Annotated in this window: 51 protein-coding genes (1 of these 51 cut by a window edge); 18 read left to right on the top strand and 33 right to left on the bottom strand. The window is 71.4% G+C overall.

The features are described 5' to 3' along the window. Positions 1-681, bottom strand: the 5' portion of a protein-coding gene (locus tag EST54_RS15580) for an anti-sigma factor family protein (RefSeq protein WP_129248221.1). The gene continues 264 nt to the left of window position 1, outside the view; the window shows 681 of its 945 coding nt (coding positions 1-681); its start codon is at positions 679-681; its stop codon lies beyond the left edge, outside the window. Continuing rightward, complete coding sequence (gene sigE / locus EST54_RS15575) at positions 678-1,370, bottom strand: RNA polymerase sigma factor SigE (RefSeq protein WP_129248220.1); 693 nt, start codon at positions 1,368-1,370, stop codon at positions 678-680. Before sigE ends, EST54_RS15580 begins: the two co-directional genes overlap by 4 nt. Positions 1,371-1,710: 340 nt before the next feature. Here sigE and EST54_RS15570 point away from each other — a divergent pair, with 340 nt between their 5' ends. Continuing rightward, the gene (locus tag EST54_RS15570) at positions 1,711-2,340 is read left to right on the top strand and encodes an O-methyltransferase (RefSeq protein WP_129248219.1); all 630 of its coding nucleotides are present in this window, start codon (positions 1,711-1,713) and stop codon (positions 2,338-2,340) included. Between the two features lie 135 nt (positions 2,341-2,475). Here EST54_RS15570 and EST54_RS15565 read toward each other — a convergent pair whose 3' ends face one another. Next, positions 2,476-2,643, bottom strand: coding sequence for a DUF3117 domain-containing protein (locus EST54_RS15565; RefSeq protein ID WP_006603288.1), 168 nt, complete (start codon positions 2,641-2,643; stop codon positions 2,476-2,478). A gap of 324 nt (positions 2,644-2,967) precedes the next feature. Between EST54_RS15565 and chcB the strand changes: the two genes are divergently transcribed. Continuing rightward, positions 2,968-3,768 carry a 2-cyclohexenylcarbonyl CoA isomerase gene (gene chcB, locus EST54_RS15560; RefSeq protein ID WP_129248218.1) on the top strand — a complete coding sequence of 267 codons (801 nt, stop codon included), beginning with the start codon at positions 2,968-2,970 and terminating at the stop codon, positions 3,766-3,768. 103 nt (positions 3,769-3,871) lie between these two features. Here chcB and EST54_RS15555 read toward each other — a convergent pair whose 3' ends face one another. Both EST54_RS15555 and EST54_RS15550 read right to left on the bottom strand, forming a co-directional pair. Next, positions 3,872-4,477, bottom strand: coding sequence for a DNA-3-methyladenine glycosylase I (locus EST54_RS15555; RefSeq protein ID WP_129248217.1), 606 nt, complete (start codon positions 4,475-4,477; stop codon positions 3,872-3,874). Further along, positions 4,474-4,914: a DivIVA domain-containing protein gene (locus EST54_RS15550; protein ID WP_129248216.1), complete on the bottom strand. Its 441-nt coding sequence runs from the start codon at positions 4,912-4,914 to the stop codon at positions 4,474-4,476. The genes EST54_RS15555 and EST54_RS15550 overlap by 4 nt, the downstream gene beginning before the upstream one ends. A 92-nt stretch (positions 4,915-5,006) precedes the next feature. Between EST54_RS15550 and folP the strand changes: the two genes are divergently transcribed. After that, entirely contained in the window at positions 5,007-5,867 is an 861-nt protein-coding gene (gene folP / locus EST54_RS15545; RefSeq protein WP_129248215.1) for a dihydropteroate synthase, read from the top strand. Positions 5,868-6,070: 203 nt separating this feature from the next. Here folP and EST54_RS15535 read toward each other — a convergent pair whose 3' ends face one another. Beyond that, entirely contained in the window at positions 6,071-6,856 is a 786-nt protein-coding gene (locus tag EST54_RS15535; protein ID WP_129248213.1) for an LOG family protein, read from the bottom strand. Positions 6,857-6,967: 111 nt separating this feature from the next. Continuing rightward, positions 6,968-8,059, bottom strand: coding sequence for a succinyl-diaminopimelate desuccinylase (gene dapE, locus EST54_RS15530; protein WP_129248212.1), 1,092 nt, complete (start codon positions 8,057-8,059; stop codon positions 6,968-6,970). 40 nt (positions 8,060-8,099) lie between these two features. Between dapE and EST54_RS15525 the strand changes: the two genes are divergently transcribed. Beyond that, positions 8,100-9,017, top strand: a complete 918-nt coding sequence (locus EST54_RS15525; RefSeq protein ID WP_129248211.1) for a heavy metal transporter — start codon at positions 8,100-8,102, stop codon at positions 9,015-9,017. Positions 9,018-9,319: 302 nt separating this feature from the next. Further along, the gene (locus EST54_RS15520) at positions 9,320-9,763 is read left to right on the top strand and encodes an ATP-binding protein (RefSeq protein ID WP_129248210.1); all 444 of its coding nucleotides are present in this window, start codon (positions 9,320-9,322) and stop codon (positions 9,761-9,763) included. 83 nt (positions 9,764-9,846) lie between these two features. Here the strand turns inward: EST54_RS15520 and dapC are convergent, their stop codons facing one another. Together dapC and fdxA are read right to left on the bottom strand one after the other, a co-directional pair. Next, on the bottom strand, positions 9,847-10,980 hold the full coding sequence (gene dapC, locus EST54_RS15515; RefSeq protein WP_129248209.1) for a succinyldiaminopimelate transaminase: 1,134 nt from the start codon (positions 10,978-10,980) through the stop codon (positions 9,847-9,849). A 147-nt stretch (positions 10,981-11,127) separates the two neighbouring features. Then, positions 11,128-11,448 carry a ferredoxin gene (gene fdxA / locus EST54_RS15510; protein ID WP_006603298.1) on the bottom strand — a complete coding sequence of 107 codons (321 nt, stop codon included), beginning with the start codon at positions 11,446-11,448 and terminating at the stop codon, positions 11,128-11,130. Positions 11,449-11,588: 140 nt separating this feature from the next. Between fdxA and EST54_RS15505 the strand changes: the two genes are divergently transcribed. After that, a complete protein-coding gene (locus EST54_RS15505; protein WP_129248208.1) occupies positions 11,589-12,617 on the top strand; it encodes a GNAT family N-acetyltransferase in 1,029 nt (342 codons plus the stop codon). A gap of 13 nt (positions 12,618-12,630) precedes the next feature. Further along, the gene (locus EST54_RS15500; protein WP_129248207.1) at positions 12,631-13,503 is read left to right on the top strand and encodes a transglutaminase-like domain-containing protein; all 873 of its coding nucleotides are present in this window, start codon (positions 12,631-12,633) and stop codon (positions 13,501-13,503) included. On the opposite strand, the gene EST54_RS15495 is transcribed toward EST54_RS15500, so the two are convergent. From EST54_RS15495 to EST54_RS15455, 9 genes are all read right to left on the bottom strand, one after another. Beyond that, complete coding sequence (locus EST54_RS15495; RefSeq protein WP_129248206.1) at positions 13,470-14,597, bottom strand: PP2C family protein-serine/threonine phosphatase; 1,128 nt, start codon at positions 14,595-14,597, stop codon at positions 13,470-13,472. The genes EST54_RS15500 and EST54_RS15495 overlap by 34 nt on opposite strands. Before the next feature lie 86 nt (positions 14,598-14,683). Beyond that, on the bottom strand, positions 14,684-15,289 hold the full coding sequence (locus tag EST54_RS15490; protein WP_161989291.1) for a response regulator transcription factor: 606 nt from the start codon (positions 15,287-15,289) through the stop codon (positions 14,684-14,686). Between the two features lie 10 nt (positions 15,290-15,299). Next, positions 15,300-16,616, bottom strand: a complete 1,317-nt coding sequence (locus EST54_RS15485) for a sensor histidine kinase (RefSeq protein ID WP_239012742.1) — start codon at positions 16,614-16,616, stop codon at positions 15,300-15,302. Between the two features lie 11 nt (positions 16,617-16,627). Continuing rightward, positions 16,628-17,365: an ABC transporter permease gene (locus EST54_RS15480; protein WP_129248205.1), complete on the bottom strand. Its 738-nt coding sequence runs from the start codon at positions 17,363-17,365 to the stop codon at positions 16,628-16,630. Then, the gene (locus tag EST54_RS15475) at positions 17,362-18,333 is read right to left on the bottom strand and encodes an ABC transporter ATP-binding protein (RefSeq protein WP_161989290.1); all 972 of its coding nucleotides are present in this window, start codon (positions 18,331-18,333) and stop codon (positions 17,362-17,364) included. Before EST54_RS15475 ends, EST54_RS15480 begins: the two co-directional genes overlap by 4 nt. Before the next feature lie 161 nt (positions 18,334-18,494). Then, the gene (locus EST54_RS15470; RefSeq protein WP_167511546.1) at positions 18,495-20,612 is read right to left on the bottom strand and encodes a hypothetical protein; all 2,118 of its coding nucleotides are present in this window, start codon (positions 20,610-20,612) and stop codon (positions 18,495-18,497) included. 216 nt (positions 20,613-20,828) lie between these two features. Continuing rightward, positions 20,829-21,383 carry a DUF6113 family protein gene (locus tag EST54_RS15465; RefSeq protein ID WP_129248203.1) on the bottom strand — a complete coding sequence of 185 codons (555 nt, stop codon included), beginning with the start codon at positions 21,381-21,383 and terminating at the stop codon, positions 20,829-20,831. Next, complete coding sequence (mshB, locus tag EST54_RS15460; protein ID WP_129248202.1) at positions 21,380-22,375, bottom strand: N-acetyl-1-D-myo-inositol-2-amino-2-deoxy-alpha-D-glucopyranoside deacetylase; 996 nt, start codon at positions 22,373-22,375, stop codon at positions 21,380-21,382. The genes EST54_RS15465 and mshB overlap by 4 nt, the downstream gene beginning before the upstream one ends. 110 nt (positions 22,376-22,485) lie before the next feature. Continuing rightward, positions 22,486-22,680, bottom strand: a complete 195-nt coding sequence (locus tag EST54_RS15455) for a hypothetical protein (RefSeq protein ID WP_129248201.1) — start codon at positions 22,678-22,680, stop codon at positions 22,486-22,488. A 224-nt stretch (positions 22,681-22,904) separates the two neighbouring features. Here EST54_RS15455 and EST54_RS15450 point away from each other — a divergent pair, with 224 nt between their 5' ends. Continuing rightward, entirely contained in the window at positions 22,905-25,094 is a 2,190-nt protein-coding gene (locus tag EST54_RS15450; protein WP_129248200.1) for a S9 family peptidase, read from the top strand. Between the two features lie 55 nt (positions 25,095-25,149). On the opposite strand, the gene EST54_RS15445 is transcribed toward EST54_RS15450, so the two are convergent. Continuing rightward, on the bottom strand, positions 25,150-26,253 hold the full coding sequence (locus EST54_RS15445) for a hypothetical protein (protein ID WP_244942527.1): 1,104 nt from the start codon (positions 26,251-26,253) through the stop codon (positions 25,150-25,152). Between the two features lie 486 nt (positions 26,254-26,739). Here EST54_RS15445 and EST54_RS15440 point away from each other — a divergent pair, with 486 nt between their 5' ends. The 5 genes from EST54_RS15440 (at position 26,740) to EST54_RS15420 (ending at position 33,006) form a co-directional block, all read left to right on the top strand. Beyond that, a complete protein-coding gene (locus EST54_RS15440) occupies positions 26,740-27,774 on the top strand; it encodes an ABC transporter permease (RefSeq protein WP_129248199.1) in 1,035 nt (344 codons plus the stop codon). A 104-nt stretch (positions 27,775-27,878) separates the two neighbouring features. After that, entirely contained in the window at positions 27,879-29,678 is a 1,800-nt protein-coding gene (locus EST54_RS15435; protein ID WP_129248198.1) for an ABC transporter substrate-binding protein, read from the top strand. A gap of 131 nt (positions 29,679-29,809) precedes the next feature. After that, a complete protein-coding gene (locus tag EST54_RS15430; protein WP_129248197.1) occupies positions 29,810-30,781 on the top strand; it encodes an ABC transporter permease in 972 nt (323 codons plus the stop codon). A gap of 11 nt (positions 30,782-30,792) precedes the next feature. Then, the gene (locus tag EST54_RS15425; protein ID WP_129248196.1) at positions 30,793-31,854 is read left to right on the top strand and encodes an ABC transporter ATP-binding protein; all 1,062 of its coding nucleotides are present in this window, start codon (positions 30,793-30,795) and stop codon (positions 31,852-31,854) included. A 12-nt stretch (positions 31,855-31,866) separates the two neighbouring features. Further along, entirely contained in the window at positions 31,867-33,006 is a 1,140-nt protein-coding gene (locus tag EST54_RS15420) for an ABC transporter ATP-binding protein (protein ID WP_129248195.1), read from the top strand. A 69-nt stretch (positions 33,007-33,075) separates the two neighbouring features. Here the strand turns inward: EST54_RS15420 and EST54_RS15415 are convergent, their stop codons facing one another. Then, positions 33,076-34,155, bottom strand: a complete 1,080-nt coding sequence (locus tag EST54_RS15415; RefSeq protein ID WP_129248194.1) for an ABC transporter ATP-binding protein — start codon at positions 34,153-34,155, stop codon at positions 33,076-33,078. 179 nt (positions 34,156-34,334) lie between these two features. Between EST54_RS15415 and EST54_RS15410 the strand changes: the two genes are divergently transcribed. After that, positions 34,335-35,534: an RNA-guided endonuclease InsQ/TnpB family protein gene (locus EST54_RS15410; RefSeq protein ID WP_129248193.1), complete on the top strand. Its 1,200-nt coding sequence runs from the start codon at positions 34,335-34,337 to the stop codon at positions 35,532-35,534. A 25-nt stretch (positions 35,535-35,559) separates the two neighbouring features. On the opposite strand, the gene EST54_RS15405 is transcribed toward EST54_RS15410, so the two are convergent. The 7 genes from EST54_RS15405 to EST54_RS15375 form a co-directional block, all read right to left on the bottom strand. Further along, positions 35,560-36,606 (bottom strand): ABC transporter ATP-binding protein, encoded by a 1,047-nt coding sequence (locus EST54_RS15405; protein ID WP_239012743.1) that lies wholly within the window; start codon positions 36,604-36,606, stop codon positions 35,560-35,562. Between the two features lie 11 nt (positions 36,607-36,617). Then, on the bottom strand, positions 36,618-37,610 hold the full coding sequence (locus EST54_RS15400) for an ABC transporter permease (RefSeq protein WP_129248192.1): 993 nt from the start codon (positions 37,608-37,610) through the stop codon (positions 36,618-36,620). Next, on the bottom strand, positions 37,603-38,526 hold the full coding sequence (locus EST54_RS15395; protein WP_129248191.1) for an ABC transporter permease: 924 nt from the start codon (positions 38,524-38,526) through the stop codon (positions 37,603-37,605). Before EST54_RS15395 ends, EST54_RS15400 begins: the two co-directional genes overlap by 8 nt. Before the next feature lie 27 nt (positions 38,527-38,553). Continuing rightward, complete coding sequence (locus EST54_RS15390) at positions 38,554-40,170, bottom strand: peptide ABC transporter substrate-binding protein (protein ID WP_129248190.1); 1,617 nt, start codon at positions 40,168-40,170, stop codon at positions 38,554-38,556. A gap of 165 nt (positions 40,171-40,335) precedes the next feature. After that, positions 40,336-40,683 (bottom strand): putative quinol monooxygenase, encoded by a 348-nt coding sequence (locus tag EST54_RS15385; RefSeq protein ID WP_129248189.1) that lies wholly within the window; start codon positions 40,681-40,683, stop codon positions 40,336-40,338. Positions 40,684-40,858: 175 nt separating this feature from the next. After that, positions 40,859-42,763 (bottom strand): translational GTPase TypA, encoded by a 1,905-nt coding sequence (typA, locus tag EST54_RS15380; RefSeq protein WP_129248188.1) that lies wholly within the window; start codon positions 42,761-42,763, stop codon positions 40,859-40,861. A 187-nt stretch (positions 42,764-42,950) separates the two neighbouring features. Then, positions 42,951-45,389, bottom strand: coding sequence for an ABC transporter family substrate-binding protein (locus EST54_RS15375; protein WP_129248187.1), 2,439 nt, complete (start codon positions 45,387-45,389; stop codon positions 42,951-42,953). A 406-nt stretch (positions 45,390-45,795) separates the two neighbouring features. Here EST54_RS15375 and EST54_RS15370 point away from each other — a divergent pair, with 406 nt between their 5' ends. From EST54_RS15370 to EST54_RS15355, 4 genes are all read left to right on the top strand, one after another. Continuing rightward, a complete protein-coding gene (locus EST54_RS15370) occupies positions 45,796-46,095 on the top strand; it encodes a hypothetical protein (protein ID WP_129248186.1) in 300 nt (99 codons plus the stop codon). Between the two features lie 114 nt (positions 46,096-46,209). Further along, on the top strand, positions 46,210-47,037 hold the full coding sequence (locus tag EST54_RS15365; RefSeq protein WP_129248185.1) for a hypothetical protein: 828 nt from the start codon (positions 46,210-46,212) through the stop codon (positions 47,035-47,037). A gap of 74 nt (positions 47,038-47,111) precedes the next feature. Continuing rightward, on the top strand, positions 47,112-49,055 hold the full coding sequence (locus EST54_RS15360) for a fumarate reductase/succinate dehydrogenase flavoprotein subunit (RefSeq protein ID WP_129248184.1): 1,944 nt from the start codon (positions 47,112-47,114) through the stop codon (positions 49,053-49,055). Further along, positions 49,052-49,849, top strand: coding sequence for a succinate dehydrogenase/fumarate reductase iron-sulfur subunit (locus EST54_RS15355; protein WP_129248183.1), 798 nt, complete (start codon positions 49,052-49,054; stop codon positions 49,847-49,849). Before EST54_RS15360 ends, EST54_RS15355 begins: the two co-directional genes overlap by 4 nt. A gap of 48 nt (positions 49,850-49,897) precedes the next feature. On the opposite strand, the gene EST54_RS15350 is transcribed toward EST54_RS15355, so the two are convergent. From EST54_RS15350 to EST54_RS15325, 6 genes are all read right to left on the bottom strand, one after another. Next, positions 49,898-52,462, bottom strand: a complete 2,565-nt coding sequence (locus EST54_RS15350; RefSeq protein ID WP_129248182.1) for a SpoIIE family protein phosphatase — start codon at positions 52,460-52,462, stop codon at positions 49,898-49,900. A 279-nt stretch (positions 52,463-52,741) separates the two neighbouring features. Continuing rightward, positions 52,742-53,203, bottom strand: a complete 462-nt coding sequence (locus EST54_RS15345; protein ID WP_129248181.1) for an ATP-binding protein — start codon at positions 53,201-53,203, stop codon at positions 52,742-52,744. Positions 53,204-53,507: 304 nt separating this feature from the next. Continuing rightward, positions 53,508-53,948 (bottom strand): (deoxy)nucleoside triphosphate pyrophosphohydrolase, encoded by a 441-nt coding sequence (locus EST54_RS15340; RefSeq protein WP_063827986.1) that lies wholly within the window; start codon positions 53,946-53,948, stop codon positions 53,508-53,510. Positions 53,949-53,999: 51 nt separating this feature from the next. Further along, positions 54,000-54,179, bottom strand: coding sequence for an SPOR domain-containing protein (locus EST54_RS15335; protein WP_129248180.1), 180 nt, complete (start codon positions 54,177-54,179; stop codon positions 54,000-54,002). 246 nt (positions 54,180-54,425) lie between these two features. Then, positions 54,426-56,174, bottom strand: coding sequence for an APC family permease (locus EST54_RS15330; protein WP_239012744.1), 1,749 nt, complete (start codon positions 56,172-56,174; stop codon positions 54,426-54,428). 210 nt (positions 56,175-56,384) lie between these two features. Then, positions 56,385-57,137, bottom strand: coding sequence for a GntR family transcriptional regulator (locus tag EST54_RS15325; protein WP_129248179.1), 753 nt, complete (start codon positions 57,135-57,137; stop codon positions 56,385-56,387). Between the last annotated feature and the right edge of the window lie 158 nt (positions 57,138-57,295).

Raw genomic sequence — 57,295 nt, 5'->3', positions numbered from 1 at the left:
GCTGGGGGCCGGGGCGAGGGTCGGACCTCCGGACGGCTGCCGGCCGTCCACCCGGGACGAGCCGGCGGGGAAGGCGTCACCGCGGAAGCGCACCTCGCTGTCGGCCGCGGGGCTGACGCTGAGCGGGGTGACGGTGCTGCCGCTGCCGTCGGCGCGTCCGCCGGGCAGATCGGTGACCGCCTCCAGCGGAAGGGCGCCGCCCAGCGCGATGGCCGCGAGGGAGACCGCACCGGCCGCCGCGAAGGCGAACCGGCGCCGCTGGCCGGGCCGGTCGGCCTCGTGGACGCGGATGCCGCGGGCGCGGGGCTGGGGGGCGATGCCGGCCAGGGCATGGCCGGAGTGGCCCGGAGCGGGCGCATAGGAGAACGCGCCGCTGTCCCGGGCGAAGTCGCCCCGTCCGAAGCTGCCGTTGCCGAGCCTGCTGCCGGGACCGCCCACGTCACCGCCGGGCAGCTGCTGCAGACGCGCCAGCAGGCCCTCCGACGGGCCGGGGGGCGCGGTCTGGGCGAAGACACTCTTCAGCCGACGCTGAGCATCGGCCTCCGCCTTGCACTTGCCGCAGGTCGCAAGATGCGCGAGCACCCGCTCGCGCGCGTCATGCCCCAACTCGCCGTCGACCAGGGCCGCGAGGCGGTCGCCGAGATGCTGCTCGGCAGGGGACGGACCGCCGCTGCCGCTCACGCGATTCCGACCTCCCCCGTGGGCACCACGGCCAGCGACCGCCGCTGCTCGCGCTCTTCGGCACGGGTGGCCGGGGCGCGGTGCTTGAGGGACTTGCGCAGATGCGAGCGGCCACGGTGGATCCGGCTGCGGACCGTGCCGAGCTTGACGTTGAGCGTCGCGGCGATCTCCTCGTACGACAGGCCCTCGATGTCGCACAGCACCACGGCGGCCCGGAACTCGGGCGCGAGGGTGTCCAGCGCGTGCTGCACATCGGCGTCGAAGTGGGTGTCGTTGAAGTGCTGCTGCGGGGAGGGCTCCCGGCTGGGGAGGCGCTCCGCGGCATCGTCACCGAGCGCATCGAAGCGGATACGCTGGCGGCGCCGGACCATGTCCAGGAAGAGGTTGGTCGTGATGCGGTGCAGCCAGCCCTCGAAGGTGCCGGGGGTGTACGTCGACAGCGAGCGGAAGACGCGGACGAACACCTCCTGGGTGAGGTCCTCGGCGTCGTGCTGATTGCCGGTGAGGCGGTAGGCGAGGCGGTAGACCCGTGCGCTGTGGGTGCTGACGATCTCCTCCCAGCTGGGCGGAGTCCACGCCTGCGCGTCCGCGTCTGCGGCGAAGGTCGCGGTCGTTGCGGAATCGGCGGCGGTCCCCCCACTCGAGCGGAGTCGAGAGTGGGGGAGGAAACGGTCAGCGGTGTTGGTCACGGATTTCGGCTCGGCGAACGACCTCTTCAAGCGCCTCAGCACTCGACGGTCACCCGTCGCAGCCGCACCTCCCCTGGTGGCTCTGGTGGTGTCCAGTAGAGCCCCTACCATATCCACCTCGCCCGTTAGCTCCGGATAAGCAGTTTTGACCTGCATTTGGTCCTGCTTCTGGTCTTGCTGCGTGTCTCGCGCGGTCTTCACCGGTGCGTCCCCCCGTCATCCCTCCACCCCTCCTCAACGCCCGGTCCCATCTGCGAGTTCCCGCGTCCAGCGGATACAGTCACGGTTGCGTCAACTACGGGGACAGGAGAGGGCCATTACCGGCAACCGGCAGACGATCTTGGCATTCGCCGAGGCGTACGGCGCCGGGACCATCGACGACAGCGCCGAGGCCGCCCTGAGCTGGTCACGTGACCGTGCGCAGGAGGCCGGCATCCGTACGGTGACCAGCGGCACCGGCGCGGCCCTGCGCCTGCTCGCCGCCGCCGCGGACGCCAAGGCCGTCGCCGAGATCGGCACCGGCACCGGCGTGTCGGGCATCCACCTCCTGCACGGCATGCGCCCCGACGGAGTACTGACCACCGTGGACCTCGAACCCGAGCGGCAGGCCTTCGCCAAGCAGGCGTTCCGCGCCGCGGGCTTCGCCGGCAACCGCGCCCGCTTCATCCCCGGCAGCGCCCTGGACGTCCTGCCCCGCCTCGCGGACGGCGGATACGACCTCGTCTTCTGCGACGGCGACCTGATGGAGTGCTTGGAGTACCTCGCCGAATCGTTGCGTCTGCTGCGCCCCGGCGGCCTGGTCTGCTTCGAGGGCGTCTTCGCGGACGGCCGTACGGTCGACTCGGCGGTGCAGCCCGCGGAGGTGCTGCGGCTGCGGGAGCTGCTGCGGGCCGTACGGGAGAGCACGGCACTGGTACCGGCCCTGCTGCCGGTCGGCGACGGGCTGCTCTGCGCGGTCAAACGCAGCTGACCCGTCCGGCGCCCGGATGCGAAACGGCCCCGGCATGCGGCGCGCACATCTGCGCGCGCCGCATGCCGGGGCCGGGGTAATTCGGCTGGGGATACCGGGGTCAGCCCCGGGAAACCGCCGGTTGCGCCGCCCTTGTCAGACGGTGACCTTGTCCAGGGCCTCACCCAGGGCCTTGGCTTCGTCGGGGGTCAGCTCGACGACGAGCCGCCCGCCGCCTTCGAGCGGAACGCGCATGACGATGCCCCGCCCCTCCTTGGTCACCTCGAGCGGGCCGTCGCCCGTCCGCGGCTTCATGGCCGCCATGCTCGTTCCCCTTCCTGAAACCAGCTCATCTCAGCCGACGGCCCGGATAGGCACGTGTCACCGGCATCGAACACATTGCTTCCAGGCCATTATCCCGCATCGAACGACCCGATGACCAACATCGGGCAGCATCCCTTCGGCAAGGTGCTCCCGCAAACCCCCTCAATTCGGGGAGGGGGCCTGCCGTACTCCGCCAACCGCCGTCCTCCGACGCGCCCGCAATCTTTGACGTACGTCACATGCCGGGGCCCGATGATCTCCGGCATCCTGAGCGCGGACTGCCGCTGCCGAGCAGTCCGAGCCGCGACGGAGGGGACTCCCACTATGGCCGACACCGTGCTCTACGACGTGACCGACGGGCTGGCGACGATCACGCTCAACCGCCCCGACGCGATGAACGCGCTGAACATCGAGGCGAAGGTCCTGCTGCGGGACACCCTGAAGGAGGCCGCGGCCGACCCCGCCGTGCGGGCCGTTCTGCTGACCGCCACCGGGCGCGCCTTCTGCGTCGGGCAGGACCTCAAGGAGCACATCGGCCTGCTGGCCGAGGACCGGGCGACCGGTTCCGGAGCCACCATGAACACCGTGCGTGAGCACTACAACCCGATCGTGACGGCGCTGGCCGGGATGCCCAAGCCCGTGGTCGCCGGCGTGAACGGGGTCGCCGCGGGCGCCGGTGCGGGCTTTGCGATGGCGGCCGACTACCGCGTCGTCGCGGACTCGGCGTCCTTCAACACCTCCTTCGCGGGCGTCGCGCTGACCGCCGACTCCGGGATGTCCTGGACGCTGCCCCGGCTGATCGGCCATGGCCGGGCCGCCGATCTGCTGCTCTTCCCCCGCAACATCAGCGCCCAGGAGGCGTACGACCTGGGCATCGCCAACAAGGTGGTCCCGGCCGCGGAGCTGGCCGACCAGGCCGCGGCGATCGCCCGCCGGCTGGCCCAGGGCCCGACCGCCGCCTACGCGGCGATCAAGGAATCGCTGGCCTACGGGGCGGGGCACTCGCTCACCGAGACGCTCGGCAAGGAGGACGAGTTGCAGGGCCGCGCCGGGGCGTCGGAGGACCACCGGATCGCGGTCGAGGCCTTCGTGAAGAAGGAGAAGCCGGTCTTCCTGGGGCGCTGACCCCGGCCCCGCCGGCCGGCCCCGGGCCGCCGGGTGACCGGCCACCGCCGGCGGGCGGCCGCCGGCTCCCGCTGCCCGGCCGCTGCCGCCGGCCCGGCCCGGGTCAGCGGGCCGCCGCGTCCACGGCCCGGCGGACATGGCAGTCCGCCAGATGGTCGTTGACCAGGCCGCACGCCTGCATCATCGCGTACGCGGTGGTCGGGCCGACGAAGCGGAAGCCGCGCTTCTTGAGGTCCTTGGCGAGCGCCGTCGACTCCGGGGTCACCGGCAGCACCTCGTCGACGGTGCGCGGCACCGGCCGGCCGGTCCGGTCGGGGGCGTAGGACCAGATCAGGTCGTCGAGTTCACCGGGGGCCAGCCCGGCGGCGACCTTGGCGTTGCCGATCGTCGCGGCGATCTTGGCGCGATTGCGGATGATGCCGGGGTCGGCGAGCAGCCGCTCGGCGTCCGCGTCCGTGAACCGCGCGACCTTCGCGATGCGGAATCCGGCGAACGCGGCGCGGAAGCCGGGGCGGCGCCGCAGGATCGTGATCCACGAGAGCCCGGACTGGAACGCCTCCAGGCTCATCCGCTCGAAGAGGGCGTCGTCACCATGGACCGGCAGGCCCCATTCGGTGTCGTGATACGCGCGGTAATCGGCCATCTGCGGCGACTCCATGCCCCACGGGCAGCGCGGGATGCCGTCCGGTTCGCGCACCACCCCGCTCATGCCCGGTCCTCGCCTTCCGGGGACGCGGGGGCCTCGGGCCCGTCCGCGGACGTCCGGTCGCCGGAGCTCTCCCCCGGCTCCGGCACCGGCCCCAGCACGGGCGGGCCGTCCTGTATCAGCCCCGGGCCGCCCATCGCGGAGGCGTGCGCTCCGGCGAGCGCCGCCTCCAGCTCGGCGATCCGGGCGTCGCGCGCGGCGAGCTCGGCGCCCAGACGGTCCAGGACGTCGTCGACGTCGTTCATGCGGTAACCACGGACGGTCACCGGAAGCCGGACGGCCTCCACGTCGGCGCGGCCCAGCGGGCGCTCGTCCGGCAGCGGATCGTGCAGCCGGTCCGGCTCGGAATCCCGCAGCCCGCCGCCGTCACCACCGCCGACGACCACGAGCGTGACCGCGGCCACCACCACGACCATCGCGATCAGCAAGAACCAGAACACGACCAACTCCCCGGACTATGTGCCTGCACTGATCGTGCCATGCGGGTGTGACAGTTAGGGTCGCTCCCGGACCACGGAGAGGGAGTCAGGGAATGCTGCGGCTGGGGAATCGCGAGTTCGGGGCGCACGAGCCGGTGATCATGGCCATCGTCAACAGGACGCCGGACTCCTTCTACGACCAGGGCGCCACGTTCCGTGACGAGCCCGCGCTGGCCCGCGTGGAGCGCGCCGTGGCCGACGGCGCCGCGATCATCGACATCGGCGGCGTCAAGGCCGGTCCCGGCGAGGAGGTCACCGCCGAGGAGGAGGCCCGCCGCACGGTCGGATTCGTCGCCGAGGTCCGCAAGCGCTTCCCCGATGTGGTGATCAGCGTCGACACCTGGCGGCACGAGGTCGGCGAGGCGGTCTGCGAGGCCGGCGCGGATCTGCTCAACGATGCCTGGGGCGGTGTCGATCCGCGGCTCGCCGAGGTCGCGGCCCGCTATGACGTCGGTCTGGTGTGCACCCACGCGGGCGGCGCCGAGCCGCGTACCCGCCCGCACCGGGTGACGTACGACGACGTGATGGCCGACATCCTGCGGGTGACGCTCGGACTGGCCGAGCGGGCCGTGGAGTTGGGGGTCCGGCGCGACGCGATCCTGATCGATCCCGGGCACGACTTCGGCAAGAACACCCGGCACAGCCTGGAGGCAACCCGGCGGCTGGGCGAGATGACCGCGACCTGCTGGCCGGTGCTGGTGTCGCTGTCCAACAAGGACTTCGTCGGCGAGACGCTCGACCGGCCGGTCAAGGAGCGGGTGCTCGGCACCCTGGCGACCACCGCCGTCTCCGCCTGGCTGGGCGCTCAGGTCTACCGCGTCCACGAGGTCGCCGAGACCCGCCAGGTGCTGGACATGGTGGCCTCGATCGCCGGCCACCGGCCCCCGGCGGTCGCCCGCCGGGGCCTGGCCTGAGGAAGACGCCCCTCAGGGGCTGTCCTGGGGGTCAGGGTGGGACAGAACCCTGGGGCTCGTGCGAACAGATGCCGTAGGGGGTGTCTGGGCCCCCTGCGGGGACATAACGAGGTGGGGGGCGGCGGCATTCCCGGGCGTCGCCAGTGGCGGCGGTATTCCAGGCACCGTCAGCGGGCGGCGGCCTTCCCCTGCGGCCCCCGTTCCTAGGGCCTTTCCGAGCCTGCCCCCTCGGACAGGCCCTGGATGCCGACCTCCTTGGTCACCAGCGCGACCGCCTCGTCCACGTCGTCGCTGAGGTGGAAGAGCTCCAGGTCGTGCATCGACGCCTTGCCCTCGGCGATGAGGGTGTCGCGCAGCCAGTCGACCAGTCCGCTCCAGTAGGCCGTGCCGAACAGCACGATCGGGAAGCGGGTGACCTTACGGGTCTGGACGAGGGTGAGCGCCTCGAAGAGCTCGTCGAGGGTGCCGAGCCCTCCGGGGAGCACCACGAACCCGCGGGCGTACTTCACAAAACACGTTTTGCGCACGAAGAAGTACCGGAAGTCGACGCCGAGGTTCACGTATGCGTTCATGCCCTGCTCGAAGGGCAGCTCGATGCCCAGCCCGACGGAGGTGCCGCCGGCCTCGTTGGCGCCCTTGTTGGCGGCCTCCATGGCGCCGGGGCCGCCCCCGGTGATCACCGCGAACCCGGCCTCCACCAGGGCGCGCCCCAGCCGTACCCCGGCGTCGTACTCCTTGGCGTCCCGCGGGGTGCGGGCGGAGCCGAAGACGCTGACGGCCGGGCCCAGCTCGGCCAGCGCGCCGAAGCCCTCGACGAACTCCGACTGGATGCGCATCACGCGCCAGGGGTCGGTGTGCACCCATTCGGAAGGGCCTTCGGAGTCCAGCAGCCGCTGGTCGGTGGTGCCGGCCTGCACCTGCTCCTGGCGGCGCAGTACGGGGCCCAGCCGCTGCTCCTCGGGGACCGGTGCTCCCTCGGGACTGGCCATGTCGTGCTCCCTCCGCTGGCAGTACGTGTGCCGTTTCAGCCTAGATCCGCCGACGTGAAGAGCAGGGGAATTCGGTGCGGAGGGCAGCGGTCGGCGGCCGGACCGGCGAGGTCAGGCGGTCAGCCAGGCGCGCAGCCGCTCCTCGCAGTGCAGGATGCGCTCGACGGCGACCCGCTCGTCCCTCTTGTGCGCGAGCAGCGGATTGCCGGGGCCGTAGTTCACGGCGGGGACGCCCAGCGCGCTGAAACGGGAGACGTCGGTCCAGCCGAACTTGGGCCGCGCACTGCCGCCCACTGCCTCCATGAACGCCTTGGCCGCCGGGTGGGACAGCCCGGGCAGCGCGCCCGGGGAGTGGTCGTCGATGACGAACTCGTCCACCGGGCAGTCCGCGAAGACCTCCCGCACATGGGCCACCGCCTCGTCGGGGGTGCGGTCCGGGGCGTAGCGGAAGTTGACGGTGACCGTGCAGGCGTCCGGGATGACGTTGTTGGCGACCCCGCCCTCGACGCGGACGGCGTTGAGGCCCTCGCGGTATTCGAGGCCGTCGATGACCGGGCGGCGCGGCTCGTACGCGGCGAGCTTCGCCAGGATCGGGGCGGCGGCGTGAATCGCGTTGGCGCCCATCCAGCCGCGGGCGGAGTGGGCCCGCTCACCGGTGGTGCGCAGCAGGACCCGCAGGGTGCCCTGGCAGCCGCCCTCCACCTCGCCGTCGGAGGACTCCAGGAGGACGGCGAAGTCACCGGCGAGCCAGTCGGGGTGGGCGTCGGCGACATGGCCGAGGCCGTTGAGGTGCGCGGCGACCTCTTCGTTGTCGTAGAAGACGAAGGTCAGGTCGCGGTTGGGCGCGGGGACCGTGGCGGCGGTCCGCAGCTGGACGGCGACGCCGGACTTCATGTCGCTGGTGCCGCAGCCCCACAGGAAGCCGTCCTCGTCGAGCCGGGAGGGGACGTTGTCGGCGATCGGCACGGTGTCGAGGTGTCCGGCGAGCACCACCCGCTCGTCGCGGCCGAGGTGGGTACGGGCGACGATGTTGTTGCCGTAGCGGTCGACGGTCAGGTGCGGCAGCGCGCGCAGGGCGTGCTCGACGGCGTCGGCCAGGTCCTTCTCGTTTCCGCTCTCGGAGGGGAAGTCCACCAGCTGCGCGGTGAGCGCGGCGGCGTCGAGCGACAGGTCGAGGGCGGGGTGGTGTCCGGAGTGCTCCATGGATCCGACCCTATCCGGAGCACTCCAGTACGGTGGGGCGGTGTCCGCCCAGCCCTCATCCTCTGTCTCCCGTGCCCGCCTGTGGCGTACCGCCGCGGCCGTGGCCGTACTCCTCGGACTGGCCGGCTATCTCGTCGTGCAGTACGTCACCGGTGGCCCGGGGGCGCCGCACTGCACGGTGCGCGCCGAGGGCGGCTCCGAGGAGTACGAGCTGTCCCCGGAGCAGGCCGCGAACGCCGCGACGATCTCGGCCGTGGCGTCCTCGCGCGGGCTGCCGGAGCGGGCGGTGACCATCGCGCTGGCGACCGCGATGCAGGAGTCGGGGCTGCGCAACATCGAATTCGGTGACCGGGATTCGGTCGGACTCTTCCAGCAACGGCCCTCGCAGGACTGGGGCACCGTGCAGCAGATCATGGATCCCGTCTATTCGGCCGGGGAGTTCTACCGGCATCTGGCGAAGGTGCCCGGGTACTCCCGGCTGCCGCTGACCGTCGCCGCCCAGAAGGTGCAGCGCAGCGGCTTTCCACAGGCGTACGCCAAGCACGAGGCGAATGCCGCGCGGCTGACCGGGGCCCTCTCGGGCCGCTATCAGGACGCGATGACCTGCACCGAGAGCGGGCCGGTGAACGCGCAGGCGGGCGGCGCCGCACAGGTGCGGGAGAAGCTGGTGCGGGAGTTCGGCCCGCAGGTGCTCCCGGGGGCGGCCGGCCACGCGGCCGGCGGGGGGCGCGGGGTGACGATACCGGTGCGGCAGTCCGGTCCGGCGGCGGGCGAGGCCCCGCGGCGCGGCTGGCAGCTGGCGACGTGGGCCGTGGCGCACTCCGCCGAGCTGCGCATCGAACAGATCTCTTACGCCGGCCGGACGTGGCGCGCGGCCGATTCCGGGAAGGGGTGGCAGCCGAAGCAGGCCGCTTCCCCGGCGGCCGCACACGACGTTCGTATCATCACCGCGCAATAGTTTGCCGGGTCCCCCGTAAGGGGCACCCGCAGCAATTCCCTTTTACGCGGCGTCAGTTGAGGACGCGACTTTCCCGGGTTTCCTCAATTGCCTTGTGCGTAAAGGGCCGTGACGTTTCCGCGGCACCTGCGGCTGTGCGCATATTGCCCGTCTTCAGCAAGGGCCGATTATCTGACGCGTTACCAACTCTTTACCTTAGTTCACCGCAACCTTCGGGGTTCTGAAGCGGTAGTCAGTGCGTCCGCCCGGCGGACATGGCACATCTGTCAGAAGTCCGAGTCCTTCTCCGTAAAAGGAGCACCATGTCCCTCCCCGTTACGCGTCGGATCGCCCGAGCCGCCCTGCTCGTTGCAGCGGGTGCCGCTCCCGTGGTCGCTGCGGCCGGTTCCGCGAGCGCCGTGGAACTGCCCGCCAAGACACCCGACCTGGGCGGACTGACGGCGCCCCTGGACTCCAAGAACACCAGCGCCACCCTCGACCGCACCGCGCACCACGGCGTCGGCCTGGTCAACGAGGCCGGCAGCAAAGCGGCGACGAAGCTCGCCCCGGCGCTCGTCGAGACCGCCGGTCCGGCCGTGAAGAAGGCCATGCCGCTCACCCAGGGCGCCGCGGACAAGGCCGAGTCCCTGGTCCGCCCGATCGCCAAGCACGGCATCTCCACCAACTCGCTGCCGGGCGACGCGGCCAAGGCTCTGCTCGGTTCCGCCCAGAGCCTGCTCGGCGGGCTGCCGCTCGGCGGCCGCTGACCGGCCGCCCGCCCGCAAACGCGCAGGGGCCCGGGGAGTGGACGCTCCCCGGGCCCCTGCGCGTGGTCATGCGCGGCGGCGGCTCACTTCGACAGGCGGCGCACCGCGGCGTCCACCCGCTCGTCGGTCGCGGTGAAGGCGATCCGTACGAAGCGCTCCCCCGCGGAGCCGTAGAACTCGCCGGGGGCGACGAGGATGCCGCGTTCGGCGAGCGCGGCGACGGTGTCCCAGCAGGGCTCGTCGCGGGTCGCCCAGAGGTAGAGCGCGGCCTCGCTGTGCTCGATGCGGAAGCCCGCGGCCTCGAAGGCCCCGCGCAGCGCGGCCCGGCGGCGGGCGTAGCGCTCGCGCTGCTCGGCGACATGGGCGGTGTCGCCCAGCGCGGCGACGGTGGCGGCCTGGACCGGGGCCGCGATCATCATGCCGCCGTGCTTGCGGATCTGGAGCAGGTCGCCGAGGACCGCGGGGTCGCCGACGAGGAAGGCGGAGCGGTAGCCGGCGAGGTTGGAGCGCTTGGACAGCGAGTGCACGGCGACCAGGCCGTCGGTCGAGCCGCCGCAGATGTCCGGGTGCAGCACGGAGACCGGGTCGGCCTCCCAGCCCAGTTCGAGGTAGCACTCGTCGCTGAAGACCAGCACGCCGTGCTCGCGCGCCCAGGCGACGGTGCGGCGCAGCTCGTCGGCGCCGAGCACCCGGCCGGTGGGGTTGGACGGCGAGTTCAGCCAGAGCAGCTTGAGGCCGCTGGGGTCCAGCTCGGTGGGGTCGTCGTAGACGACCGGCTCGGCGCCGGCCAGGCGGGCGCCGACCTCGTACGTCGGGTAGGCCAGGCGCGGGTAGCCGACCTTGTCGCCGGGGCCCAGGCCCAGCTGGGTCGGCAGCCAGGCCACCAGCTCCTTGGAGCCGACGACCGGCAGCACATGGGTGTGGTCCAGGTTCCGGGCGCCGAGGCGGTCGGCGGCCCAGCCGGTGAGGGCGTCCCGCAGCGCGGCCGTGCCCCACACCGTCGGATAGCCCGGGCTGTCGGCCGCCGCGGTCAGCGCCTGCTGCACCACCGCGGGGACCGGGTCGACCGGGGTGCCGACGGACAGGTCGACGATGCCGTCGGCGTGCGCGGCAGCGGTGGCCTTGTACGGCTCCAGCCGGTCCCAGGGGAAGACGGGCAGGCGGTCGCGGAGCGACGCGCGGGGGGAGACGGGCTGGGAAGAGGAGGCTGCGCCCACGGTGCTCTCTTTCTCGGTGGTGCCAGGACCGCGGCACACATGCGTCGGTCCCGTACGGAACGGGCCGTACGGGACCGGGCGGCGCCGTGCGACCGCGAGACCCGGGAAGCAAGAGGGAGCGGCGGCTCCCCCTTGACCCTGGGGGTCTTACTGGTTCTGCGGCGGCAGCGCCGCGATGAAGGAGTGGTCACGCTCGATCAGGCCGAGCTTGCTGGCGCCACCGGGCGAGCCGAGCTCGTCGAAGAACTCCACATTCGCCTTGTAGTAGTCCTTCCACTCCTCGGGAGTGTCGTCCTCGTAGAAGATCGCCTCGACCGGGCAGACCGGCTCACAGGCGCCACAGTCGACGCATTCGTCCGGGTGGATGTACAAGGACCGCTGGCCCTCGTAGATGCAGTCGACCGGGCACTCCTCGATGCACGCCTTGTCCTTGACGTCGACACAAGGCTGCGCGATGACGTAGGTCACGCTGTCGTTCCTCCTCGGTAGGGCCGGCGGACCGATTGGCAGTACCGCCGCTGGGCGCGCGGGAGCGCGGCGTCGTCGATGCCCGCCATCTAGTATCTCCGTTCCCGGGCGCGAGACGAACAAGAGGGGCGGTTTGAGCGATGGAATTCCTGGCCGGTGGCCGCGGGGAGGTTCGCATCACCCGCGCTGACGTGGGCAAAAGGGTATCCGTCCGGCGCCTGACCGGGGGCGGGGAGGGGTCGGAGGCGTTCACGGACGCGGTCGGCGTTCTCACATCCTGGGACGAAGGTGTGCTGAGCATCACACGGCGTACCGGCGAGTGTGTCCGGGTCGACGAGTCCTCGCTGGTGGCGGCCAAGGTGGTGCCTGCCGCCCCGGCCCGCCGGAAGGTCCCGGCGGCCACCGCCCGGGAGCTCCAGGAGGTCGCGGCCCGCGGCTGGCCCGCCGTCGAGACGGAGCGTCTCGGTGAGTGGACGCTGCGTGCCTCCGGGGGCTTCACCCGCCGCGCCAATTCCGTACTGCCCCTCGGCGACCCCGGCCTCCCGCTTGAGGCGGCGCTGGAGCACGTCGGCCGGTGGTACGGCGCCCGCGGGCTGCCGCCGGTGATCGCGGTCGCCACCGGGCGGGCGGAGACCGACGCGCAGCTGACCGCCCGGCTGGCGGAGCGCGGCTGGGCCGACGAGGCGCACACCCGGGTCCGGATCGCGGCGCTGGCGCCGCTCGCCGACACCGGGGCGGACACCACCCGGGTCGCCCTGTCCCGGGAGCCGGACGCGGACTGGCTGGCCCTGTACAACCGGACCGGCGAGGGCGGCCCGGGCCAGGAGGTCACCGAGGACGCCCTGAAGGTGCTGACCGGCGGGCCCTCGGTGTGGTGCGCGACGGTGCGCGGCGCGGACGGCCGGACCGCGGCGATCGGGCGGCTGGTGGTCGACGGGCGCTGGGCGGGGTTCGCGGCGGTCGAGGTGGCCCCGGACGCGCGGCGGCAGGGGCTGGCCACCCTGGTGATGGCGGCGCTCGCCGAACGGGCCCTCGCGGAGGGCGCCTCGGCGGCGTATCTCCAGGTCGAGGCGGACAACACCGACGCCCTCGGGTTCTACGACCGGCTCGGCTTCACCGACCACCACGGCTATCACTACCGGCGGCCCCGGCCGGACGCCCGGCGCTGAAGGGTGTGCCCCCATGCCTCAGGAACCCGGGCAGGAACCCGGGCACGAAGCGGACGGCGCCCGCGCGGCGCGACGGCAGCAGTTCGCCGAGGCCGCGCGCGCCGAGCGGCCCGATCTGGCGCTGCTGTGCCTGCTGATCTGCGCCGAGGCCGATCCCGCGCTCGATGAGGCGGGCCTGGACGCGGCGCAGATCGAACTGGACCGGCTGGCCGGGCTGCTCCCTTATTCCCCCGCGGGCGGCCCCGGCGCCTGGGCCCGCAACGTCGCCGAACTGCTCGGCACCCGGTACGGCTTCGGCGGCTCGCCCGCCGACTACCGGCGGCTGGAGTCCTCGCTGCTGCACGAGGTGCTGCGGCGGCGCCGCGGCCTGCCGATCCTGCTGTCGGTGGTGTGGATGGAGGTCGCCCGGCGGGCCGGCGCCCCCGTGTACGGGGTGGCGCTGCCCGGCCATTTCGTCGTCGGCTTCGGCGACCCCCTGGGCGCGCATGTGCTGGCCGATCCGTTCGGGGGCGGCCGGCTGCTGACCGAGGAGGACACCGAGCTGCTGGTCGCGGGCGCGACCGGCGAGCGGCTGAGCCGGCGGATGACGGCGCCCGCCGACCCTCTGGAGATCGTGCTGCGGGTGCTCAACAACATCCGGGCCTGGGCACGGGCGCGGCCCGAGCACGGCGCGGTGCAGCTGTGGGCGCTGGAGCTGTCGCTGCTGCTGCCGAGCCATCCGGCGCGGCTGCGCCTGGAGCGGGCCCAACTGCTCGTCGAGCGCGGCGAGTTCCTCGCGGGCGCGGCCGAGCTGGAGGAGTACGCGCGGGTGGTGGAGCCGGTCGAGCCCGCCGGGGCGAAGGCGATCCGGCGTCAGGCCGCGGCGGCGCGCGCCATGCTCAACTGAGCGGCGTCGGGGCTGCGGCGGACGACCAGCACCGTCGCATCGTCCTTGAGGTCGCCTTCGGTGAAGGATTCCAGGTCGGCGCGGAGCGCACGGGTCAGTTCGGCCGGCTCCAGGTGCGTCCATCCGGCCAGCCGCTCGGCCAGCGGGTAGAACTCACCGTCCTTGCCGCGCGCCTCGGTCACCCCGTCCGTGCACAGCACGATCCAGTCGTCGGGCCGGGGGTGGATCCGCACGCTGCGGCGCGGCTCGGCGCTGAGCGCGCCCAGGCCGAGGGGCAGTGCGCCCTCACCGTCGCGGCGTTCGTGGACCTGGCCCTGGCGCACCAGGTAGTACGGGATGTGGCCGCAGGACAGCACATGGCCCTGCGGCCGGCCGGGCATGCTGCGCACCTCCAACAGCAGCGCGGTGACGAAGCGCTCGTCGATGCCCTGCGCGGCCGAGCGGGTGTTGTAGCGGGCCAGCGTCTGCTCCATCCGTCCGGCCACCGACTCCAGCGAGCCCTGGTACTGCGCGGCTTCGCGGAACGACGCCAGCACCTCGATGCCCGCGCCGATCGCCGGCATGCCTTTGCCCTGCACATCGCCGATCATCAGCCGTAGCCCGTGCGGGGTGTCGACGGCCTCGTAGATGTCACCGCCGACCCGGGCCCCCTCCTGGGCGGACACATAGAAGCCGTACGCCTCGATCGGGCCCGCCCTGAGCGGCAGCTCGCGCAGCACCGCCCGCTGCACCGTGTCGGCCACCAGGGACGTCCGGGCGTGCAGCGCCTCACGCTGCAGCCGGAAGCGGCACAGCACCAGCGAGAACAGGGCCACCAGGAAGGAGCCGAAGATTCCCACCGCCCGGGTGGCCGCGATCCAGTCGGGCACGGTGAAGAGGTCGACATAGGTCAGGCACACGACGAAGGCGGCGGCCACCACCAGCGTCCGGCGGAACGAACAGCGCAGCGCGGCGTACAGCGGGACGAAGCCCAAGAAGCCCGAGACGTGCAGCTCCGGGCCGGTCGTCGCATCCAGCACGGCGACGACGACGATCACAAGGATCAGGAACACGGGAGTCCAGCGGCCGCTGTCCGTGCCTCGGTCGGCAGGCATAACACCTCAAGCCTGCAATACGCCGCCCGGCTGCGCACCGGGACCACGGCTCGGCGCGGCGGGGCCGGGATCGGCGGCACCGGGGCCTACAGCCAGCCCTTGTCACGGGCCGTGCGGACCGCCTCGGCGCGGTTGCGGGCTCCGGTCTTCTGGATGGCGAGGGACAGGTAGTTGCGGACCGTGCCCTGGGAGAGATGGAGCGCGCCGGCGATCTCGGCGTTGGTGGAGCCGTCGGCGGCGGCCCCCAGCACCTCCCGCTCCCGCTCGGTCAGCGGACTGGCGCCGTCGGCGAGCGCGGCCGCCGCCAGCACCGGGTCGATGACCCGCTCACCGCGCAGGACGCGCCGCACCGCGTCGGCGAGCCGGGCCGCCGGGGCGTCCTTGACGAGGAAGGCGTCGGCGCCGGCCTCCATGGCACGGCGCAGATAGCCGGGGCGGCCGAAGGTGGTCAGGATGACGATCTTGACGCCGGGCAGCGCCTCGCGCAGCGCGGCGGCGGCGTCCAGTCCGCTGAGGCCGGGCATCTCGATGTCCAGGAGCGCGACGTCCACGGCGTGATCGCGCGCGGCCGGGACCACCTCGTCCCCGCGGGCCGCCTGGGCGACCACGTCGAGATCGGCCTCCAGCGACAACAGCGCGGCCAGCGCCTCGCGGACCATCGACTGGTCCTCCGCCAGCAGCACTCTGATCATGCGGGCCAGCCTAAGCCGTACGGGTGGAGTGCCGCGGCGCCGGATACGCACCGGGGGACGGGGGACCGTGCTCCACCTCCCCGTCCCGGTCCGGGCCGGTGACGGGCTCGGGAGAGCTGCCCGGGGCGGGGACCGGGGCGCCCGCGGCGGCGCCCAGCGGGACATAGGCGCGCAGGGCGAAGCCGCGCCCGCGAGGGGCGGGGCCGGTCTCCAGCCGGCCGCCGGCCGGCTGGAGGCGTTCGCGCAGACCGCTGAGGCCGTTGCCGTCGTGCTGGGCGCGGGGCGGGCCCGCGCCGTCGTCGAGCACCGTCAGACACAGGAAGCGGCGCTCATCGGCCTCCCACTCCTCGGAGAGCAGCAGCTCGCAGCGGTGCGCCCCGCTGTGCCGGAGGACGTTGGTGACGGCCTCGCGCAGCGCCCAGGCCAGCGCGCCCTCCGCATCGGCGGCGAGCCCGCGGTAGTCGCCCTCCAGCGCCGGGTCGGCGGTGACCGCGATCCCCGCGGTGCGCAGCGCGGCCCGGGCGCCGGCCAGTTCGACGGCGAGCCGCGGTCTTCGGTAGCCGGTGACCGCCTCCCGCACGTCGACCATCGCCTGTCTGCTCACCCGCTCGATGTCGGCGACCTGCCGGGCGGCGTCCTCGGGCCGGTCGGGCAGCATCCGGCCGGCCAGCTCGCTCTTGAGCGTGATCAGCGAGAGGGAGTGGCCGAGCAGGTCGTGCAGATCGCGGGCGAGCCGCAGCCGCTCGTCGTTGGCGGCCAGACGGGCGACCTCCTGGCGGGCGGCGCGCAGCTCCATGGTCGTGTGGATCAGATACTGCACGCCGACCATCATGAAGCCGCTGCCGAGCGCGGGCAGGCCGTAGGAGAAGAGGTAGTAACCGCGGATCTGCGGATAGCTCGCCCCGATGGTGACCAGTACCGCGGTGATCAGCGGAATGGACCACCGGGACTGCTGCCAGGGCAGCACCACCGCCGAGCCGACGCTGGTGAAGATGAACAGCACCAGCCAGGAGGCGTCCAGCATCCAGGACAGGGCGACGGACAGCGCCAGCATCAGGGCCAGCAGGCCGTACATCGGCGGGCGGGCCGTCCTTCGCCACAGATGACGGAAGACCAGCAGGAAGTAGGCGAGAACGAAGAGCGTGAGCCCCAGGCTGCCCCAGACCCGCTCGGCGAGGGAGATGCCGGGCTCCAGCATGCGACCCACCGGGCCGGCGAGATACAGCAGCCAGACGGCGATCCAGGCCGTCTTGCCGAGCGCCTGGCGGCGGGTGCGGGCCGGCTGCCCCATCATCATGGGGCTACCGCCCTCGGGCTCGCTCCTCATCTCCCCGCCTCTCACGCCTTTCTGGTGTCCTTGCGGTACAGCCAGGCCGCGCCGCCGGCGAAGACCAGCAGGTAGCCGACCAGGATGGCGATGTCCTTCCCATGCGGTGCGCCGCCGGCCTCGACGGCGGTGCCGAGCGCCGCGTACGCATGCGTCGGGAGCCACTCGGCGACATTCTGCGCCCACTGCGGCAGGAACGTCAGCGGCATCCACAGGCCACCGAGGAACGCCAGGCCGAAGTAGCACAGCATCGAGAGCGGGCGCACCGCGTCACCGGTGGCCAGATACCCGATGGCCACGCCCAGGGCGGCGAAGACGAAGCTGCCGAGCCAGGTGCCCACCGCGATGGCGAGCCACTGCCAGGCCTCCAGCCGTACGCCCTTGACCACCGCGCCGACCAGCAGGACCAGCAGGATCGACGGCAGGCTGACGGTCGCGGCGGCGGCCATCTTCGCGGCGACATAGCCCCGTCCGGGCAGCGCGGTCAGCCGCAGCTGGCGCACCCAGCCGTTCTCGCGCTCCTTGGCGATGCGCTCGCTGTTGCCCAGCAGGACGGCGGTCATGGCACCGAATGCTGCCATGGACACCATGAAGTAGAGCCCCATGTTCAGCCGCATCCCGGGGATCGGCTTGCTGTCCGCGCCGCCCGCGATGATCAGATACAGCACCGGCGGATAGATCACCGAGAAGAACATGAACTTCTTGTTGCGCAGGGAGCGGACGATCTCCAGCTTGATCAGAGTGGTCATCGGGCCGCCTCCTCGGCGGTGGCGGTGCGCGCGTCGGACGCCGTGGTGAGGGCGATGAAGGCCTGCTCCAGGCCGAGGCCGGAGACTTCGAGGTGGTGCGGGTAGCAGCCGAGGCCGTAGAGGGCGTGGACGGTGGCGTCGGCGTCCTGGGACTGGATGCGGACCGTACGGCCCGAGACCTCCAGGGACGTCAGGGACGGCAGGCCCAGCAGCGCCTCGCGGTCGATCGGCTCCTCGAGGTCGAAGGCGATCCGGCGGGCGCCGGCCCGGGCCTTGATCTCGGCGGCGGTGCCGTCGGCGAGCACCCGGCCGCGGTGCAGCACGATGACCCGGTCGGCTATCGCGTCGGCCTCTTCGAGGTAGTGGGTCGCGAAGAGGACCGTACGGCCCTGCTCGGCCTGCCGGCGCATCGCGCCCCAGAAGGTCTGCCGGGCGGAGACGTCCATACCGGTGGTCGGCTCGTCCAGCACGATCAACTCGCCCGCGCCGGCGGTGGCCAGCGCGAAGCGGACCCGCTGCTCCTGGCCGCCGGAGAGCTTGTCGACCATGCGGTCGGCGATGTCGGTGAGGCCCGCCGCGGCCAGGACCTCGTCGAGCGGACGGCCGCGCGGGTGCAGATCGCGGGCGAGCTTGACCAGTTCCTTGACCTTGACGCCCTCCATCAGGCCGCCGCTCTGCAGCATCGCGCCGACCTTGCCCTGCTCGATGGCGCGCTGCGGCGTCGTGCCGAACAGCGTCACGCGGCCGGCGTCGGCGGTGCGCAGCCCGAGGAGCAGGTCCAGGGTGGAGGACTTGCCCGCGCCGTTGGGGCCGAGGAGGGCGACGGTCTCGCCCGGGTACAGCTCCAGATCGAGGTCGGCCACCGCGCGCACCGCGCCGTAACTCTTGCTGACCTGCCGGAAGCTGACCACGGGAGCCCGGTCCGCGCCCTGCGCGGTATCGGCTGTGGTGGTGGCTGTGGTCGTCATGCCCCTCAGCATCCGGGAGGCGCCCGGCGAGCGGCAGTGCCGGGTGTCCGCACTGTGCGATGACATCTGTCATGGGGAAGGCCCCCTAGGGGACGTCCCCGGTATGAACCGTGAACGCGCCCTGGGGGCCTCCTGCCTGCGGATCCGGCGCCGCGCGGCGGTCAGTTGCCGTTGGTGGCGATGGTCTGGACCCGGTCGGACGGGGTGGTGCCGAGCAGTGCCCGGCCGACCGCGCTCGCCACTTCCTCGACGCTGACCGGGTGCTTGGAGCCGTCCCCCTTGGTCACCAGCACGCCGTTGAAGGTGTCGCCGTAGAGCGCCTTGAGCGCCGGACGGTCGTAATACGGCACCAGCGCACCGTTGACGATCTTGAACGACAGGAACTTCGGGATGGACTTCTGCGGGCTGAAGGAGACCGTGTGCGCCGCGTCCGTACGGACCGTCACCAGGCCGGACATCGCGGGCTCGGCGAACTGCTTCAGCGCCTTGTCCACCGCGGCCTTGCTCACCTGCGGCTGCTGGGTGGCGGCGGCCAGCACCACCGGGGCGTCGCTGCCGGTCGTGGCGCGGCGGCGGTAGGCGTCGGCGACCTTCTTCTCGGACGCCTTCACATCGATGGCCTTGTGCGACCGTCCGTAGTGCGGCACCGCCTTGCCGTTCTCGAAGGTGATCCCGCCGTCCGCGATGGCACCTCCGGGTCCGGCGGCGTTCTCCAGCGCGATCTGGAGCTTCTCGTCGTCGACGAGCACCGCCGGCTCGGCCGTGCGGCTCACGCCGAACAGCGAGCCGATGACGGAGACGGGGTTGTAGTCCCGGCCGGCCGCCCTGCGGACCGTGGCCTGCGGGTCGATGTCCAGGCCCGCCTTGGCGGGCTGGAGGGTCTCGGACTTGCCGTCGACGGTGAGCTTGAGGGGCTGGCTGCGGACGTCCTTGAGCTCCGCCTCCAGCTTCTTCACGGCGTCTTCCTTGCTGGAGCCGCCGATGTCCACACCGAGCGCGGTGGTGCCGTTGGGCACGTCGGCATGGTCGAGCAGCAGCCCCGCGCCGTAGGCGACGCCGGCCAGGACCACGACGGCCACCCCCAGGAGAACGAGCTTGTTACGGCCGTTCTTGGGCGGGTTGATCGGCTCGGGGATCTTGGGCCGCGGCTTGGGGGCGGCGCTGTCGCCCTCACCGGCCGGGCCGGCCGGGAACGGCGACGGGGACGACGGGCCGTCCGCGCCGGGGGTCTTCGGGATGCCGCTGACCAGCGTGTCGCCGGACACCCGGTCGTGGCCGCCGGCCGGTCCGCTCTGCGGCCCGCTCGTCCCCCGGCTGCCCTTCGGGCCGCCGGGCAGTCCGCCCGCGATCCCGCCGCCGGCTCCGAGGCCGCTGCCCGGCCCGGCGAGCGGCGCCGGCGGCTGCGGGGTGAGCTCGGCGGTGTCGTCGATCCGGGGCGTGCCGCCGGTGCCGGAGTCGCTGAAGCCGGGCGGGAGGTTGAGCGCGGAACTGCCGCGCGCCGGCCCGGTCGTCGGTCCACTGGGGCCGGCCCCCGGGGTGTCGAACGGGCTGTGGTCGCGGGCGGGCCCCGCGGCGGCGTCGAACGGCGACGGGCCGCCGGCCGCACCGTCAAAGGGCGACGGGCCGCCGTCGAACGGCGAACCGCCGTCGGTACGGGCACCGCTGTCGAACGGCGACGCGCCCTCCCGCGGGCCCGGGCGGTCCTGCGGGGCCGGGCTGTCGGAGAAGTACGGCAGGTCGGGGCGCTGCTGCGGCGTGGCGCCCGAGGTGCCCCGCGGCGGGGTCGCACCGCCCGGGGCGGGCGGCGCCGGGTGCGAGCCGGTGGTCGAGGACTGCGGGCCGGCGCCGGCCTGCGGCTTGCGCGGCGCGAACCAGTCGCTGGTCTTCTCGGGCCGGCCGGCCGCGGGGGCCTCCTCCGCCGGAGCCTCGGGCCGCGGCGTGTTCGCCGTACGCTCCGCGTTCCGCTCGCCGCCTGGGCGCGACGTTCCCCGGGAACCGGCGGAACCGCCGGATCCAGCCGATCCGTTCATGCCGGACTCCTCACCGACGGGCTTGCGCACGACGACCGGCGGGATGGGGCGCGACCCCGGAATGTTGATCTTGATCCGCGTCGTCAGCGTGGTCTCGGTTTTGGGCTCCTCCGGCCGCGCCGCGGCACCGGGCGCCGGCGCCTCGTCGGCATCTCCCCTGGGCGAGCCGTACGGCGGCGTCCCTGACGGGTACGCGGCTCCGCCACGGCCCTGGGGGCCGGAGGACGAACTGTCAGATTCACGACTCAAAGCAGGTTCTCCCGGTTGGCTCCGCCGCTCGTCAGAGATGTTTCCCGGCCCACAGGCCGGGAGGTGCCCCCAGGGCGGCGCGACGGCGCGCACCACCATACTGTCCGCCGCGGGCGGGCACCCGGGGAGCGTACGAACACCGCCGCCATGGGCGAACCCCCGGTACCCGGTCCGTTCACCCCGACCCGCGCGGCATCCGCCCCGGTATGCACCACGTCATCCGCCAACTCGGCCGTACCGGACGCCCGCCACACGCATCTGGGCAGCGGTGGCACAGATCACAGCGACCAGGATGCCGCCCAGCAGGAAGATGTACGAACCGAGCCCGGCACCGAAGAGGAAGTCCCCTTCCGGCCGGACATCGCCGAGCAGGAGGAACACGGTCACCAGCCAGGCCGCGCCGGGTACCAGCACGCCCGCGGGGGTGCCGGTCGCGCGGCCGCCCCCGTAGAAGAGGCCGCCGACACCGGCGAGCGCCAGCAGCAACCCGCCGGGGAACCACGCCGCTTGCACCAGCGTCCCGGCGAACGCGACCAGTACGCCGGTGACCAGCAGCAGCACATAGGTGCCGGCCCGGCCCCCGGTGAGCGGGGGGACACCGGCGTCCGCCACCGGCGGCCCGACCGCGGACGCGCCCGAGCCCGCCCTGGACCGCTGCCCCTTGCCGGCGCCCGCCGCGCCGCTCTCCTTGCCGGCGGCCCCTCCGTTCTTCTTGCCGGCGGCTCCGCCCTTCCCCTTGTCGGCGGCTCCGCCGCCCATGGATGTGCTCATTCCGCCGCCTCCTCGATCCGGGTGCTCTCCTGCGTCCCCACCGTGTCACCGATGCCGGCGAAGAGGTCGTCCTCGCGTACGCCGTCCGCCGCGCCCGGCACGCCGTGCACCAGCCGATAGTGCTCGGTGGCGAACAGCGGCTGGCCCAGGTCGTTGGAGAGCGCGAAGAACGGTCCGTCGACCGCGATCTGGGTGTAGTGCGCGCGCATCGCCGCGGTTTTGGCCTCCGCGGCGGCGCGGCCGCCGGTGACGGACGCCGTGACCTCGGCATCCGGCACCACTCCGGGCACGTCGTCGGGGGAGGCGATGCCGGGGAAGGTGTGGCCGGCCGCGCGCAGCCGCGCGAAGCCCTCCTCGACCGCGGAGCGGGGGTTGCAGTTCCAGTAGATCTTCCCGATCGCGTGGGAACCGCCCAGCTCGGGCCGGAAGTCCGCGGCCGCGGCGAGCTCGGCGCCACGCATCGCCACACGGTGCGCCTGGATGTGGTCGGGGTGGCCGTATCCCCCCTGCGGGTCGTACGTGACCATGACCTGCGGCCGGACCTCGCGGATCACGGCGACCAGCTCGGCGGCCGCCTCGTCGAGCGGGGCCTGCCAGAAACAGTCGGGCCGCTCGTTCTGCGGGGCGCCCATCATGCCGGAGTCGCGGTAGCGGCCGGGACCGCCGAGGAAGCGGTGGTCCGTGACGCCCAGGGCCGCCATCGCGGCGGCCAGCTCGCGGCCGCGGTACGGGCCGAGGGCGTCGTCGCGGTCCGGCGCGAGGTGGGCGAGTTCGGGCGGGATGACCTCGCCCTCCTCGCCGCGGGTACAGGTCACCAGGGTGACCTGGGCGCCCTCGGCCGCGTACGTGGCCATGGTCACGCCATTGTTGATCGACTCGTCGTCGGGGTGCGCGTGCACCAGCAGCAGCCGGCGCGACGGGACGGGGCGCGGGGCGGGCGCCGTGCCGGAAGGTGCGGACGGCGGCGTGAAGGAGGCGGGCCGGTCGGTCATGCCGACAGCCTACGAGCCGCCCGGCCCGCACCCCGCAGCCGAGCCCGGCCGCCGCCCGTGCGCCCCGCCCGAGGGCGGACGCAGGACGGACGGGCCGGGCCCGGAACGCGTCAGAACTTGATGTTGCCGAGCATGCCGGCGACGTTCGTCGTCAGCTGCTTGATCGTCGGGGCGATGGACGAGCCGGCGAGATAGAAGCCCAGCAGCATGCAGACGAACGCATGCGCGGCCTTCAGTCCGGACTTCTTGACAAGCAAGAAGACGATGATCGCCAGCAGCACCACCGCCGAAATCGAGAGTGCCACGGCGGCTCACCTCCAAGTACTCGTGGTCCGGACAGGGTTGATGGTGCCCGAGCCGCCTGCGCGGCACGCACACCGGGGTATGCCAAAGGCTCTTTACCCCGAACCCACTACGCGCAAGGGATCATAACTTTCCGTGCTAGCGCATAAATCGGAGCACGGAAGCAGAGCGGGGGCGCACATGATCTTCACGAACGCGACCGCGGTGAGCCCGTAGGCTCGACACCATGACCGGACAGCCTTCGTTCCCGCGGCAATACGCCCGTACGCAGCGCTTCACTCTGGGTGCACCGCGCAGCTATGCGCTCTCCCCCGACGGTGCCCGCGTCGTCTTCCTCCGCTCCCCTTCGGGCACCGATCGACGACAGCATTTGTGGGTCCTCGACCTGGAGCAGGGGCGGGAGTTCACGGCCGCCGACCCCGAGGCCCTCCTGGCCGGCGCGGAAGAGCAGCTTCCGCCGCAGGAGCGGGCCCGCCGCGAGCGCAGCCGGGAGAGCTCGGCGGGCATCGTCGGCTACGCCACGGACTCCGCGGTGGAATTGGCCGCTTTCCCCCTTTCCGGCCGGCTGTTCGTCTCCGAGCTGCGGGCCGGCACCACCCGTGAACTCCCGGTCCAGGGGCCGGTGGTGGACCCCCGCCCATCGCCGGACGGCCGCCAGGTGGCCTTCGTGGCGGACGGCCGGCTGCGGGTGGTCGCGGTGGACTCCACCACGACCTCGGACGCGGGCGACGCGGATCCCGCGGCCGCCGGGCAGGCCGACCGGGTGCTGGCGGAGCCCGACGGGCCCGAGGTGACCTGGGGGCTCGCGGAGTTCATCGCGGCCGAGGAGATGGGCCGCTACCGGGGCTTCTGGTGGTCCCCGGACAGCGACGCGGTGCTGGCCGCGCGGGTCGACGAGGCGCCGGTGCAGCGCTGGTGGATCTCCGACCCCGCCCATCCGGACCAGGAGCCCGCCCGGATCGCGTACCCGGCGGCGGGTACCCGCAACGCCGAGGTCACCCTCGCGCTCTTCGGGCTGGACGGCTCGCGCACGGACGTCGTCTGGGACACCGAGCGCTACCCCTACCTCGCGCGCGTCCACTGGTCCGCGGCCGGGCCGCCGCTGCTGCTCGTCCAGGCCCGCGACCAGCGCGACCAGCGCTATCTGACCGTCGACACCACGACCGGCGCGACCCGCACGGTGCACGACGACGAGGACGCGGCATGGGTCGAGCCGTTCCCCGGGGTGCCGGCCTGGACCCCGGACGGCCGGCTGGTGCGGATCGCCGACGAGGGCGGCGCACGCAAGCTGTTCGTCGGCGCCCGCCCGCTGACCGGGGCACCGCTGCACGTCCGGGCCGTCCTGGACATCGGCGAGGACGACGTCCTCTTCTCCGCGAGCGGCGCCGACATGCACGACATCGGGGTCTATCGCGCCTGGTTCCGCGGCAGCGGTGACCAGGGCGGCTGGGAGCGGGTGGGCGAGCGGCCGTATCCGACGGTGTCCTCCGCGGTGCGCGGCGGCGCGCTGACCGTGCTGTCCCAGACGTCGCTGGAGTGGCCCGGCACCCGGGCGGAGGTGGTGCGGCTGGATCCGGACGGCGGGGAGAAGACCCTCGCCACGATCGGCTCGTGCGCCGAGGAGCCGGTGCTGACCGCCCGCCCCCGCCTGGTCCGGGCCGGGGAGCGGGAGATTCCGTGCGCGGTGCTGCTGCCCGCCGGATATACGGACGACGACGGTCCGCTGCCGGTGCTGATGGATCCGTACGGCGGTCCGCACGGCCAGCGGGTGGTGGCCTCGCACCATGCCCATCTGACCTCGCAGTGGTTCGCCGACCAGGGTTTCGCGGTGATCGTCGCGGACGGCCGGGGCACCCCGGGCCGCTCCCCCGCATGGGAGAAGGCGATGTTCCGCGACGTCGCCGGCGTCGCGCTGGACGACCAGATCCACGCCCTGCACGCGCTGGCCGGATCCTTTCCCCTCGACCTGTCGCGGGTGGCGATCCGCGGCTGGTCCTTCGGCGGCTACCTCGCGGGGCTGGCGGCGCTGCGCCGCCCCGATGTCTTCCATGCGGCGGTGGTGGGTGCGCCGGTGTCCGACCTGCGGCTGTACGACACCCACTACCAGGAGCGGTATCTGGGCCACCCGGACGAGGAACCGGCGGTCTACGCCGCGAACTCGCTGGTCACGGACGAGGGGCTGTCCGGAGCGGTGGAGCCGCACCGTCCCCTGCTGCTGGTGCACGGCCTCGCGGACGACAACGTCGTCGTGGCGCATGCGCTGCGGCTGTCCGCGGCGCTGCTGGCCGCGGGCCGCCCGCACGAGATGCTGCCGCTGACCGGGGTGACCCATATGGCCTCGCAGGAGCAGGTGGCCGAAAACCTGCTGCTGCTCCAAGTCGACTTCCTCAAGCGGTCGTTGGGGATGCCCGCCTGACGCGCCACGGCCCCCGCCGTACCCCCGGGGACACGGCGGGACGGCGGAATGCGCTCTACCAGCCGGGCGGCAGCGTGGACGGCGGGGGCGGGGCGTGCGGCGGCCGCTCCTCGTCCGGGGCCATGCCGTAGGCCCGCACGGCGTCGAGGTCCCGGGAGGTGTCCGGCAGGCCGGGCCGGGCCGCCGCGAGCAGTACGACGAGGGCGGCGGCCGCCACGAACACGGCGGTGCCCGCCTCCAGTTGGGTGTGCACGGGCAGCGCGGCCAGGCGGCCGAACTCCCCGGCCCGGGCGGTATGGACGAGCGCCACGGCCCCGTGCGCCAGCAGCAGCGCCGCGGCCGTCAGCGCGGCGGGCCGGCCGACGGCCGCACGGCGCAGTGCGGCGGCCGCGGCCCCCAGGGCCAGGACGGCCAGCGCGGCCCCCTGCCAGTGCACCGGGGGCTGCAACAGGGCCCGGAAGACGGAGGCGTCGCCCAGCAGCCCCTTGCGGTAGAGGTACCAGCCGAGCTGCTGCCGCCAGTGGATCTCCCAGCCGGCGAGGGTGAGGCCGGCGGCCCCCAGGAGGACGCCGGCAGTGACGGCCGGCCCCCGGTACGGGCTGCCGGGGCGCCCGGGCCCGACTACGGACGGCACCGCACGGACCACGCCGTACACCGGCGCCGCCCCCGCCGCGTGCCGGCCCGGCCTGCCGGGCGGCCGCCGCCGGCCCGTCGCGACCACCACGAACAGTGCCGCCGCCAGGGCGAGTTGGGCGAGGACGGTGATCCGTGCCCACCCGGTGAGCCCGCCGTCCAGTCCCTGGAGCCAGTCCGCGCCCAGCACCCACACCAGCGGGATCCGCAGCAGCGCGACGGCGGCCGCCAGGGACAGCAGGGCGCCCGCGGCGACGGACGAGGCGACGGCGCTGCGCACCTGGGCCACCGCGGCGGCGAGCGCGCCGAGCACCAGCAGCGGGTCGAGCGCCGAGGTGGCCCAGGCGGTGAACTCCCGTGGCCTGCGGGTCTCGCCGAGCCAGGCCCACCACACATCCGCGCGGTGCTCGGCGACGACCAGGTCCCGGATGATCCAGCCCGCGGCGAGCAGCGCGAGCAGCAGGCAGATCACGGCGCCGGCTCCGCGCGCACCGCGGGTGAGAACGCTGTCCCGCACTGTGGACACGGCCTGCCCCCTGTCCACGTCGTTGTCCTCGGTTCGTTCCCGGCACCCCCGTTCCGGCGGCACCTACCGCAGGTCTACTGCAGTCTCGGCGCCGGGACAACTGACCCGAATGGAGCAACGGACGAAAACGGCACACGACGACCGGCCGGGGTGCCCACCTGGCATCCCGGCCGGTCTACGGCACCCGCACGGCCGTACGTTGTTCATCATGGCGCGTCCGTATATCGGAGTTGCGACGGGGAAGTTGCCAGCATGTTAAAGCGGTTCGTACCGATATGTCCGCCCATGCCGCATATCCCGCCCACTTGTCAAGCACGCCCGGGCGTCGATATGCGCAATCTTCGCTCAAGAAGCAGACGACCTGCGCATGAGCGCACGCGATCCCCTTGACTCCGCCGTAAATAACTTGCGAAAGTCCGCTCATCCAGCGGTGCGAATCGGTGCCGCTTCACGTTCCAAGAGAACTCGGCGCGGGGGCACTTCGCGATGACTAGTCCATCCCAGACCGCGGCTGCACAGTCCGACACCCCAGGACTTGAGCCCCAAGGTCTGAAGAAGGAAAAGAAGAGCAAGGGCGGTGAGCTCGTCGGCCGATCCCCCGGCCAATTGATGTGGATGCGCTTCAAGCGCGACCGCACGGGCGTCATCTGCGCGATCGTCGTGCTGGCCTTCTTCGTCATCGCGGCGCTGGCCCCGGTGATCGGTTCGCTGTACGGCAAGGACCCGTACACGCTCTACGGGAACAACGACCCCAACCTCCTCGACGAGTTCGGCTACCCCGCGGGCGCCAACGGCGGCATCTCCCCCGAGCACTGGTTCGGCGTCGAACCGTCCCTGGGCCGCGATGTGTTCATGCAGTTGGTCTACGGGATGCGGATGTCGCTGGGCATCTCCGTGGCGGTGACCCTGCTGACCGTGGTCACCGGCATCCTCATCGGCGTCACGGCCGGATACGTCGGCGGCCGGACCGACTACTTCCTCAGCCGGGTGATCGACTTCCTGCTGGCGTTCCCCAGCCAGCTGACGTTCGTGGCGTTCATGCCGGTCGTGGTGGCCCTCTTCGTGCCGCCGGGCGATGAGACGCCCACGTACGTGCGGGTCTGCGCCCTGGTCATCGTGCAGTGGTTCCTCGGCTGGATGGGTCTGGCGCGACTGCTGCGCGGCCAGGTGCTGTCCCTGCGCGAGCGGGAGTTCGTCGAGGCGGCCAAGATCACCGGTGCCTCGCCCTGGCGGATCATCCGCAAGGAGCTGCTGCCGAACGTGGTCACCCCGGTCCTGGTGCAGAGCACCTACATGCTGCCCCTCTTCGTGACCTCCGAGGCGGGCCTGTCCTTCCTGGGTGTCGGCATCGTGGAGCCGACCCCCGACTGGGGCCGGCTGTTCCAGGCGGGCGCCCGGTACTACGAGAACGACCCCACCTTCTTGCTCTTCCCCGCCGTAGCCATGCTGATCTTCGTGCTCTGCTTCAACCTCCTCGGAGACTCGGTACGCGACGCCTTCGATCCCAAGTCCGGGCGCTGATCGTCCACTTGAAGGGGGGCTTGCTGTCACCCCTGCCGGGTCTGCCCGGGATGCGTCAGACAGCACATCTCGTCACCAACTGACAGGCAGGTGCTTGGAATCCCATGAACGCACTTTCTACGCGCAGAGCACGCGCGGCGATAGTGGCCCTCGCGGCCGGCTCGCTCGCGCTCACCGGTTGCAGCGGCGGCAGCGGCTCCAACCAGGACAAGTCGCAGACCGACAAGGACGCCGCGGCCCAGGCGAAGGCGATCCCGATGGGTACCGCCGCCGATTCCACCGGCCCCGCGGTCGCCGTCAAGGGCGCCCACGCCGGTGGCACCATCCGCGTCTACCAGCGTGACAGCTACAACCACCTGGACCCGGGCCAGATGTACGTCAGCGACATGAAGGCGCTGTCGCAGCTGATCTTCCGCGGCCTGACCAGCTTCAAGCAGGACGACAAGGGCAACGCCAAGGTCGTGGGCGACCTCGCCACCGACGCCGGCCAGATGTCCGACGGCGGCAAGACCTGGAAGTACACGCTCAAGGACGGCATCAAGTTCGAGGACGGCACGCCGATCACCTCGAAGGACATCCGCCACAGCATCGAGCGGCTGTACTCCAAGTTCATCACCGACGGTCCGACCTACATCCAGACCTGGCTGTCCGGCGCCGGCACCGCGTACCGCAAGGCGCTGCCGGACGGTCCGTACAAGGGCGACCACCTGCCCAAGAACGTGCTGGACACCCCGGACGCGAAGACCATCATCTTCCACTTCAAGGAGCCGAACTCGCAGCTGCCGTACGCGCTGACGATGCCCGGCTACAGCGCGGTGCCGGACAGCGCGAAGGACACCAAGGACGCCTACGACGTCGCCCCGGTGTGCTCCGGCCCGTACAAGATCGCCTCGTTCAAGTCCGGCAAGGCCATGCAGCTGGTCCGGAACAAGAACTGGGACCCGAAGACGGACCCGATGCGCCACCAGTACCCCGACGGGTACAACATCACCTTCAACCACCAGGCCTCGGACTCCACCAAGCGCCTGATGGCCGACCAGGGTGAGGCCAAGAACGCGATCAGCTTCACCAACTCGGTCGACCCGACGCTGACCAAGAACGTGCTGGACAACGCCAGCGCCAGCAAGCGCCTGGTCCAGGGCTACCAGCCCTACGTGTGGCAGATGAACTTCAACATGGACCGCCTCAAGGACAAGAAGATCCGCGACGCGATCACCTACGCCCTGCCGAACCAGCAGATCGTCCGGGTCAACGGCGGCAGCTACGGCGGCGAGATCGCGGGCGGTCTGCTCGCCCCGACCGTCGCGGGCTACAAGAAGGGCTACGACCCCTACGGCAAGCTCTCGCACCCCAACGGTGAGCCGGAGAAGGCCAAGAAGCTCCTCAAGGAGGCCGGCAAGACGGGCATGAAGCTCGTCTACGCCTACTCCAACACCGAGGCGCGCCAGAAGGAAGCCGTCGTCATCGAGGACGCGCTGACCAAGGCCGGCTTCAACGTGCAGAAGAAGGAGGTCGACGCCGCCTCCTGGTACGAGCAGATGGGCAAGGTCAAGAACGGCTTCGACATCTACATGACCGGCTGGGGCCAGGACTGGCCGGACGCCTCGACCGTCATCCCGCCGTCCTACGACGGCACCACCATCCAGGACGGCGCGTCGAACTACTCGCACGTCAACGACAAGCACGTGAACTCCGAGATCGCCCGCATCACGAAGATCACGGACGTCGCCAAGGCCACCGCCGAGTGGCAGAAGCTGCACCAGTACATCGTGGAGAAGGTCAACCCGGCCGCGCCGGTCTTCTACACCAAGGTGCTCCAGCTCTACGGCTCGAACGTCGGCGGCACCCGCTACAACCTGGACGTCAGCTACGTCGACCCGAACCAGCTGTTCCTCAAGAAGTGACGAGAGCGCACCACCTCGTCTGACGAAGGCACTCCGGAGAGCGCGCACACGGCGGAACGCGCGCCCTCCGGGGCCTTCCCAGCCACCCCTCACACCCACTGCCGCCGCCGTCCTGAGAGCAGCGAACTGCCATGCTTCAATTCCTACTTCGCCGGACGTTCGGCGCTGTTGTCATCCTTGTTCTGCTCAGTGCCTTCACCTTCTTCGTCTTCTTCGGTGCCGGTGACCCGGCCGCGATGTCCTGCGGCAAGAACTGCACCGCGGACAACATCGCGCTGATCCACCAGAACCTCGGCCTCGACAAGCCCCTGCCGACCCAGTTCTGGGACTTCATCGTCGGCATCTTCGCCGGCCGCGACTACTCCATCGGCCACTGCAGCGCCCCGTGCTTCGGCTACTCCTTCGCCACCAAGCAGGACGTCTGGTCGACCCTGATGGACCGGCTGCCCACCACCGCCTCGCTGGCCATCGGCGGCGCCGCGGTGTTCCTGACCGTGGGCCTGGGCACCGGACTGATCGCCGCCTACAAGCGCGGCTCGTTCCTGGACAAGGCGCTCACCTCGGTCTCGATGGTGCTGAGCTCGGCGCAGATCTACATCCTCGGTCCGATCGCGCTCGGTCTCTTCGTCTACAGCGGCATCATGGAGTCCCCCAAGTACGTGGACTTCACCTCGGACCCCGCCGGCTGGTTCATGGGGCTGCTGCTCCCCTGGATCGTGATGGCGACGATCTTCACCGCGCAGTACACCCGTATGTCCCGCTCGACGATGATCGAGCAGCTGCAGGAGGAACACGTCCGGACGGCCAAGGCCAAGGGCATGTCCAGCTCGTACGTCTTCCTGCGCTACGCCTGGCGCGGGTCGCTGATCCCCATCGTGACCATCCTCGGCATGGACCTGAGCTCGCTGTTCGGCGGCGCGATGATCACCGAGTTCACCTTCCAGCTGGCGGGCATCGGCCGCCTGGCGATCGACTCCGTCCTCACCCTCGATCTGCCCATGGTCATGGGCGTGCTGATCTTCAGCGCCGCCCTGATCCTGGTGTTCAACATCATCGTGGATGCGACGTACGCCTTCATCGACCCGCGCGTGCGCCTGTCCTAGGAGAGCCTGAAGTGACCACACTCACCAAGACCGAAGGCACCGAGGTGCCGTCCGGGTCCGACCCCTTCCTGTCCGTCCGCGATCTGCACGTGCGGTTCTCCACCGAGGACGGCATCGTCAAGGCGGTCGACGGTCTCTCCTTCGATCTGGAACGCGGCGAGACGCTCGGCATCGTCGGTGAATCGGGCTCCGGCAAGTCGGTGACCAACCTCGCGATCCTGGGGCTGCACAACCCGAAGGCCACCGAGATCGGCGGCGAAATCGTCCTGGACGGGGACGAGCTGACCGGGGCCCGGGAGAAGAGCCTGGAAAAGCTCCGCGGCAACAAGATGGCGATGATCTTCCAGGACGCGCTGACCGCCCTGTCGCCGTACTACACCGTCGGCCGGCAGATCGCCGAGCCGTTCATGAAGCACACCGGCGCCAGCAAGCGCGAGGGCCGGCAGCGCGCCATCGAGATGCTGACCAAGGTCGGCATCCCGCAGCCCAGCCTGCGGGTGGACGACTATCCGCACCAGTTCTCCGGCGGTATGCGCCAGCGCGCGATGATCGCCATGGCGCTGGTCTGCAACCCCCAGCTGCTGATCGCCGACGAGCCGACCACCGCCCTGGACGTCACCGTCCAGGCGCAGATCCTCGACCTGCTCAAGGACCTCCAGCAGGAGTTCGGCTCCGCGATCATCCTGATCACCCACGACCTCGGCGTGGTCGCCAACACGGCGGACAAGCTGCTGGTGATGTACGCGGGCCGGGCCGTGGAGCGGGGCTCCGTCAAGGAGATCCTCACCCAGCCCCGCCACCCGTACACCTGGGGCCTGCTCAGCTCGATGCCGCGGCTCTCCTCGGACGTCAGCGAGGCGCTGCACCCGATCCCGGGTACCCCGCCGAGCCTGCTCAACCCGCCCTCGGGCTGCGCCTTCCACCCCCGCTGCGGCTTCACGGACGAGGTCGGCGGGGCGCGGTGCACCGACGAGCGGCCGCTGCTGGAGGCGGGCCGCGCCGCCGCCTGCCATCTGAGCGCCGAGCAGAAGCAGACAATCTTCACCGAGCAGATCAAGCCCCGGCTGGGCTAGGGAGCGACCACCATGACAGACCACGTCACCCTCCCGGCGCCGCGCGACGCCGCGCCCACGCCGGGCGAGCCGCTGCTCACCGCCGAGGGCCTGACCAAGCACTTCCCCATCTACGGCGGCTTTCCGTTCAAGCGGAAGGTCGGCGCGGTGCAGGCGGTCGACGGCGTCGACCTGACCGTGCACGCGGGCGAGAGCTTCGGCCTGGTCGGTGAGTCGGGCTGCGGCAAGTCCACCACCGGACGGCTGCTCACCCGGCTGATGGAGCCGACCTCCGGCAAGGTCACCTACGCGGGCCAGGACATCACCCACGCGGGCCGCAAGGAACTGGCGCCGGTCCGCTCCGAGATCCAGATGATCTTCCAGGACCCGTACGCCTCGCTGAACCCGCGGCAGACGGTGGGCACCATCATCGGCGGCCCGATGGAGATCAACGGGATCAACCCGACCGGCGGCCGGGAGAAGCGGATCCGCGAGCTCCTGGAGACCGTGGGCCTCAACCCGGAGCACTACAACCGCTTCCCGCACGAGTTCTCCGGCGGCCAGCGCCAGCGCATCGGGGTGGCCCGGGCGCTCGCCCTGGAGCCGAAGCTGATCGTCGCCGACGAGCCGGTCTCCGCGCTCGACGTCTCCATCCAGGCGCAGGTCGTCAACCTGCTCCAGAAGCTCCAGCGCGAGCTGGGCATCGCGTTCCTGTTCATCGCCCACGACCTGGCGATCGTGCGGCACTTCAGCGAGCGGGTCGCGGTGATGTACCTCGGCAAGATCGTCGAGGTCGGCTCCCGCGACGAGATCTACCACCGGCCGCGCCACCCGTACACCCACGCGCTGCTCTCGGCGGTGCCCGAGGCCAAGCTGGTGGAGAGCGAGGAGGAGGACCGCGAGCGCATCCGCCTCGCCGGCGACGTCCCCTCCCCCGTCAACCCGCCCTCCGGCTGCCGGTTCCGTACGCGCTGCTGGAAGGCGCAGGACAAGTGCGCGACCGAGGAGCCGCCGCTGGTCCAGATCAGCGGCAACGCCGGGGGCCACCTGACGGCCTGCCACTTCCCCGAGGAGCCCACGACCGCGGCCCGGGACGAGGACATCATCCTCGACCCGGCACTGGCCGCGATCGAGGACGCCGGCCCGGCCGAGGAGTCCGGCACGACCGGCTGACCGGGCCGTCCCCCGCCGGAGCCCGCTTCCCCTACGGGAGGCGGGCTCCGTTGTGCGTGGGCCGCGCGGCTACTCGCTCGGCACCACCGCGCGCTCCTCGGCGAAGTGACACGCCGACGCATGCCGCGCCGGCCCCGGCGTCCCCCGGAACTCCGCGGGGACCTCCAGCGGCGGGACGACCTCGGCGCACAGCTCCTGGGCCTTCCAGCAGCGGGTGCGGAAGCGGCAGCCGGAGGGCGGGCTGGCGGGCGAGGGGACGTCGCCCGCCAGCAGGATGCGGTCCCGGTGGGTGCGGGCGTCCGGGTCGGGGACGGGCACGGCGGACAGCAGGGCCTGGGTGTACGGGTGGGTCGGGTGCTCGTAGATCTGCACGTCGGTGCCGAGCTCGGCGAGCCGCCCGAGGTACATCACCGCGATGCGGTCGGAGATGTGCCGCACGACCGACAGATCGTGGGCGATGAAGACGTACGAGAGGTCGAACTCGTCCTGCAACTGCTCCAGCAGATTGACCACTTGGGACTGGACGGAGACGTCCAGCGCGGAGACCGGCTCATCGGCGACGATGATCTCCGGGCGCAGCGCCAGCCCGCGGGCGATCCCGATGCGCTGGCGCTGGCCGCCGGAGAACTGGTGCGGATAGCGGTTGACGTACTCCGGGTCGAGCCCGACCACCTCCAGGAGTTCCTGGACCTTGCGGCGGCGCGCTCCCTTGGGGGCCACCTCGGGGTGGATCTCGTACGGCTCCCCGATGATGTCGCCGACGGTCATCCGGGGGTTCAGGGAGGTGTAGGGGTCCTGGAACACCATCTGGATGTTGCGCCGTACCGCCTTCAGCGCGCGGCCGGAGAGGGTGCTGATGTCCTCGCCCCGGTAGCGGATGTGGCCGGACGTCGGCCGTTCGAGGCCGACCAGCAGCCGGGCGACCGTGGACTTCCCGCAGCCCGATTCGCCGACGATGCCCAGGGTTTCCCCCCGGTGCAGGTCGAAGGAGACCCCGTCGACGGCCTGGACCGCGCCGACCTGCTTCCTGACCAGCACGCCCCGGGTGAGCGGGAAGTGCTTGACCAGATCGCGGACCTCCAGGACCGGTTCCGGGGCGCGGGCCGTCGGGGGGCCGGCGCCGAACCGACGGGGCCCACGGGGCTCCATCGCGTCCGCTGCGCGGCCACCACCACCCTGCTCTTTCGGATGTCCGGGCAGGGGACCCTTGTCGTCAGACGATGGAGGAATGCCTTCTTTCAATGCCTCTGACCTCGACTTTCGAGATGACTATGCAGTGTTGTCAGTGGTGACCCGTAGATTGAATGGGTGAGGGGAGGTGAATATCCGTGCGCCGTAGCTACAAGTTCTTGTTGAGGCCGACGGTGGGCCAGCGGGGAGCTCTGGTGGCGATGCTCACGGATCATTGCGACCTCTACGCGGCGTTGCAGGAGCGGCGGGACGCCTGGCGCCACTCGTCGAAAACGACGGTCCGGTACGGCGACCAGTCCGGGCAGCTCAAGGAGATCCGAGCCTTCGCGCCCGAGCAGGCTCGTTGGTCGTTCTCCTCGCAGCAGGCGACGTTGCGTCGGTTGAACAAGGCGTTCGAGGCGTTCTTCCGGCGCATGAAGTCCGGTGACACTCCGGGGTACCCCCGGTTTCGCTCCCGCACACGGTTCGACACGGTGGACTTTCCCAAGGACGGCGACGGTTGTCGCTGGAACTCCACCCCGCGCGACGGAACCACCCGCGTGCGTCTCCAGGGCATCGGTCACGTGCGCGTCCACCAGCATCGGCCGATCAAGGGCCGGGTCAAGACGGTGAGCGTCAAACGTCAAGGCCGCAAGTGGTTCGTGGTGCTGTCCTGCGATGACGTGCCTCTTGAGCCCCTGCCTGCCACTGGACGCGAGGCCGGCATCGACATGGGCATCACCCACTTCCTCACGACCAGCGATGGCGTACACATTGAGAACCCGCGTGTGCTGGCCCAGGCCACCGCCGAACTGGCCGCCGCACAGCGGAACCTCAACCAGTTCCCCAAGCGGTGCAAGGCGAAGGACCGCACGAAGAAGCACCGCCAGGCCGTTCGGCGGGTGGCAAACCTGCACGCGAAGATCCGCCGTCAGCGTCTCGACCACGCACACAAGACCGCCAACTTCCTGGTCCACGATGCGGACGTGATCGCCCACGAACGCCTCGACATCGCGGGCATGACGCGCCGCCCGAAACCCAGGCGGGGCGGGGCATATACCTTTGAACCAAACGGGGCCGCCGCGAAAGCCGGTCTCAACCGAGCAATTCTGGACGCGGGTTGGGGCGTATTCCTCACGGTCCTGGCTGCCAAGGCAGAATGTGCCGGGCGCCAGCTGATCGCCGTGGACCCCCGCAATACTTCCCGCACCTGTCCGCTGTGCGGGCATGTGTCCGCGCAGAACCGCGACGGGGAAGGGTTCGAGTGCACCGCCTGCGGTTTCCTTGAGCACGCGGACACGATCGGCGCGCTCAACACAGCTATCAGGGCCGGGCTGGCCCTCTGCGCGGCGGCATAGCCAACGACGCAGGAAGCCCGCCACGTCAGCGGTGGGTGGAGTCACCGAGGGTCTCCTTCCAGAAGTGGCAGGCGCTGGTCCGGCCGGGCCCGGCCTCGTACAGCGGCGGTGGGTCGGTGCGGCAGATGTCCCGGGCCAGCGGGCAGCGGGGGTGGAAGGGGCAGCCGGGCGGAATGGCCGTCAGGTTGGGCGGCATGCCCTTGATCGCGTAGAGCCGCCGCCCCTTCTGGTCCAGCCGCGGGATGGAGTCCAGCAGCCCGCGGGTGTAGGGGTGCGCGGGCGCCTTGTAGAGCTGGTGGACGGGCGCGGTCTCGACGATCCGGCCCGCGTACATCACCGCGATGGTGTCGGCGACGTCCGCGACCACCCCCAGGTCATGGGTGATCAGGATCAGACCCATGGTCAGCTCGCGCTGGAGCTCGGCCAGCAGCTCCATCACCTGCGCCTGGACGGTGACGTCCAGCGCCGTGGTCGGCTCGTCCGCGATGATCAGGTCCGGGCCCAGGGCCAGCGCCATCGCGATCATGATCCGCTGGCGCATCCCCCCGGAGAACTGGTGCGGATAGTCGCCCACCCGCTCCCTGGCCGCCGGGATCCCGACGCGCTCCATCAGCTCCACGGCCCGGCCGCGCGCCTCCTTACGGGACATCCCCTCGTGGACCTGGAACATCTCCCCGAGCTGGGCCCCGACGCTGAGGACCGGGTTCAGCGCGGACAGCGCGTCCTGGAAGATCATCGCCATCTTCGCGCCGCGGACCCGGCGCCGCTCCTCCGGGCGCAGGGTCAGCAGATCGCGCCCCTGGAAGACGATCTCGCCGCCGGTGACGAATCCCGGCGGGGAGTCGAGGATGCCCATCACGGCCTGGGCGGTGACGGACTTGCCCGAGCCGGACTCCCCGAGCACCGCCAGCGTCTGCCCCCGCGCCACGCGGAAGCTGACGCCGCCCACGGCCTTCGCCACCCCGTCGCGGGTCCGGAACTCGACCCGCAGATCGCGGACGTCGAGCAGCGGCGGAGCGGCGACGGCCGCCGCGGCGCCCGCGGGCCCCGGGGCGGCTTCCTGGTTCGTCATCGTCCGGCTCCTCAGCGCAACTTGGGGTCGAGGGCGTCGCGCACCGCGTCGCCGAGCATGATGAACGCCAGCACCGTGATGCTCAGCGCGCCCGCCGGCCACAGCAGCATGTGCGGCGCGCTGCGGATGTACGGGGAGGCGGTGGAGATGTCGATGCCCCAGGAGATGGTGGGCGGCTTCAGCCCCGCGCCCAGGTACGAGAGCGTCGCCTCCAGCGCGATGAACGTGCCGAGCGCGATGGTGGCGACGACGATGACCGGTGCGACGGCGTTCGGCGCGATGTGCCGCAGCAGCATCCGTCCGTTGCCGGCGCCCAGCGCCCGTGCGGCGTGCACGTAGTCGTTCTGCTTGGCGGTGACCACCGAGCCGCGGGCGATCCGGGAGATCTGCGGCCAGCCGAGCAGCACGATGAAGCCGACCACCGGCCAGACCGTCGTGCTGGTGATCATGGAGAGGAAGACCAGACCGCCCAGGATCACCGGGATGCCGAAGAAGATGTCGGCGACCCGGGAGAGCAGGGTGTCCGACCAGCCGCCGAAGAAGCCGGCCAGCCCGCCCAGCAGGCTGCCGAGCAGCGCGGCGCCGGCCGTGGCGCAGACCCCGACGGTGATGGAGGCGCGGGCCCCGTAGACCACCCGGGTGTAGACGTCCCGGCCCTGGGTGTCGAAGCCGAAGGGGTGGCCGGGCTGGGACCCCTGCTGCGCCTTGGCGAGGTCGGCGCGGTAGGGGTTGCCGGTGGCGATCAGCTGCGGCCAGATCGCGATGAGCACCAGGAAGAGGATGACCAGCGCGGAGAGCACGAAGACGGGGTTGCGGCACAGGTCGTGCCAGGCGTCGCTCCACAGGCTGCGGGGCTTGCCGGCGGGCACCCCGCCGGGGGGACCGGCGCCCGGCGGGGCCGCACCGGGCCGCCGCTCCAGCGACTCCGCCTCGCCGATGGCCAGCGCGGCGGAGCCGCCGTCGCCGTGGCCGATGGCTTCCTTGGGGACAGTGGGCTCAGGCATAGCGGATCCTCGGGTCGAGGACGGCGTACAGCAGGTCGACGAGGAGATTCGCGAGGAGGAAGACCAGCACCAGGATCGTCACGAAGCCCACCACGGTCGGTGAGTTCTGCCGCAGGATGCCCTGGTAGAGCTGGTACCCGACGCCGTGGATGTTGAAGATGCGCTCGGTGACGATCGCGCCGCCCATCAGGGCGCCGATGTCGGTGCCGATGAAGGTGACGACCGGGATCAGCGAATTGCGCAGCAGATGGCGGGTGATGACCCGGTGCCGGGGCAGGCCCTTGGCGAGGGCCGTACGGACGTAGTCGGCGCGGACGTTCTCCGCGATCGAGGTCCGGGTCAGCCGGGTCACGTAGGCGAGCGAGACCAGCGCCAGCACCAGCCCGGGCAGCAGGAGTTCGTTCAGCGGTACGTCCGGGGAGACCGACGGCGCGGCCCAGCCCCACTGCACCCCGAACACGAACTGCAGCAGATAGCCGCTGACGAAGGTCGGGATGGACACCACGACGAGGGTGAGGACCAGCACCGAGGTGTCGATGCCCCGGCCGCGCCGCAGCCCGCTGAAGACCCCCAGCACGATGCCCACCGCCATCTCGATCACGATGGCGACCACCGTGAGCCGCAGGGTGACGGGGAAGGCGGAGGCCATCAGCTCGGTGACGGACTGGCCGTTGAACGCGGTGCCGAAGTTCCCCTGGAAGATCTGCCCCATGTAGTGCAGGTACTGCTTCCACAGCGGGGCGTCGAGGTAGAGCTCGCGGCGGATCTGTGCGGCGGTGGCGGGGTCGGGCGAGCGCTCGCCGAACATCGCGGCCACCGGGTCGCCCAGTGCGTAGACCATGAAGAAGATCAGGAAGGTGCTGCCGATGAACACCGGGATCATCTGGAGCAGCCGCCGGATCACATACCGTCCCATAGAGCGCCAACCTCCCTCACACCACGGTCAGTTGACCTTGATCTCGTTGTAGACCGGCACGCTGAACGGGTTCAGCGAGACATTGCTGATCCGTTCCGAATAGCCGCCGCTGCCGTTCTGGTACCAGAGCGGAATGGACGGCATCTGCGCGGCGAGGACCTTCTCCGCGTCCTGGAAGGCCGCGACCGCCCGGCCGGTGTCGGTCTGCGCGTTGGCCTTGTCCACCAGCGCGTCGAAGCCGTGGTTGCTGAACTTCCCGTCGTTCGCCGAGCCGTTGGTGTAGTAGAGCGGCTGGAGGAAGTTCTGGATCAGGGGATAGTCCATCTGCCAGCCGGCCCGGAAGGGGCCGCCCATCCGCTTGGCCGCGATCTTGTTCCGGAAGTCGCCGAAGGTCCCGACCGGCGCCCCGGTGCAGGCGTTGTCGCTGCCCAGCGAGGTGTTGATGCTGTTGCAGAGGGCGTCGATCCAGTCCTTGTGGGAGCCGGTGTCGGCGTTGTACGTCACGGTCATCCGGCCGCCGGGCAGCCCGCCGCCTTCCTTGATCAGCTGACGGGCCCGGCTCGGGTTGAACACACAGGCCTCGCCGCAGAGCCCCGCCTTGTAGCCGCCGTCCGCGCCCAGCACCGGCGAGGTCCAGTCCGTGGCGGGGGTCCGGGTCCGCCGGAAGATCTCCCGGGTGATCTGGTTCCGGTCGATCGCCATCGACAGCCCGCGCCGCACCTTGTCCTTTCCCGGCCCGCCCCACGCCTTGTCGTACATCGGGAAGGTGAGGGTCTGGATGATCCCGGCCGGCTGGTTGAGGTACCGGTCTCCGAGGTCCGATTTCACGCTCTTGAGCTGTGCGGCCGGCACGTCGTCGACGAGATCGAGGTTGCCGGCCTGCAGATCGGTGTAGGCGGTGTTGTTGTCGGTGTAGACCCGCAGATCGATGCCGGCGTTCTGCGCCCGGTCCGACCCCGGGTACTTCCCCCATTTCCGCATCCGCAGCACGGACCCCTTCTCATAGGAGTCCACGCGGTACGGTCCGTTGCCGACCGGCTTGCGCAGCCATCCGGAATGGTCCGTGTAGAAGGAATGGGGAAGCGGCATGAAGGCCGTGTACCCCAGGGTGTCCGGCCAGCTGGAGAACTTCTGGTTGAGCGTGACGGTGAAGGTCCGCGCGTCCTTCACCGCCAGCCCCGACAGCGTCTTGGCCGTGGGGGTTCCGCTCGCGGGGTGCACCTTCGCGAAGCCGTCGATGTACTGGAAGAACGGCGCGTTCTTCTGCTTGTTGGTCAGCAGCGCCCCGTAATTCCAGGCGTCCACGAAGGAATGGGCGGTGACCTTTTCGCCATTGCTGAAGCTCCAGCCGTCTTTCAGGGTGACGGTGAAATGCTGCGAATCCGCGGTCGCGATCCGGTCCGCGATCACATTCTCCGCGGCGCCCGTTTTCGGGTTGTACCGCTTGAGGCCGCGGAAGAGCATCTCCAGGACCTTGCCGCCCTGGACCTCATTGGTGTTCGCCGGCTCCAGCGGATTCTGCGGATCCCCCCAGGAGGCACTGACCACCCCGGCGCTCGCCGCGCCGCCGCCCCCGCACGCCGTGGCCGTCAGACCGGTGGCGGCGGCGCAGACGGCCCACTTCGCGAGGGTGGCTCCCCGCATGATGCCTCCTCAGGTCCGGACTCCTGCCCAGCCCACATGAGATCGCAAAGCGGGACGTATCGCACTTCGACGGCGACCGCCACTGCTCCGGAGGCCCGAGAAAACCCCCGTATGCCCGATCGGCCCGGCCCGGGGGCCGCCCCGCGACAGGGGCGGCCCGGTGGATCAGAGAGCGGCCCCCGAGGTGTGGTGGACGGACTCCACCGCGTATATCCGGGGGTCGAAGGACTCCGCCAGCGCGGCGGCCTGCGTCATGTGCTCCTGCGCCGCCGGATCGGCCAGCATCGCCCGGAAGTGCGCCTCGCTCTCCCACTGGGCGTAGTTGACGACCCGTTCGCCGTCCGCACTGGCGTGGAGGTTCGCCGAGAGGAACCCCGGCCGGTCCCGCATCGTCTCCTCGGTGGCCCGGCTCAGCAGCGCCACCAGCTCCGCCTGCCGCTCGGGCAGCACGGTGAACACGTTGATCAGCGTCGCGATCCCTCGACCCGTTTCGATCTTCGTCGTCTGCGTCATGCCCCCAGTCTGCCGCCGACCACTGACAACGCCGCCGGCGAGCGGGACGCGGCCGCCGGAGGAACGGAACGGGCCGCCGCCCCCGGACGCGAAACGGCGGCCCGGAACGCCGAAGGGGCGCCCCTCACGCAGAGGGGCGCCCCTTCACCACGTTCCGGAATCCCGGCGGCGGGTGTTACCGCTTGGCGCGGGAGGCGGTGCGGCCGCGCTCCTTCTGGTCCAGGACGACCTTGCGGATGCGCACGGCCTCCGGGGTCACCTCGACGCACTCGTCGTCGCGGCAGAACTCCAGGGACTGCTCCAGGGAGAGCTTGCGCGGCGGGACGATCGCCTCGAAGGAGTCGGCGGAGGAGGAGCGCATGTTGGTGAGCTTCTTCTCCTTGGTGATGTTCACGTCCATGTCGTCGGCGCGGGAGTTCTCACCGACGATCATGCCCTCGTACACCTCGGTGCCGGGGTCGGTGAAGAGCACACCGCGCTCCTGGAGGTTCGTCATCGCGAAGGCGGTGACGGCACCGGCGCGGTCGGCGACCAGCGAGCCGTTGTTACGGGTCTTCAGCTCGCCGAACCACGGCTCGTGGCCCTCGTGGATGGAGTGCGCGATGCCGGTACCGCGGGTGTTGGTCAGGAACTCCGTACGGAAACCGATCAGACCGCGGGACGGGACGACGAACTCCATGCGGACCCAGCCCGAGCCGTGGTTGGACATGTTGTCCATCCGGCCCTTGCGGGTGCCCATGAGCTGGGTGACGGCACCCATGTGCTCCTCGGGCACATCGATCGTGATGCGCTCGACGGGCTCGTAGGTCTTGCCGTCGACCTGCTTGGTGACGACCTGCGGCTTGCCGATGGTCAGCTCGAAGCCTTCCCGGCGCATGGTCTCCACGAGGATCGCCAGCGCCAGCTCGCCGCGGCCCTGGACCTCCCAGGCGTCGGGGCGCTCGGTGTCCAGCACGCGCAGCGAGACGTTACCGATCAGCTCGCGCTCCAGGCGGTCCTTGACCTGGCGGGCGGTGACCTTGCGGTCCTTGACCGCGTTCTTGGCGTCCGCGCCCTTGCCGGTGCCGCCGCGGCCGACCAGCGGCGAGGTGTTGGTGCCGATGGTCATGGAGATCGCGGGCTCGTCGACCGTGATCAGCGGCAACGCGACCGGGTTCTCCGGGTCGGCGAGGGTCTCGCCGATCATGATGTCGGGGATACCCGCGACCGCACAGATGTCGCCGGGGCCGGCCTTCTCGGCGGGCTTGCGGGTGAGCGCCTCGGTCATCATCAGCTCGGTGATGCGGACGTTGGCGATGCTGCCGTCACGCTTGATCCAGGCGACGTTCTGGCCCTTGCGCAGCTCACCCTGCTCGACGCGGAGCAGTGCGATACGGCCGAGGAAGTTGTCCGCGTCGAGGTTGGTGACGTGCGCCTGCAGCGGGGCGCTCTCGTCGTACTCGGGGGCCGGGACGTGCTCCAGCAGCGTGGTGAAGAACGGCTCCAGGTTGGTGGAGTCGTTCGGGACGGTGCCGTCCTCCGGCTTGGTCAGCGAGGCGACGCCGTCACGGGCGCAGGCGTAGACGATCGGGAACTCGATCTGGTCCTCGTCCGCGTCCAGGTCCAGGAACAGGTCGTAGGTCTCGTTGACGACCTCGTCGATCCGGGAGTCGGGGCGGTCGGTCTTGTTGATGCACAGGATGACCGGCATCCGGGCCGCGAGGGCCTTGCGGAGCACGAAGCGGGTCTGCGGCAGCGGGCCCTCGGAGGCGTCGACCAGCAGGACGACCGCGTCGACCATCGACAGACCGCGCTCGACCTCGCCACCGAAGTCGGCGTGGCCGGGGGTGTCGATGATGTTGATCGTGATCGGGTCCCCGCCGTCCTTGGGGTGATACTTCACCGCCGTGTTCTTGGCGAGGATCGTGATGCCCTTCTCACGCTCCAGGTCGTTGGAGTCCATCATCCGGTCGTCGAGCTTCTCCGCGGCGTGCTCGGCGAAGGCACCGGCCTGCTTGAGCATGCCGTCGACGAGAGTGGTCTTTCCGTGGTCGACGTGGGCGACGATGGCAACGTTACGAATGTCGTGACGGGTGGGCATACTGGCGGCGCTTCTCCCGGAATCGTGGATGGCGACGCGTCCATCCGGTACGCGCGCCCGCCGGGCATCTCAGCACGCCACGGCCTCACCCCATGGTACGTGGCTGCGGCGGCAGTAGCCGCCGCAGCCCGTCCATACACCCTCTGACCTGCAATTTCCTTCCCTTTGAGGGGCGCTGGTGAGGCCCTTACTTCGTGTAGCCGATGTCCTGGAAGCGGGGCGTGGCGAAGCCGAAGGCGCCGACGTTGGCGAGCGTCTTCTTCGTGGCCACCAGCTCGGGCCGCTGGTAGAGCGGAATCGACCCGGCGGCGGCCCAGATCCGGGCGTCGGCCTGCTCGACCAGGGTGCGTGCGGCGCCCTCGTCCAGTTCGGAGGCGGCCTGGTCGAAGAGCTGGTCGATGTGGTCGGTGCCGACCCGGGTGTAGTTCTGCTCGACGGTCAGCGAGCCGTCGGGCGCGGGCTGCGGCTTGGCGTAGATCGGGCGGGCGTCGGTCGCCGGGTAGGCGGTGCCGGGCCAGGAGTACAGCGCCAGGTCGTAGTCGCCGGAGGCGATGTGGTCCTGGAAGTAGCTGGCGTCGGAGACCCGCTGGACGGAGGTCTGTACGCCGATCTTGCCGAGCATCTCGGAGATCCGCCGCCCGACGGTGCGCAGCTGCACCGAGCCGGCGCCGTCGGGGACCACGAAGCGCAGGGTCAGCGGCCTGCCGTTCTTCTTGACGACGGCGACGCGGTCCGCCCGGTCACCGGCCGGCCGCGGCGCGGCGGCCGCGGAACGCTCGGCGGCGACGTGCCGGGCGCCGGGGTGGCCGCCGGAGCCCGGGTGACCGCCGGAGCCCGGCAGGTGCGGGGCCTGGCCGGTCTCGATCCGCTCGGCGGCGCCCAGCGCCCGTGCCGCGCGCTTCTTGTACCGCTTGTACTTGGCGTACGCCGCCGAGGAGGTGTCGCCGTTCGCCGCGTCCTTCTCGCCGGCGGCCGCCTGCTTGTAGAACGCGGCGCTCTGCCGCAGCAGGGCGGCCTGCTGGACCTCCGAGCCGACCGCGCCGGTGAAGGACAGCGGGGCCTCGGCGGCGGCCGGCCGGGCGCCCGCGCCGTGGCCGGACGCGCCGGCGTGGCCGCGTCCGGAGCGGGCCGGGTTGCGGTCGTCGGCGCCCTCGTCGTACCCGCCCCGGTCCCGGCCGCCGGACCCGTCCTCCGCGGAGTCGTCCCCGTACGGGCCGCCGTCGTACCGGTCGTCGGACGGGTCGTCCCCGTCGGTGTATCCGTAGGCGGCGCGCCCGGCGCCGGGCGCCGGTGCGCCCGCGTTCTGGCCCGCCTGCTGCCGGTCGCTGCCGTCGCTCTTCCAGCCGGCGTCCGCGAGCAGCGCCTGGGCCGCCCCGGTGTCCTGGCCGCCGAGGGCGTCGCTGTGGTCCTCGTAGCCGCTCTGCCCGGCCATCAGCAGATGGCTGCCGAGCGGCCGGGAGGGCAGGTCGAGCGGCTTGAGGACGGTGTCCGCGAGCGCCTGCCGGTCGAGGGCGCGGGCCACCGCCCGGCGCACCCGGTCGTCCGCCAGCGGCCCGCTCGCGCCGTTGAGGGCGAGCTGGGTGTAGGCGGGCTCCAGCGCCTTGTGGACGGTGTAGCCGCGCAGCACCGCGTTCTCCGCGGCGACGGCCTTGGCGTCGGCCTTGGCCCCGTCGCCCTGCGGGCCCGCGTTGCCCTCGCCGGGCTTCCTGGACGCGGCGGAGCCGGCCGGGCGCCGGGCGGAGGCGACCCGCTTCGCGGCGAGCTGGTCGACCGCGGCGACGTCGATGCTTCCGTCGGCCAGCGCCGCGGCCCGCTTGTCGCCGGGCAGCGACTCCAGCACGATCTTCTTGAGCTTGGCGCGGTCGCCCCACCACTTCGGGTTGCGGACGAGGACGACCCGCCCCTCCTCGGTGTCCCGCTTCTGGACGAGGAACGGGCCCGCACCGACCTTGAGTTGCTCGCGTGCGTCCTCGTTGAAGGCATCGGGGCTGCCCATCACGCTCCTGGGGTAGAGCGGGGTGAACAGGGACCGCCAGTCGGCATAGGGCCGGGCGAAGGTGACCTTCACCTCGTGGGCGCCCGCGCCCTGTTCGACCTTGCCGATCCGGTCGTAGCCGGCGTTGCGGGCGGTCCAGAACGCGTTGTTCTTGCCGCGCAACGCGTTCCACTGGGCGATGAAGTCGGCGGCGGTGATCGCCGAGCCGTCGCTCCACCGCGCCTTGGGGTTGATCTTGTACGTGACGACCTGCTGGGGGTCGCGGGCGCTGACGTCCGCGGCGTCGAGGTAGTCGGCGTTGCGCTGCGGCCGGCCGTTCGCGTCGAGGGTGAACATGCTGGGCAGCACCGCGCCGGTGATCCGCGCGGTGGTCGCGTCGGCGTCGGACTGGAAGGCGTTGAGGGTGCCGGGCATCCCATCGATGGCCCAGCGCAGGGTGCCGCCGTTCTTCAGCTCGCCGCGCGGCGCCGGGGCGATGTCCTGGGACGCCGAGACGGACGCCTCCCGTTCATCGCTGCTGCATCCGGTCAGGGCCGGCAGCGGGAGCAGCGCCCCCGCCGCGATGAGCGCGGCACAGCGGCGTCTGCGGCACGCCGCGCGGCGGCCTGAGGGGTGGTCGTGATCGGTCATGACGGTTACCTCCGGGCTCGCCCGCGCCGCGCCGAGCACCGCCTGGGCCTGACCGGCGCACCACGTTCGGCCGAGTTTGCGGCTCATCACATCTATGGCCCCCCTACTGAAAGCGACCGTCCCCGGCCCGGCCGCCCGACACGTCGACCACCGCCCGAAGGCCACCCGCCCGGCCCAACACCCGGGCCCCCGGCGGGTCCCGGGGCCACCCGGTCGCACGGCCCAGGGGCCCGCGGCGCGCCCGGTTTCGCATCACCGTTCGAGGTGTGTCGGGATGCATCGTTGCCGAAACGCACCGGTTCGAGTCGTAATCACGCTCACCCCCTTCCCAACGCCTACTGTGACGCGCGACACTCTCGGGCGCATGAGATCGCCCACCACACCTTCAGAAGTGAGGGCACGTGATATGTCCCTTAAGGATGATCTGACGGCGGTTGAACGCAGCCTGGACGACCTCGCCCGCACGGTGGGGAAGCTGGAGGCGCAACTCGGCACCTGCCTGGACATCCGCCGGGTCCGCAGCGACACGGACCATCTGCGCGAGAGCCTCGGCCTGCTCAAGCAGAGCGCGGCGACCGGCCGGCCGCCGCGTCCGGGTGCGGCCACCGTCGAGATGGTGACGATCTCCGACGCCCCCTACGACTCCGCGTTGTGGACCGACGCCCAGGACGAGGGCCTCGGCTCCAGGAACGGCCACGCGCCCTAGGGGAAATCCCCTGGTGGAGGCCCCCTAGGGGGTGGCTTCGCCCCACTCAGCCCCTACCCCGTTGCCGCCCCGGTGGAAGCCTTCCGGCCGGAGCGCCCGTCACGGAGACCGACGTTGGCCACTGGCACCGAACCCTCCTCGCACACCGGCGCAACCGGCGTGCACACCGCCTCGCGCGCCGCCATCCCCGCCCGCCATCTGCGCACCGACCGCTGGTGGCTGGCCCCGGCCTGCACCGCCGCCGGGCTGCTCGCGTTCATCGTCTACTCGACCTGGCGGGCGTTCGCGAACGCCGACTACTACCACGCGCCCTACGTCTCGCCGTTCTACTCGCCGTGTCTGGCGGAGAACTGCCACACCATGCGCGGCGGCCCCAACTGGGAGATCTTCGGCAGCTGGTGGGGCCTGTCCCCCGCGCTGCTCATCCTGATCTTCCCGCTGGGCTTCCGGCTGACCTGCTACTACTACCGCAAGGCCTACTACCGCGGCTTCTGGGCCTCGCCGCCGGCCTGCGCGGTCGCCGAGCCGCACAAGAAGTACACCGGCGAGACCCGCTTCCCGCTGATCCTGCAGAACATCCACCGCTACTTCTTCTACTTCGCGGTGCTGGTGGCCGGCGTGCTGACCTACGACACGGCGCTGACCTTCCGCGACGAGCACTACGCCTGGGGGCACATGGGCCTGGGCACCCTGATCTTCCTCGTCAACATCGTGCTGATCTGGGCGTACACCGTCTCCTGCCACTCCTGCCGGCACATCGTCGGCGGCCGGCTGAAGCACTTCTCCAAGCACCCGGTGCGCTACCGGCTGTGGGGCTGGATCGGCAAGCTCAACGAGCGGCACATGCTGCTCGCGTGGTCCTCGCTGGTCAGCGTGGCCGTCGCGGACTTCTACGTCTTCCTGCTGGCCAGCGGCGCCTTCCCCGACCCGCGCTTCTTCTGACGACAGCCCCTGTCCCTCTCCCTCCCGCAACAACAACTCCTACGACAGTTCTCTAAGGAAAGGTGTGCCTTCTGATGGCGCATGTGGACCGGCAGGCATGGGACGTGGTCGTGGTGGGCGCGGGCGGCGCCGGACTGCGCGCCGCCATCGAGGCCCGCGAGGCCGGTATGCGCACCGCCGTGATCTGCAAGTCCCTGTTCGGCAAGGCCCATACGGTGATGGCCGAGGGCGGTATCGCGGCCAGCATGGGAAATGCCAACGAGCACGACAACTGGCAGGTCCACTTCCGGGACACCATGCGCGGCGGCAAGTTCCTCAACCACTGGCGGATGGCCGAACTGCACGCCCGTGAGGCCCCGGACCGGGTGTGGGAGCTGGAGACCTGGGGCGCGCTCTTCGACCGCACCGCGGACGGCCGGATCTCCCAGCGGAACTTCGGCGGCCACGAGTACCCGCGCCTGGCGCATGTCGGCGACCGTACGGGCCTGGAGCTGATCCGCACCCTCCAGCAGAAGATCGTCGCGCTCCAGCAGGAGGACGAGGGGGAGCTGGGCGCGTACGACGCCCGCCTGAAGGTCTTCCAGGAGTGCACGGTCACCCGCGTGCTCAAGGACGGTGACCGGGTCTCCGGCGCGTTCTGTTACGAGCGGGAGTCCGGCCGCTTCTTCGTGCTGGAGGCCCCGGCGGTGGTGCTGGCCACCGGCGGCATCGGCAAGTCCTTCAAGGTGACCTCGAACTCCTGGGAGTACACCGGTGACGGCCACGCGCTGGCGCTGCTGGCCGGGGCGCCGCTGATCAACATGGAGTTCGTGCAGTTCCATCCCACCGGCATGGTCTGGCCGCCGTCCGTCAAGGGGATCCTCGTCACCGAGTCCGTCCGCGGCGACGGCGGGGTACTGCGCAACAGCGACGGCAAGCGCTTCATGTTCGACTACATCCCGGACGTCTTCAAGGAGAAGTACGCGGAGACCGAGGAGGAGGGCGACGGCTGGTACGAGGATCCGGAACGCCATCGCCGCCCACCCGAACTCCTCCCCCGCGACGAGGTCGCCCGCGCCATCAACGCCGAGGTCAAAGCGGGCCGCGGCTCGCCGCACGGCGGCGTCTATCTGGATGTCTCGACCCGGATGCCGGCCGAGGTGATCACCCGCCGGCTGCCCTCGATGCACCACCAGTTCAAAGAGCTGGCGGACGTGGACATCACCGCCGAGCCGATGGAGGTCGGCCCGACCTGCCACTACGTGATGGGCGGGGTGGAGGTCGACCCGGACACCGCGGCGGCGACCGGCGTCCCGGGGCTGTTCGCGGCCGGTGAGGTGGCCGGCGGCATGCACGGCTCCAACCGCCTCGGCGGCAACTCGCTGTCCGACCTGCTGGTCTTCGGGCGCCGGGCGGGGCTGCACGCGGCCGAGTACGCGGCGTCGCTGGACCGGCGGCCGGCGGTCGACCCGGTGCAGATCGACGCGGCGGAGGCGGAGGCGCTGCGCCCCTTCAGCGCCGAGGACGCCGGGCAGGACGCCGGCCACGAGACGGGCCCGGCGGAGAACCCGTACACCCTGCACCAGGAGCTCCAGCAGGCGATGAACGACCTGGTCGGCATCATCCGCAAGGAGAGCGAGATGTTCGAGGCGCTCAAGCGGCTGGCCGAGCTGCGGGTGCGGGCCCGGCGGGCCGGCGTCGAGGGGCACCGGCAGTACAACCCGGGCTGGCACCTCTCCCTCGATCTGCGGAACATGCTGCTGGTCAGCGAGTGTGTGGCGCGGGCGGCACTGGAGCGCGAGGAGAGCCGCGGCGGGCACACCCGCGACGACCATCCGGCGATGGACCGCGGCTGGCGCAACATCAATCTGGTCTGCGAGGTCGCCCATCCCCAGGGCGAGGCCCGGACGGCCGACCCGGCGCTGGGCCAGATCCGGCTCTCCCGCCGCGAGACCCCGCCGATCCGCCGCGATCTGCTGGAACTGTTCGAGAAGGACGAGCTGGCGAAGTATCTGACGGACGAGGAGCTGAGCCGGTGAGCGTGTCGCAGGAAGAGCAGCGGTCCGGCGTCTACCAGGCGCACTTCCGGGTGTGGCGGGGCGATGAGCACGCCGGTGACCTGGCGGACTTCACGGTCGAGGTGCACGAGGGCGAGGTGGTGCTCGACATCGTCCACCGCCTCCAGGCGACCCAGGCCCCCGATCTCGCCGTGCGCTGGAACTGCAAGGCGGGCAAGTGCGGTTCGTGCAGCGCGGAGATCAACGGGCGGCCGCGGCTGATGTGCATGACCCGGATGTCGGTGTTCGACCGTACGGAGACGATCACGATCACGCCGATGCGGGCCTTCCCGGTCGTCCGCGATCTGGTCACCGACGTGTCGTTCAACTACGCCAAGGCCCGGGAGATCCCGGCGTTCGTCCCGCCCGCGGAGCTGGCCCCCGGCGAGTACCGCATGCAGCAGGAGGACGTGGGGCGGTCCCAGGAGTTCCGCAAGTGCATCGAGTGCTTCCTGTGCCAGGACACCTGCCACGTGGTGCGCGACCACGAGGAGAACAAGGCCGCCTTCGCCGGTCCGCGTTTCCTGATGCGGATCGCCGAGCTCGACATGCATCCGCTGGACGCGGCGCCGGACTCCGGTATCGACCGCAAGGCGACCGCACAGGACGAGCACGGGCTGGGCTACTGCAACATCACCAAGTGCTGCACCGAGGTCTGCCCCGAGCACATCAAGATCACCGACAATGCGCTGATCCCGCTCAAGGAGCGCGCCGCGGACCGCAAGTACGACCCGCTGGTGTGGCTCGGCAACAAGATCCGGCGCCGCGGCGAATGACCGGGCGGGGCGGGACCCCGGGCGCCGCCCCCGGTCCCGCCCGCCCGCTCAGAACAGGCTCAGCAGCGCTTCCGACGGGTCCATCGCCGGCGACTCCCCGTCCGGCAGGGCGAGTTCGAACCACACGGTCTTGCCGCGCGGGGTACGGCGGCTGCCCCAGCCCTCGCTGAGCAGCCCGACCAGTTGCAGCCCGCGGCCGCCCTCGTCGGTGTCCCGGGCGCGGCGCCGGCGCGGCTGGGCGAGATCGGCGTCCCAGACCTCGCAGACCAGCGTGCGGTCCAGCAGCAGCCGCAGCCGGATCTCGCCGTGGCCGTGCCGCAGCGCATTGGTCACCAGCTCGCTGACCAGCAGCTCGGTGGTGTCGACCAGGCCCTGCAGGCCCCAGTCCGTGAGCTGGTCGCGGGCCAGCTCCCGGGCGCGGGCCACCGAACGGGCCTCCGGCGCCAGGCTCCAGTCGCCCACCGCGTCCTTGGGCAGCCCCTGCACCCGTGCCATCAGCAGGGCGATGTCGTCCTCGCCGTGCGAGGTGTTCATGGCGCTCAGCACGTGGTCGCAGGCGTCCTCCAGCGGGCGGTCGGCGCCCGAGAGGGCCCTGCGGAACGCCTGCAGCCCCTCGTCCAGCGGATGGTCGCGGGACTCCACCAGGCCGTCGGTGTAGAGCGCCAGCAGCGCACCGTCCGGCAGGTCGACCTCGATCTCCTCGAACGGCTCGCCGCCGACGCCGAGCGGCATCCCCGGCGGTACGTCGAGCAGCAACGCGTCCTCGCCGTCCTCGACCAGCACCGGCGGCAGATGTCCGGCGTTGGCGAACGTACAGCGCCGGGTGATCGGGTCGTAGACGGCGTAGACGCAGGTGGCGAGGTAGACCTCGGAGAGATCGGCGGTCCGGGCCGAGCGCCCCTGCTCGGCGCCCTCCGGGGAGCCGGACCGGCCGCGGGCGCTCCGCCCGGTGGGCCGGTCGTCGCCGCTGCCGCCGAGCCCGCGGGCGATCTCGTCCAGCGCGGAGAGCACCTCGGCGGGCTCCAGGTCCAGCAGCGCCAGGGTCCGTACGGCGGTGCGCAGTTCCCCCATGGCGACCGCGGCGCGCAGTCCGCGGCCCATCACGTCGCCGACCACCAACGCGGTCCGGTGGCCCGGGAGTTCGATGACGTCGAACCAGTCGCCGCCGACCTCGGTGGCGGTGGTGCCGGGCAGATAGCGGCAGGCGATGTCCAGACCGGCCGCCTCGGGGTCGCCGGGCGGCAGCAGGCTGCGCTGCAAGATCAGCGCGCGCTCGTGCTCGCGGCGGTAGAGGCGGGCGTTGTCGATACAGACGGCGGCACGCGCGGCCAGCTCCACGGCCAGCGCCGTGTCGCGCTCGCCGAACGGCTCGCTGCCCTTGGTACGGGAGAACTGCACCAGTCCGACGACGGTGTCCCGGGCGACCATCGGGACGGCGAGGGTGGACTGCACCACCGCGCCGAACTCCGGCCCCCCGTCATCGCTCTCCCGGCCGGGGATGATCTGCGCATGGCCGGTCCGCAGGGCGCTCGCGCAGGGGGAGTTGAAGGGGTAGCGGTGGACGGCACCGACCGCGACCGGGCCCGGCGCGTCGCCGGGGACGGCGGGGGCGGTGGCGAGCCGGACGTCCGAGACGGCGCTGGCGAAGGCGACCCGGCGCAGCTCCGCGCTGCCGTCGCTCATGCCGGGCGGGGCCTCGTCGCCGGCGAGCAGCCCCTGGTAGAGGTCCACCGAGGCCAGATCGCAGAACTGCGGTACGGCGACGTCCAGGAGGGTGCGGGCGGTGGTCTCCAGATCCAGGGAGTTGCCTATCCGGGCGCCGGCTTCGTTGAGCAGGGCGAGGTTGCGGCGGGCGTTGGCGGCCTCGCGCTCGGCCCGGCGCCGGCCGGTCACATCCGCGGCCAGCGCCGCGACGCCGATCGGCCGGCCGCTGGCGCCGTGCAGCCGGTAGAGCGAGACCGACCAGCGGCGCCGGTCGCCCTCGGCCGAGCCCAGGCCGACCAGTTGCATCTCGGCGACCGGCTCGCCGGTGTCCAGCACGCGACGCAGCGCGGCGGTCATCCGCTCGGCCTCGTTGCGCGGCAGGAAGTCGTGCGGCCCGCAGCCGCGGTACTTGCTCGCCGGGCCGCCGAAGACGGTGGCGAACCGTTCGTTGACCCGCAGCAGCTTCAGGTCCGTGCCGAACAGGGTGAATCCCATGGGAGATTGACCGAAAACGGCCTGCGAAGCGGCGAGATCGGTCTCGATGCCGCGCAGCGCCCGGACGTCGACGACGAGACAGACCGCGGCGCGCTCACCCTCCTCGTTGCGCGAGGGCATCACATAGATCTCGGCGAGCCCGTCGGTCGCGCCGCCCTCTTCCCTGCGGTAGGGCACCAGGCCGGTCCACTCCCGGCCGTCGAGTATCTCGGACACCTTGCGGCGGCCGGTGTCGCGCAACTCACCGGGCACGAACGCCTCGACGGGGTCCTTGCCGAGGGCGTAGCGGGCGGGGATGCCGAGCATCTGCGCGGCCCGCTCGCTCCACTGCTCGATCCGGCCGTCGGGACCGAGCGAGAACGAGGCCACGCGGATGTAGTCATAGATCGATCCGGGCCGGCTGCTCTGCCACACGGGCGGGCCCACCAGCTCGCCCGCCCGTGGGCGGCCACCTGGGTCCCCGGGGCAGTCCGCACCACCCTGACCATCGCCCTGTGCGGGTTCTGCCCCGCCAGATGACATCTCGCTCACGAGCCCCGTCCCCTCCAGCTCATCGTGCCCGGACCGGACCAGCCTGAGTATCCAGCACCTCGGCAATCCGGAACACGGTCTTCACGATCACAGCACAGTCTCGATCGCAGGCCATCGACAGAATGTCGATGAAATGGCAACGATCAGGACTTCATCTGTCTCCTAACCAGCCACAGACAGCTCGAACCACACAGTCTTGCCACTCTTTCCACGCCGGGTCCCCCAGCGCCGCGAACTGCACGCGACCAGCTGCAGTCCGCGTCCCCCCTCGTCGTCGGGCGCGGCGTCCCGCTCCCGCGGCGGATCGGGCAGCGGATCGGAGACCTCGACGAGCAGCCCGCCGGTACTCAGCAGCACCATGCGGACCCCGATCGGCCCGCTCGCGTGGCGCAGGGAGTTGGTGACGAGCTCGCTCACGAGTAGTACGGCCACGTCGGCGGCGCCGTTCAAACCCCAGTCGTCCAGCATCCGGCGGACCACGGTGCGGGCGGTGCGCACGGCACCGGGGTCGGCGGGGAAACTCCATTCGGCAGAGGGGGAACCGGTGGCCTTGGGGCGCCTGCGGGCGTTGCCGGAGACCGGCTCCGGGACTCCTGCCGCTGCGCTGTCGCTCACGCCGATCACATCCCAGCCCGATGACTCCCCCCTCGCATGGCACGTATTGAAGGGGTCATTCAGGACATACCCGGTATCCAACGCGAAGTACCGCATGCGGTGGTGCACTGTGGCACAAATGAAACATATCGGCGCGCCGTACGGCCGGACGGCCAGGAGGGGCGACGAGGTGCGCGGGAGCGACCGGGGTGCGAGGGGCGCGAGGGGTGCGCGAGGGGTACGCGCGGCGCGGTCCTGGCGGTCCCGGGCCGGGTGGGCGGAGCCGGGCGACTGCGGCCCGGAGACGGGCCGCCGGCGGGCCGCGAGTGGGCCGCTACGGCCGTACCGGCGAGGCGCCGGCCGCGGGCGGCACCCCGTTCTTCGCCGCCAGCCTGCGCATCACCTCGGCGACCGCCGGGCGGTCCTGGTCCAGCCAGTCGACCTGGCTCTCCTCGCCGGGCCGCAGCCAGCGCAGCTCGTCATGGTCCTCCAGGGGCTGCGGCACGCCGGACACCAGCCGGGCCGTCCACACCTGCAGGACGTAGCCCGGCCGCAGCACCCATTCGCCCGGGATCCGGTCCAGGGCCGCCGCCTCGACCCCCAGCTCCTCGCGCAGCTCGCGCTCCAGCGCCCGCTCGGGGGTCTCGTCGTCCTCCACCTTGCCGCCGGGCAGCTCCCAGCGGCCGGCCAGCGCGGGCGGCGCGCTGCGCCGTGCGGCCAGCAGCCGCCCGCGCTCGCACACCGCTCCGCCCACCACTACGCGCACGGTCGTCATGCGCGGCAGCCTACGTCCCCCGCCCTCGTCCCGCTTGCCGCTCGCGGCCCCTCAGGTCGTCGCCCGATCGGCCTTCTCGACCACGTAAAGCTGCTGGTGACCGCGGGTTCCGAGCCGGTCGGCCACCCGCTCCGCCTCCGCTCGGGTGGCATATCGGCCCACGCGATAGCGGTTGCCGCCTTCGTCCTGGCGGATGACGAGCCAGGGGAGCACGGCTCCACCCTCGGTCATTGCGCCCCTCCATCCGCCGCGTGACGCGTCCTTGCGCGCCGCTGGTCCGCTGATGCCGAAATCGCAATCCGCATATGCCCGAGCCTACGCCCGACCTTCACTCACCGGATATGGATTTACACAAAGAGATACCGAACCGGCCACCCGCGGGCCTCCGGTGAACCGGAGACGGCCCGCGAGTGGCCGGTGGAGGCCCGATGCGCTCGGGCGGGCGGAGTGCGACGGCGCGGACGGCGCCGGGCGGGCTCAGGCCCCGACGGACGCCTTGGCGCCTTCGGTCTCGGCGGCCTCCGCCGCCGCGGCCTCCTCCTCGGCGCGGAGCTCGGCCTCGACCGTGACCAGCGACGGGTTACGCCAGGAGCTGCGCACGCCCCAGTAGTAGAAGGCGAGACCGATCACGGCGACCAGGAGGATGTCCCAGCCCTCCGGCAGATAGCCCTTGCCACCGAAGTCCTTGCCGCCCATGTACGACACCGCGGCCATGACCAGCAGATACGCCACCATCCAGGCACCGGCCTTGAGGTGCGGGCGCAGCTCGGCCCACGGCTTGCGGCCCTGGGTCAGCGGCTTGCCGATCTCGTACCAGGCCCAGACCGGCAGTCCGACGGCCATGATCAGGATGACCTTGCCGGTCAGCGGCCAGCGGCCCCAGTACAGCACCAGCGAGCCGAAGATCATGGCGATCGGCGCGACCAGCGGCATGGCCCGCAGCTTGACCGGACGCTTGAGGTCCGGCGAGATGCGGCGCAGCGACATCACCGCGACCGGCCCGGTGATGTACGAGATGACCGTGGCGACCGAGACGATCTCGGCGAGCGAGCCCCAGCCGCGGAAGACCGCGAGGAACAGGAAGGCGATCACGAGGTTGAGCAGCAGCGCCGGGCGCGGCACACCGGTCTTCTTGTCCACCTTGCCGAAGACGCCGGGCAGATGACCGTTCTCCTGCACACCGTGGATCATGCGCGAGGTGGTGGCCGCGTAGATCATGCCGGTACCGGACGGCGAGACGAAGGCGTCCGCGTACAGCAGCAGCGCCAGCCAGTTCAGGCCCCAGGCCACCGCGAGGTCGGCGAGCGGCGAGTTGAAGCCGAGCGAGGCCCAGCCGCCGCCGGCGGTCAGCTTGTCCCCGGGCACCGCCATCAGGAACGCGACCTGCAGCGCGACATAGATGACCAGCGCGATCAGGATCGACCAGACGACGGCCTTCGGCAGCGACTTGCCGGGGTTACGGGCCTCACCGGCGAGGTTCAGCGGGGACTGGAAGCCGTTGTAGGCCCAGACGATGCCGGAGACGGCGACGGCGGTGAAGACCGAGCTCCAGCCGTTGGGCGTGAAGCCGCCGTGGTGGACGATGTTGCCGGTGTCGAAGTGCGCCAGCATCAGCGCGGTCGCGGTCAGCGCCGGGACGACGACCTTGAAGACCGTGATCGCGGTGTTGGTCTTCGCGAACAGCGAGATCGCGAACCAGTTGAGGAAGAAGTAGAAGATCAGCAGGATGCTGGCCAGCCCGACTCCGGTGCCGGTCAGCTCCGTGCCGTCGTAGAGCGCGTGCGTCCAGGCGAAGTCCCAGGAACTCATGTACTGGACCGAGGCGGTGGCCTCTCCCGGGATGACCGAGACGATCGCGATCCAGTTCGCCCAGGCCGCGAGGTAGCCGGCGAGCGAGCCGTGGGAGTACTGGCCGTAGCGGACCATGCCGCCGGCCTTCGGGAACATCGCGCCCAGCTCGCTGTAGGTGAGCGCGATGGTGAGCGCAACGAGCGCGCCGATGATCCAGGCGACGATCGCGGCCGGTCCGGCGATGGCGGCGGCCCGTTCGGCTCCGAAGAGCCAGCCGGAGCCGATGATGGACCCGAGACCAGTGGCGGTCAGGGCAATGGTCCCGAGGGACCGACGGTAATTCGAGTGCGAGCCCTGCTCCGCGCTCGGTGTCTTCGTCGTGCTCACGTGCTTGGTCTCCTGGTCTTCCCCCGTGCCGTGCACAAACTTCGCCATCGTAAGAGCGAATCGAGACACCGGGTTCCCACAGCTGCCCAAAACAGCCGCTCAGTTGAGGGTCTGTGAGTTATCCAACACAAGGTTTCGGCCAAATTTTCCCCACCAATCGGTGCAAAACGGACGCGCGGCCGAGAACCAGAACCGGGCACAGGACGTCTCGCGCACGCGCACAGGGGCGCGCCGGGCCGATCAGGAGGGCTTCTGCGGCTACTTCACCGGCAGGTGGTAGGTGACCCGGTGCCGGTCGGCGAGGGTCACGACATCGGCCGTCTCGACCGGCCGGCCGCCCGCGAAGTACGTCCGCGAGACGACCAGCACCGCATGCCCCGGCACCCCGCCGAGCGTCATGGCCTCCTCCGCCAGCGCGGGCCGGGCCCCGACCTCCTCGACGACGTTGTCCACCACCACGTCGATGGCCGCCATCCGCTCGACCACTCCGCGCCCCGCCAGCGGCCCCTCCTCCGGCAGCATCACCGGCGTCCGCCCGGTCACCTCCAGGGGCTCCCAGGAGGTCGAGAGCATCGCCGGCTCCCCCTCGGCCCGGAAGACGTAGCGCGTCCGCATCACCTTGGCGCCCTGCGCGATCCGCAGCCGGGCCGCGACCGCCGGGCCGGCCGCCTCCTGCTCGCTGCTGGACTCCCAGGTGCCCCGCACCCGTTCGTCCGTCTGCTCCTGCCGGAACGGCGTGCAGCCGCCCGAGGAGTGGAAGCCGACGCGGGCGATGCGGCGCGGCACGGGCTGCTCCCGCACATAGGTGCCCGACCCCGAACGGCCCTCGACCAGCCCCTCCGCCATCAGGACCTTCCGGGCCTCCAGCGCGACGGTGTCCGAGACGCCGTACTCCTCGCGGATGCGCGCCTGGGAAGGGAGGCGGGTGTGCGGCGGCAGTAGGCCGTCGACGATTTTCTGGCGCAGGTCGCCGGCGACGCGGAGGTACGCGGGCTGCTCACCGAAAGGCACATGCCCCTCCCAACAGCTTGACAGTCAGCAACAGCGTGGCAACCGCGCGTTGCCGACCGCAAGCTTGGGCCAGATATTCGCCTGATGTGATGAATCCCAGCTCAGCCCGTGTAAAAGCTGAGATCGGGGGCCACCGGCCCCGGCACCCCCACCCCGCG

The organism is Streptomyces sioyaensis (assembly GCF_004122735.1).
GTDB classification, from domain to species: Bacteria; Actinomycetota; Actinomycetes; order Streptomycetales; family Streptomycetaceae; genus Streptomyces; species Streptomyces sioyaensis.
Note: the sequence above shows the minus strand (reverse complement) of the source record. Positions and strands in the feature narration are given on the sequence as shown.

Bases quoted from the DNA above. Each gene is read 5' to 3' on its own strand.
- EST54_RS15535 (WP_129248213.1), bottom strand. From the start codon at position 6,856: ATGGCCAGTCCCGAGGGAGCACCGGTCCCCGAGGAGCAGCGGCTGGGC.
- EST54_RS15420 (WP_129248195.1), top strand. From the start codon at position 31,867: ATGACAGACCACGTCACCCTCCCGGCGCCGCGCGACGCCGCGCCCACG.
- EST54_RS15430 (WP_129248197.1), top strand. From the start codon at position 29,810: ATGCTTCAATTCCTACTTCGCCGGACGTTCGGCGCTGTTGTCATCCTT.
- chcB (WP_129248218.1), top strand. From the start codon at position 2,968: ATGGCCGACACCGTGCTCTACGACGTGACCGACGGGCTGGCGACGATC.
- EST54_RS15435 (WP_129248198.1), top strand. From the start codon at position 27,879: ATGAACGCACTTTCTACGCGCAGAGCACGCGCGGCGATAGTGGCCCTC.
- mshB (WP_129248202.1), bottom strand. From the start codon at position 22,375: ATGACCGACCGGCCCGCCTCCTTCACGCCGCCGTCCGCACCTTCCGGC.
- EST54_RS15475 (WP_161989290.1), bottom strand. From the start codon at position 18,333: ATGACGACCACAGCCACCACCACAGCCGATACCGCGCAGGGCGCGGAC.
- EST54_RS15385 (WP_129248189.1), bottom strand. From the start codon at position 40,683: ATGACGCAGACGACGAAGATCGAAACGGGTCGAGGGATCGCGACGCTG.
- EST54_RS15505 (WP_129248208.1), top strand. From the start codon at position 11,589: ATGGAATTCCTGGCCGGTGGCCGCGGGGAGGTTCGCATCACCCGCGCT.
- EST54_RS15440 (WP_129248199.1), top strand. From the start codon at position 26,740: ATGACTAGTCCATCCCAGACCGCGGCTGCACAGTCCGACACCCCAGGA.
- EST54_RS15490 (WP_161989291.1), bottom strand. From the start codon at position 15,289: ATGATCAGAGTGCTGCTGGCGGAGGACCAGTCGATGGTCCGCGAGGCG.
- EST54_RS15390 (WP_129248190.1), bottom strand. From the start codon at position 40,170: ATGCGGGGAGCCACCCTCGCGAAGTGGGCCGTCTGCGCCGCCGCCACC.
- folP (WP_129248215.1), top strand. From the start codon at position 5,007: ATGCTGCGGCTGGGGAATCGCGAGTTCGGGGCGCACGAGCCGGTGATC.
- EST54_RS15450 (WP_129248200.1), top strand. From the start codon at position 22,905: ATGACCGGACAGCCTTCGTTCCCGCGGCAATACGCCCGTACGCAGCGC.
- EST54_RS15415 (WP_129248194.1), bottom strand. From the start codon at position 34,155: ATGGAGCCCCGTGGGCCCCGTCGGTTCGGCGCCGGCCCCCCGACGGCC.
- EST54_RS15400 (WP_129248192.1), bottom strand. From the start codon at position 37,610: ATGCCTGAGCCCACTGTCCCCAAGGAAGCCATCGGCCACGGCGACGGC.
- EST54_RS15500 (WP_129248207.1), top strand. From the start codon at position 12,631: ATGCCTCAGGAACCCGGGCAGGAACCCGGGCACGAAGCGGACGGCGCC.
- EST54_RS15480 (WP_129248205.1), bottom strand. From the start codon at position 17,365: ATGACCACTCTGATCAAGCTGGAGATCGTCCGCTCCCTGCGCAACAAG.
- EST54_RS15565 (WP_006603288.1), bottom strand. From the start codon at position 2,643: ATGGCGGCCATGAAGCCGCGGACGGGCGACGGCCCGCTCGAGGTGACC.
- EST54_RS15555 (WP_129248217.1), bottom strand. From the start codon at position 4,477: ATGAGCGGGGTGGTGCGCGAACCGGACGGCATCCCGCGCTGCCCGTGG.
- EST54_RS15520 (WP_129248210.1), top strand. From the start codon at position 9,320: ATGTCCCTCCCCGTTACGCGTCGGATCGCCCGAGCCGCCCTGCTCGTT.
- EST54_RS15465 (WP_129248203.1), bottom strand. From the start codon at position 21,383: ATGAGCACATCCATGGGCGGCGGAGCCGCCGACAAGGGGAAGGGCGGA.
- EST54_RS15335 (WP_129248180.1), bottom strand. From the start codon at position 54,179: ATGACCGAGGGTGGAGCCGTGCTCCCCTGGCTCGTCATCCGCCAGGAC.
- EST54_RS15405 (WP_239012743.1), bottom strand. From the start codon at position 36,606: ATGACGAACCAGGAAGCCGCCCCGGGGCCCGCGGGCGCCGCGGCGGCC.
- dapE (WP_129248212.1), bottom strand. From the start codon at position 8,059: ATGGAGCACTCCGGACACCACCCCGCCCTCGACCTGTCGCTCGACGCC.
- EST54_RS15330 (WP_239012744.1), bottom strand. From the start codon at position 56,174: ATGGCGAAGTTTGTGCACGGCACGGGGGAAGACCAGGAGACCAAGCAC.
- EST54_RS15370 (WP_129248186.1), top strand. From the start codon at position 45,796: ATGTCCCTTAAGGATGATCTGACGGCGGTTGAACGCAGCCTGGACGAC.
- EST54_RS15395 (WP_129248191.1), bottom strand. From the start codon at position 38,526: ATGGGACGGTATGTGATCCGGCGGCTGCTCCAGATGATCCCGGTGTTC.
- EST54_RS15495 (WP_129248206.1), bottom strand. From the start codon at position 14,597: ATGCCTGCCGACCGAGGCACGGACAGCGGCCGCTGGACTCCCGTGTTC.
- EST54_RS15360 (WP_129248184.1), top strand. From the start codon at position 47,112: ATGGCGCATGTGGACCGGCAGGCATGGGACGTGGTCGTGGTGGGCGCG.
- EST54_RS15485 (WP_239012742.1), bottom strand. From the start codon at position 16,616: ATGAGGAGCGAGCCCGAGGGCGGTAGCCCCATGATGATGGGGCAGCCG.
- EST54_RS15340 (WP_063827986.1), bottom strand. From the start codon at position 53,948: ATGACGACCGTGCGCGTAGTGGTGGGCGGAGCGGTGTGCGAGCGCGGG.
- EST54_RS15375 (WP_129248187.1), bottom strand. From the start codon at position 45,389: ATGACCGATCACGACCACCCCTCAGGCCGCCGCGCGGCGTGCCGCAGA.
- typA (WP_129248188.1), bottom strand. From the start codon at position 42,763: ATGCCCACCCGTCACGACATTCGTAACGTTGCCATCGTCGCCCACGTC.